Source organism: Mariniflexile sp. HMF6888 (assembly GCF_044335535.1).
In the GTDB taxonomy this organism is placed as follows: domain Bacteria; phylum Bacteroidota; class Bacteroidia; order Flavobacteriales; family Flavobacteriaceae; genus Mariniflexile.
On sequence record NZ_JBIQVZ010000002.1, the window covers coordinates 57,672 to 115,342 of the forward strand.

Genomic DNA, 57,671 nt, shown 5'->3' on the forward strand with positions numbered 1-57,671 from the left:
CTTTTTATTTACCAACCCGATGAGGATGGGAATTATGAAATTAAAAGGGATAGCAACCGACACCGCTATGTGTACCACCGCGCTTGGATAAAAACCGATGCCGATGGTCGTTACACCTTTTATACCTTTATGCCGGGTAAATATTTACACACCAAAGAGTTAAAGCAAATCCACCGTGTGATTAAAGAACCAGGAAAGGCTGAATATGATTTGGCTTCCTTCTTTTTTAATGACGATCCATTGATACCGGACCTGACGTTGGCATGTCGTGCCAAAGCGGTACAAAGCATGTTGAGGTTAGAGAAAGAAGGCGATATGTATGTGGCGACCAAGGATATTAAACTGACCAAAGACTTGCCTGTTTACGAACAATAAATTAGGGTGATGGGTTCAAGGTTTTGGGTTCAGGGTTCAGGGTTTTGGGTTCTAGGTTTTTCAACTCATAAACAAATCAACGAAGATTAACGATTAACGATTTACGATTTTAGATTTACGATTTGCGCACTCAAACTGACAAAGTTCTCGATACAATTTTCTCATGCTTCGAAAATCGAACTGATGAGCTGGGTTCTGTTTTTTTGTGCTCTCAACTCATAACTCATAACTTTAATTTTCAGGTTCAAGGTTTATCAACTCATAAACATCTTACCAACCATCTAGCACGCATTGCATGGTGTAGGGCGTACTTGTAGATAGTGGTAAATCTTCCAAGGAATCTCCTAAATAGTTTCCACTAGCGTAACCCGTAGCATTTTTAAAACGATACGACCAGCAAAATCTTAGTTCAGGATGTGCGTCCGAATACGTCACCAAGTTATCTACCAACGTCACATTCTTAAAATCACTAAATGCTACAAAGTACCCAAGAAACTTGTTGCGGCGTACATCGGCATCCGAACTCTTGTACATGTACATCCCACAATTATTAAATACATTTTCATGTACATAGGTTATTTTACTATGTCCTTTATCGCCTCCGCTGGAATACTGTATATAGCCTAATCGTCCATTTACCGAACCTGAAGTCATGGTTACGGTGTTTTTTGCTATGATATTGTGGGTTTTATGCCAACTGACTATAGGCCCATCTATATAGGTATTCCCTGAACCCTGTTCCATGGTGTTATCTAAAATATAGACACCCTCGCCTGTAGCGTTTACAATATCACCACCTTTATTATGATGAAAGTAATTGTTATGGATCAAAATATCTTCATCCACACGCCCCGGGCCTTCAATGTCAATTCCGAATTGCGGACTCGTGCCATTGATATGATGGATTTCATTATCAGCAATTTTAATACGCACACCGCCCACTATAGAGATCCCTTGACGCCTGTTGTTGTATATGGTATTGTTTGTAAACGTCACATCATTAGAATCCAGCACTAAAGAGCCATCGCCAGTTGCATCATATATTTGCATGTTATCAATGAGCACATTATTATTTCCCCACACGCAAATACCATGGCCTTCATCATGCGCCGTGCCGCCATCACTACGAGGTGTGTAACTATGCGTATCGCGGTCGCCCTTAATAACACCATCTCTAACGATTATATGGTCACCATTCAATTTTAGAACGCAATAGTTCCATTTATCATTGGTTGCAATTTCTAGAACAGCGCCTGCACTAAATACAAACTCGGTATTACCATGAATCTCAATACCGCCTTGGTAGGCATCGTTTACATCTTCACCCACCAAATAATGCCCCTCTGGTAATGTGATACGGGTATAACCTTCGGTATGCGCCCAATCTATGGCTGCCTGTAAGTTAGTCGTGGTTTTAATGGCGTTGGTGCTATTATTGGGGATGTCCCATTGGTTGACATCAATGGTGTAGGCTTTTGTATTGGACATACTAGGCAATTGCACATCAAAAAGTATTTCTGGTAATTCTCCTAAATCTAAATCTTCGGTATTGGTGCCAGTCTCGGTACCGATGGTGGGACCTTCTATATCTTCATTTAAATCTTTATTGTTACAAGCGCTAAACGTAAAAAGCAGCAAAAGAGTAGGTAGTAGGGGTATGTTTTCATGAAATATATTGAACGCGTTTTTTTATCTTCTTTATATACGAGATATTGTTGGGTTTGGTTTAGGACAGACTTCTTAGACTTCTTAGATTTTTAGACTTTTTAGATTGTTGGATTGGGGAGCTGGGTTCTGTTTTTTTTGTACTCATAACTCATAACTCATAACTTTTAACTCATAACTTTAATTTTTGGGTTCAAGGTTTTTTTACTAATAAACTAATAAACTCATAAACAAATCAACAAATCAACAAATCAACGAAGATTAACGATTTTTGATTTACGATTTACGCACTCGAATTGACAAGGTTCTCGATACAATTTTCTCATGCTTCGAAAATCACTCGAACTGACAAGATGGATTCTGTTTTTTTTTTTTTTTTGAAAAAACCTAGAACCCAAAACCTTGAACCCAGAACCTATAACTGTATATCAGGCTGATTTCGTTTTTCGTATTTTAAATCTTTTAAGATACTCGATTTAATTCCAATAAAGAAATTCCATGAGCTTCTAGAGCTAAACGGTACCCAACTAAAATTCATACGCCAGCTCATTAAATCGCGTTCAAAACGTAATTGCGTATAAGTAAATCCAGCGTTTTTTAAATCATAACCAGATGAGGCGCCAATAGACCATTTGTCTGATAATTTAATATCGCCTGAAAACATGAGTGAATGAGACGATATTTGATTTTCCCGCCTATTATTAGAATAATTTAAAGCATATGCTATTCGTAAGTTCCAAGGGATTTTATAGTTGTAATATTCGCTTGGTTTTTTTTCTTCATCTTCTTCTTCCTTGTCTTTTTCTTCTTTTCCAAATTGTTGATTGGCATAATCTAAATCTTTTGGCAAATAATCTTCGGGGCTATTAATATTTTCATCATCCTTTTTTCCTTTTTTACCACCTTTATCACTAGATAAAGACCAACTTGTGGTTAAATTGGCAGTGGTTAACCTAAAAAGACTTCCACCATTGTCAATATTAAATTTATTAATTCTCGTATTGTTGTTATCTAGCGCATAAGGATCTAAAGTAGCACCAAAATTCACGCTCATTTTATTGTTGAAAAGTTGTGTGCTCCCACTCATTCTAACAGGGCTCCATTGTAGCGAATCACCCGCAAAATTATATGACGTTGAAAAGTTTAGGTTATTTAATAACATAATCTTTTTTGCTTCGGTTGCGGTACTATCTTTATCGCGCACTTTTGCTTCAAGATTATTAGAAACCGAAATACCCATAGAACTAGAGAAATTTTTTCCTGGCCCCCCAAAAATACCTTGTTCAAAACGGTTGTATTCTAAATTTGTGTTATTATAAATAGCATCTAATTCTGCAGAGGTTAAGCCATCGGCATTTACTACTTCTGCCGTTTCATAATATTTATCAAAAGCGGGGTTGATATTATAACTTATAGACGGACGGATTATGTGTCGAATAGCCTTTATTTTGGTGTCTTCACCTTCTTTTTCAAAGTTAAACATCCCATAAACAGTCGTTCCTAAACTGGTGCTAAAATTGTAAGTTCTAAACGCATCAAAACCATTTACATCTTCAATAATAGGTTTCTTGGTTACAGCATCGTAGCTCTTTTCTATGGTTTTAAAGGTCCAAACTTCATTAAAGCTGCTACTGGCACTTATGCTAAAATATTTGAATAACTTAAAATTAGTGGTAAGAGGAATGGTATGCTGAAAACCTGCTTTGGCATCATTAAACATTTCTTTTTTAAAGAAAAGCGAATCGGTAGTATTGATTCTATTTTCCCCTCTCACGCTGTACTGCAAGTTAATATTTTGAATAATTCCTTTTTTAGTGCCTGTTTTAGAAGCAAAAGGATATATTCTTCCTAGACTTCCTTGAAAAGTTGGAAGCGTCATATTAATTTGTTGGGTATTGGTGTTTTGCGAATGTGTTGCCGTTAAACTAATATTTGGTGATAGTTCGCCTTGAAATGTTTTTGAATATGAAACTGAAGAAGACAAGGTATTATTTAAAAAAGAACCGGTATTAATTTGATTAACTGAAGTTTTATAATATGTACTACTACCTAAGTTTACCGATGCCGAAAAACGCGAATTAGGATTGGATTTCCCATCTTGACTGTGCGACCAACGGATATTATAAATGGTTGACTTAGAATAATCGGGAAAACCACGTTCGCTATTAATTAGGTTTTCATACCTGAAACTAAAATTACCTCTAAACTTATAGCGTTTTGCATAGGTGCTTTCTGTACGAAATCCATAACTTCCGTTGGTATAGTAGTCACCCAAAAGTGCTAAATCTACATAATCACTAATAGCCAAATAATACCCGCCATTTTGTAAAAAATAACCGCGGTTATTTTGTTCACCAAAACTAGGGATTATGATACCAGATGTTTGTTTTTCAGACTGCGGAAAGAAGCTAAAAGGCAACCAAACGGGCGTAGGAATATCATAAATATACAAACCGGCAGCTCCTGTTACTATTTTTTTTCCGGGTACAATTTTGGCTTTTAATAATCGAATATAATACTCAGGGTCCTCTAAATTTTCGGCAGTGGTATATTTTGCATTTTTCAAAAAGTAAACGGAATCATTTTCTTTTTTAGTAATGGATGCAATAATGGTACCATCACCTTGCTCGGTTTTAGAGTTGTAAATAAGTGCCTTTTTTGTTTCTGTATTAAAAATAATGGAATCGGGTTCTACAACATTGGCGCCTTGGGTAAAAACAGGTTTTTGGGTATAGCCACCAATAGAATCTGTAATACCTTTAGCGTATACTGTGTTTTTTGTGTAATCTATAGTAATACTCCCTGCTGCAATATTCATGTCGCCATAATCAATGGTGGCTTCATTATAAAGATATAACTTGTGTTCTTTCTGGTTAAACTTGGTATAATCGACTGCATGGTATTTTACCGTATGCTCTAAAAGTTCTTTTTTAGGCTTAATGGAATCTTTAAAAGTAGAATCCTGTGCTTTTTCAGAAGCTTTAGGTAATAGTAAGCTATCGGTGCTAACAACAATACTGTCTTTAACACTTCTGTCAATAGTAATACCGTTTTTAGGGATGTCTTGTGCAAAGCTTAACATGTTAATAAACACTGTAAAACTTAATGTGAAAAGTATTTTAAAGTTGTTTGTGTGCAACGCTTTTAAATGTATTTTTGTAAAAGTATGGCTCGATTTTTGAAAAGCCAAAATTACATATATTTTTCTGTGATTGATTTATTATTCAATTAAAATTTTAAATTAAACTTGAACTCAAACATAATGAGTAATAAACCAAGTTTTTTGATCGTTAAAATGTTTGTGGGCCATAGTTATCAAAATAAAACACGATGATTATAGTTAATGTTTATGAATTAATGATTTAAACCAAATATGATTACCCTCATGAAAACGAACAGAGTATTACTTTTCGTATTATTTATAACAGTATTAACATTTTCTTCATTTATTAAAGTAGGAAAAAATGAAGCAGTAGAAAAATTTGTAGTGGTTTTAGATGCTGGCCATGGAGGGCATGACCCTGGAAATATAGGAAATGGTTATAAAGAAAAAGACATTGCTTTAAAAATTGTTCTAGATATTGGAAGGCAGTTGGAGAAAAATCCAAACATTAAAGTTGTTTACACACGAGATAAAGACGTTTTTGTAGATTTGTTTGAAAGAGGACAGATTGCAAATAAAGCAAAAGCCGATTTATTTGTATCGGTACACTGTAATTCGCATAAATCCCAAGCACACGGAACAGAGACGTTTGTTTTGGGAATCCATAGGAATCAAACCAATTTTGAGGTAGCTAAAAAGGAAAACTCGGTAATTTTTCTAGAAAGTGATTATAAAAACAAGTATGGTAATTTCGACCCCAATTTGCCAGAATCTGTTATGAGCATATTAATAAGTCAAGAAGAATACCTAGACCAAAGTATTATGTTGGCAAGCTTAGTTCAAAAGCAATTCACTACTAAATTAAAAAGAAATAATAGAGGTGTTAAGCAGGCAGGTTTAATAGTTTTGCACCAAACAGTGATGCCTAGTGTATTGATAGAGGTAGGTTTTTTAACGTACAAAGAAGAAGGTGCTTATTTAAATTCACAAAGTGGACAAAAAGATATGGCTAACTCTATTACCAGTGCCATTTTAGAATATAAACACAATTTGGATGGCAATGTTGGAAATTTTGAGTTTGAAGAACCAATACTCGAAGAAGAAATAATAGAAGCCACAACGATACCAAACGAAACGGAAGAAACAATTGTAGGATCCATAACATTTAAGGTTCAAATAGCAGCCACCTCCCGAGCCATTGAGCCCAACCCCTATAATTTTAAAGGCTTAAAAAATATTACGAGGGAAAAAGAAGGTGGTTTGTTTAAGTATTTTTATGGCAACACATCCAATTACGATAACGTTAAAGCCCTTGAAGAAGAAGCCATTAATAAAGGCTATAAATCCAGTTTTATAGTAGCGTTTAAAGATGCTAAAAAAATAAGCTTATCAGAAGCTCTAAAAACAACCGCTAATTAAAGAGGTTCTTTTTAAATTTATTTTAAATTTGTACATCTAAAACATTTACTTTATTTACTTTGAAAATATCAAAAGAAGTTAAAACAGGCATATTAGTACTATCGGGCATTGTCCTTTTTATTTTTGGATTTAATTATTTAAAAGGAAAAAACCTATTCGAATCAACCGATGTTTATTATACAGAGTTTGATTACAATGCACTTGATAAATCGTCTCCTATTACAGTAAATGGCAATACTGTTGGTAAAATTCAAGATATAGTTTACGATTATAATACAGGTAAAACCAAAGTTGCTTTTTCGGTTAATGCAGCTTTAAAATTTTCTAAAAATTCTGTAATCAAGATGTACGAAACCGGGTTAATGGGTGGAAATGGACTTGCCATACTCATAAGTGCCGAAGGCGAACAAGCAAAACCAGGCGATGTTTTACCATCTGAAGTTGAATATGGTCTTGTTACAACGCTTTCTAAAAACTTTTCTGGATTAAGTGATAATTTGGATGCGACTTTAAAATCAACCGATACGCTTATGCTGAGCATCAATAGGTTGGTTAACGATAATTCAGATGCTGGTTTAAAACGAACTATTGAAGAATTAAATCACACCTTAAAATCCTTTAAAAACACTTCAAACTCAGTAAATGCCGTTATTTCTAATAACGATAAAAACATTGCTGCCATACTTGAAAAATTTAAAACAATCAGTAGTGATTTAGCGGTGCTTACTGCAGATTTAAAAAATGCCAACGTTGGTGCTACTGTTGAGAGTTTGGATAATACACTAAATAAGTTAAATACCATTTTAACAACTATCGATAAAGGAGAAGGTTCTATAGGTAAGTTACTTAAGGACGAAGCGTTGTACAACAACCTTGAAGGCGCTACAAAAGAAATGGAAGAATTACTTCGTGATATAAAACTGCACCCTAAACGTTATTTCAGGGTATTGTCCAAAAAAGAAATTCCATATCAAGAAGAAACTAAATAAACATTCATGGAATATTTACCAAATATACTTTTCATAATTTTACTTGGTTTTGGTATTGGGTTCTTCGCTAAAAACGTAAAAAAACTCACCCGTAATATCAAATTAGGTCGTGATGTAGATGTTAGTGATAACAAATCACAACGTTGGAAAAACATGGCGATGATAGCTTTGGGGCAAAGTAAAATGGTTCGTCGTCCAATTGCTGGGTTTTTACACGTAGTAGTTTATCTAGGTTTTATTATTATAAATCTTGAGGTTTTAGAAATCATTATCGATGGTATTTCAGGTAAACACAGAATAGGTTTGTCAATACTACCCGAAGCTGTTTACGGATTTTTAATAGGTGCTTTTGAAGTTTTAGCTATTTTAGTATTTGTATCGGTTACCATTTTTTGGATACGTAGAAACATTATTAAATTAGCGCGTTTCTGGAAAAGTGAAATGACTAGTTGGCCTAAAAATGATGCCAATTTCATTTTATATTTTGAAATGGTATTAATGATGTTGTTTTTGGTAATGAACGCAACCGATGTACATTTTCAAAGCTTGAATACAGGGAATGTTATCAGTCAGTATATAGCGTCTTGGTTTAGCGGTATATCAGAAAACACACTTCATGTTGTAGAAAGAGCAGCTTGGTGGTTTCATATTATAGGTATTTTAGTATTTTTAAATTATTTATACTTCTCTAAGCATCTTCATATTTTATTAGCATTTCCAAATACCTTTTATGGAAAGTTAACCCCCAAAGGGCAATTTAATAACTTAGAAGCAGTTACCAAAGAAGTTAAATTGATGATGGATCCTAATGTTGACCCATTTGCAGCACCAGCAGAAGGAACAGAAAACGATATTCCTGCAAAGTTTGGAGCTAGTGATGTGCAAGATTTAAATTGGGTACAACTGCTAAATGCTTATACCTGTACCGAATGCGGACGCTGTACCAGCGAATGTCCTGCAAACCAAACGGGTAAAAAACTGTCGCCACGAAAAATTATGATGGATACCCGCGACCGTCTAGAGGAAGTAGGCAAAAACATTGACGCCAATAAGGGCGCGTTTAAAGAAGATGGCAAACAACTTCTCGATAATTATATAACCAGAGAAGAATTGTGGGCATGTACCTCATGTAACGCTTGTGTAGAAGCCTGTCCAGTAAGTATCGATCCGCTTTCAATTATAATAGACATGCGACGTTATTTAGTTATGGAGCAAAGTGCTGCACCAGTCGAGTTAAATAACATGATGACGAATATTGAGAATAATGGTGCACCTTGGCCATACAACCAAATGGACCGGTTAAACTGGAAAAACGAATAAAAAACCTTTTAGAATGAAAAAAGAAACATTTAAAATTCTGTTTTTCTGCTTTTTACTAGTTGGATTTGCATCTAAAAATGATGCTCAAGAGCATGTAAATGCCGATTTAAAACATGTTGACAGTTTAGCTCAAAAGATGTTTGTTGATGTAAACAATAGAGATTTTGATGCTATATTAGACATGACACATCCTAAAGTATTTGAAATACTGCCTAAAGAAAGCTTGAAAAGTATTATTAAAACAATGTTTGAAGGCAATGAAGATTTTTCTATAGATATACCTAAAATTATTCCAAAATATAAACTATCTGAACTTTTTAAAAGCGAAGAGAATCATTTAAAGTATGTTTTTGTTTCATATGATATGAATATGAAAATGACCTTTAATAAACAAGAATTTAATGATGAATCAAAACAAATGATGATTTCTATGATGGCTGCAAAAGGAATGGATGTCGAGTTTGTATCAAATAACACTATGGACGTTTTGATGAAAGATACTATGACCATTATTTTAAAAGATGATGCTACTAACGATAAATGGGTCATGGTAAATTACGATACTGATTCTCCTTTGTTTTATCAAATACTATCTTCTAATTTAATGGAAAAGGCTAAAGATTATATGCAAGATTTAATGTTAGAAAGGAAAAAAAGTAGTGAAAATTAATTCAAAAAAATGAGCGAATTACTAAAAGTGCCAACCATGGCAGAATTTATGGCAGAAGGTAAACAGCCTGAAGTATTGTTTTGGGTCGGTTGCGCAGGAAGTTTTGACGATAGAGCAAAAAAAATAACCAAAGCATTTGTTAAACTATTAACCAAAGCCAAAGTAGAATTTGCTGTACTAGGAACCGAAGAAAGTTGTACGGGTGATCCCGCAAAACGAGCAGGAAACGAGTTTTTGTTTCAAATGCAAGCCGTAACTAATATTGAGGTTTTAAATGCTTATGAAGTTAAGAAAATAGTAACCGCATGTCCACATTGTTTCAATACCATAAAAAATGAATACCCAGAATTAGGTGGAAACTATGAGGTGATGCACCATACGCAGTTTTTAAAAACCTTATTAGACGATGGACGTTTAAAAATTGAAGGTGGTCAGTTTAAAGGAAAACGTATTACATTTCACGATCCTTGCTATTTAGGTCGTGCCAATAATGTATATGAAGCACCACGCGAATTAATTCAGAAATTAGAAGCAGAGTTGGTGGAAATGAAAAATTGCAAGCGTACCGGATTGTGCTGTGGTGCAGGAGGCGCTCAAATGTTTAAAGAACCCGAGAAAGGTACTAAAGATGTTAATGTAGAGCGTACCGAACAAGCTTTGGAAACCCAACCAGAAATAATTGCAGCTGGTTGTCCGTTCTGTAACACCATGATGACCGATGGTGTAAAAGCCAAAGAAAAAGAACAAGATGTTACCGTTATGGATATTGCGGAGTTAATTGCTAATGCCCAAGATTTGTAGATTGTTAAAAAAGGTTATAAGGTTATAAGGTTATGAGGTTAGAAAGTTATAAGGTAAATCGTCAATCAAAAATCGTAAATCGTAAATCAAATTAATGTTAGTAGATTTTAATACATTACCAGAAGAATCACGCGTTTGGATTTACCAAGCAAACCGTTCCTTTTCAGAACAAGAGCTTGAAGAAATTCAAGAGAAACTAAATATATTTATAGAAAACTGGACGGCACATGGCAGTGATTTGCAATCGGGTTATCTCATTAAATATAACCGATTCATAGTGATTGGTTTAAACCAAAAAATGAATGCAGCTACAGGTTGCTCTATAGATGCATCGGTACATTTTATTCAACAGTTAGAAAAAGAATACAAGGTCGATTTAATGGATAAAATGAATGTGTCTTACAAACAAGGAGACTTTGTAGCGTATAAAACACTTTTGGACTTTAAACAAATGGCAAAAGATAAAGCTATTTCTAAAAATACCATTGTTTTTAATAATTTAGTTACCAATATTGCTGAGTTTAACGAAAACTGGGAAGTACCAGCAAGTGAGAGTTGGCATAGTCGTTTTATTAAATAGGTTATAAATAATCTTCCAAATATTAGAACCTATAAAACTTTCATATTTCAAATAGAATATTCAATTTTGCAGCTTAAAGGAGCAAATATATAATTATGGCTAATGAAATTATCCTATTAAATATTTCTGGACCGGATAAACCAGGATTAACCTCTAGTTTAACAAGTGTTTTGGCTGAATATAATGCCAAAGTGTTAGATATCGGGCAAGCAAATATTCACGATACATTGTCTTTAGGTATATTGTTTGAAATTCAATCGGGACCTAATTCTGCAGCCGTATTAAAAGATTTACTTTTTAAATCATACGAACTTGGTATTAAAGCGAAGTTTACACCAATTACACTTGAAAACTATGAGAATTGGGTAAGACTTCAAGGTAAAGATCGTTATATAGTTACTATTTTAGGAGAAAAACTTGCTGCTGAACAAATATCAAAAGTGACTCAAGTCATTTCAGAAAAGAACTTAAATATAGATTCTATAAAAAGACTAACAGGTAGAATATCACTTACTAAAGAAGAAGAATATCCACGAGCTTGTATAGAGTTATCTATTAGAGGACAAATAGCAGATAAAACGGAATTTACCAAAAAATTCATGGAAATATCAATGGATTTAGATGTTGATATTGCCTTTCAAGAAGATAATATTTTTAGACGAAACAGGCGTTTAGTTTGTTTCGATATGGATTCTACACTTATACAAGCCGAAGTTATTGATAAACTTGCAGAATTGGCAGGTGTTGGTGACGAAGTAAAAGCCATAACAGAATCGGCTATGCAGGGAGACATAGACTTTAAAGAAAGTTTTGTTAGACGTATGAAGCTTTTAAAAGGTTTGAGCGAGGACGTACTTCACGATGTTGCCGTTAATTTACCATTAACAAAAGGAGCAAAAAGGCTTATAGATACTTTAAAAAGTTACGGCTTTAAAACAGCCATTTTATCGGGTGGATTCACTTATTTTGGGCACTATTTACAAAAGGAGTTGGGTATAGATTATGTATATGCCAACCAATTGGAAATTAAAGATGGTCTTTTAACAGGTGGTTATATAGGTGAAATTGTTGATGGGAATAAAAAAGCAGAATACCTTAAAGAACTAGCTCAAAAAGAGGGGATTGATATCGATCAAACCATTGCGGTTGGTGATGGTGCTAACGATTTGCCGATGCTTAACCTTGCAGGCTTAGGGATTGCTTTTCATGCAAAACCAACGGTAAAAGACAACGCACAAAGCTCTATTTCAAGTATAGGGTTAGATGGTGTATTATATTTATTGGGTTACCACGACAGGCATATTGATTTGATTGAATAGCATGTTTTTATCATTTAAAGTAACTTATGTTACATTGAATTAAACAAAAAGAGTTTACTTTTATTTTTAAATATGTATTAATGAAAAATGGTTATTTACTTAGTCTCTTTTTGTTTTTTCTAAGTCTCTCAAGTTTTGCACAAGATTGGACAACTAGTTTTGAAGAAGCAAAACAACAAGCTTTTAAAAACAATAAAAACATTGTTTTGGTTTTTCAAGGATCTGATTGGTGCGCTCCCTGTATGAAGTTAGATAGGGAAATTTGGAGTTCAGATGAATTTAAAAAGCTTTCAAAAAATCATTTTGTAATGCTTAAAGCCGATTTTCCTCGAAAAAAAGCTAATAAGTTATCAAAAGAACAAACACTTCAAAATTCAAAATTAGCAGAGATTTATAATAACCAAGGTATTTTCCCCTTAGTAGTTGTTTTAAATAAAGATGGCAAAGTACTGGGCAAGACAGGTTATGAGAAAACCAATCCTTCAGATTATTTTAAAAAATTAACATCATTTGAAAAATTGAATTGAAAACCCTATTTAGTATCTCAGCTTTTTTAATAATTTCTGCGGTTTTTTCTCAAAATACTTATACTAAAACCCTAAAGTTAATGGGTAGCCGTTTTGATATTACTGTGGTTGCGGAGACTGAGGATGAAGGAAATAATTTTATTGAGATTGCTGTAAACGAAATATCAAGAATTGAAAAGTTAATTTCATCTTGGGATGCCAATTCACAAACTTCAGAAATTATTAGAAATGCTGGTATAAAACCCGTAGTTGTGGAAAATGAATTGTTCCAGCTAATAAAGCGTTGTCTAAAAATTTCAGAATTGACCAATGGCGCTTTTGATATTAGTTATGCATCTATGGATAAGGTTTGGCATTTTGATGGAAGTATGACCGAAATGCCTTCACAAGAAGCTATAAAAAAATCAGTTTCAAAAGTGGGTTATAAAAACATCATTTTAGATGAAGCTAACCATTCTGTATTTTTAAAGTTGGAAAATATGAAGATAGGTTTTGGAGCTATAGGAAAAGGATATGCTGCCGATAAAGCCAAAGCATTACTTCAACAGAAAGGAGTAAAAGCAGGCATTATAAATGCATCGGGCGATTTAAATACATGGGGAACACAGCCAGACGGTAAAGATTGGATGGTTGCCATTGTTAATCCATTAAATAAGAGTAAAGTATTTTCATGGTTGCCCGTAAGTAATAGTGCGGTGGTAACTTCTGGTAATTACGAGAAATATGTAATCTTTAACGATGTTTTGTTTTCCCATATTATAGACCCAAGAACAGGTTACCCAAGCACAGGAATATTAAGTGCTACAGTTTTTACTGCAAATGCCGAATTAGCCGATGCGTTGGCAACTTCCATTTTTGTTATGGGTGTAGAAACTGGTTTAGACTTTGTAAATCAACTTAAAGGTGTAGAATGTGTTATTGTAGATAAGGACAACAAACTGCATACCTCAAATAATATTAATTTAAAACTTATAGATTAATGAAAAAAGTGTTTTTGCTAATCCTTTTTATAATAGCATTCACGTCTTGTACTGTGGTTAAAGAATACGAAAAAGTAAACTTGAACGATCCCGATATGACTTTATCGCAAAAAAAAGTAAATAGATTTGAAACTAATTTTCAGGTTTATAGAGAAGCAGCTTCGGGGGCAAACGGTGGTAAATCTGGTGGTGGTTGTGGTTGTAATTAAATGTTTAAAATGAAAAGGTTTTTAATTATCCCAGTTTTGTTCATAGTAGCTATGGGGTTTTCACAAGAAACAATGCAAGATTCCGCATCAGTTTATAAAAAGCGTGTTCTAGAAACTGCTGAAGTCGATTTTTTAACAAGTTATTATACCCAAGATGGTAATAATGCTTCGGTAACTGGTGGCATTGGCACAGAAAAACTTTCTGATTTTACGCCAACCATAGTTTTAAGCATTCCTTTAAATGCTGATGATGTGCTTACTGTTGATGCAGGTATATCAACATATACTTCAGCTTCATCAAGTAATTTAAACCCGTTTGATTTAAGTGGTGCTTCGAGGGGAGAAGGTGACGATGATAATAATGGTAATGGTAATGTTTTAGGGGATGTTATAGGAAGTCCATGGGTGGCTTCTTCTGGTGCCTCAAGACAAGATACTTGGGGAAGTTTAAATATTAATTACTCCCACAGTTCTGATGATAGAAACACAGTTTGGAATGCAGACCTATCATTTGCTACGGAATATGATTATTTTTCAATTGGCTTTGGTGGAGGTTTATTAAAACAATTTAACGAGAAAAATACAACTTTAGGTGTAAACACAAAAGTTTATCTAGACCAATGGATGCCAAAATATCCAACTGAATTAGATTCTTATCTAGAAGTAAATGGGAATTTAAATCAAGGTTTTTTTGAAGGTGTAACCATTTTAGACCAAAGCGGAAATGCAAGTACAAGTTGGCATCCTATTTTAGGATTTAGCCTTATAGATAATAAGTCTAGAAATTCATATTCGTTATCTGTTAGTTTTTCTCAAATATTAAATAAGAACTCGCAGTTTTCGTTATTTTTCGATTTGGTTCAACAAAAAGGATGGCTCTCTAACCCCATGCAACGTGTTTATTTTGCAGATATAAATAACTATTACATTGGTAATGCTGCAAGTATTAATAATTATGCATCTTCAAGCAATAGAGATGTTTTTCAGTTAGCGGATGATATTGAACGTATGCCTAGTACCCGATTTAAAATACCTATTGGTTTAAGATGGCATTATTACTTAAATGAAATAGTTTCAGTAAGAACATATTACCGTTATTATTTTGATGATTGGGGTGTTAATTCACATACGGCAAGTGTGGAATTGCCAGTAAAAGTGTCATCAAAATTCACACTGTATCCGTCGTATCGTTATTATAATCAAACGGCAGCCAATTATTTTGCACCTTTTGAAGAACATTTATCTACAAGTTTATATTATACCTCAGACTACGATTTGTCTAAATTTAACGCCACTCAATATGGTTTTGGTGTGGGGTATACCGATATTTTTACAAAATCACATATATGGAAACTCGGTTTAAAAAGTATTGATTTAAAATATAATAGTTATAAACGCAATACAGGTTTAAAAGCTGATATTGTTTCTATGGGTATTAAATTTGTTATGGACTAACCATGTTCACAAACTTGTTATAAATCTATCTTAAAGTCTTTTTAACTTCTTTTTAAAAGTAGTATTTTGGCATGGTTATTTATATAACTGTTATTGCTATATAAATACCTAATTAATTTTTAATATGCGCCAAATCTTATTAATATTAGTAACCTTACATATATCACTTTCAATAAGTAGCCAAACTATTGAAAACCCTTTAGCAGCAAAAGATGTTAAAGGACAGAAAAAATGGGTCGATAGTATATATAACTCCATGACTTTGGCCGAAAAAGTAGGGCAGTTGTACATGGTACAAGTCATGTCCAATCAAGACCAAATCGCTAAAAACAAAATAGTTGAGTTAATTAAAACGTATCATATAGGAGGGCTGATTTATTCTCTTGGCGGCCCTGTTAAACAAGCTAAATTAAATAACGAACTACAAGCACTTTCAAAAGTGCCGTTGTTAATAGGAATGGATGCAGAATGGGGTTTAAGCATGCGTTTGGACTCTACCTATGCATTTCCTTGGAATATGACGCTTGGGGCTATAAAAGATAATAACCTAATAGAGCAAACAGGAAAACACATTGGAGAGCATTGTAAGCGGCTTGGAGTTCATTTTAATTTTGCGCCTGTGGTCGATATCAATACCAATCCGTTAAATCCCATTATAGGCAATCGGTCGTTTGGTGAAGACAGGGATAATGTAACCGAGAAAGCGTTGGCTTTTATGAAAGGCATGCAAAGCGCAGGTGTTTTGGCCAATGCAAAACATTTTCCAGGTCATGGCGATACCGATCAAGATTCACATAAAACCTTACCAACTATTAATTTTGACGAAAAGCGCATCGATTCCATTGAGTTATATCCATATAATAAAATAATTACAAAAGGGCTTTCCAGTGTTATGGTGGCACATTTAAAAGTGCCTAGTTTAGAGCCATCGGGGTATCCCTCTTCATTATCAAAACACATTGTCACCGATATTTTAAAGGAAACCCTAGGGTTTAAGGGACTTATATTTACCGATGCTTTAACCATGAAAGGCGCTGCCGATTTTAAGGAAATTGGTGCCATAGATTTAGCGGCATTTAAAGCAGGAAATGATGTGATGCTTATGTCTGAAGACGTAGCTGTAGGTATTTCAAAAATTATAGAAGCTTATAACCATGGTGAAATTAGCGAAGCCCGGTTAGAACTTTCGGTTAAAAAAATTCTTCAAGCAAAATATAAAGTAGGATTAAATAATTACGAACCTGTTGGTTTGAATGATTTATCGACCGATTTAAATAGGTTGAAGGATGATATTCTATATGAAGAACTTTTAGAAAATGCCATTACTATTGTTAAAAATGAACATAATTTAGTACCACTTCAACAGCTTGAAGAAAAAACAATTGCTTATGTAAAAATGGGCGATGATGATGGTTCTGTGTTTTTAAACGAACTAAAAAAATACACCAAAGTACACCACATAGAAGCTACAATGCTAGATGAACTTATGGCTAAGCTTCAGGATTATAACACGGTTGTAATTGGGCTGCATCGTTCAAACCAAAGTCCTTGGAAACCGTATCAGTTTTCAGAAGAAGAACTAACTTGGTTGTATGAAATAGCGAGAGCACATAAAGTCATTTTAGATGTTTTTGTAAAGCCTTATGTACTTTCAGATTTAGCAACCATTGAAAACATAGAAAGCATCGTGGTTAGTTACCAAAACAGTGACATAGCACAACAAAAATCGGCACAACTTATATTTGGTGCTATTGATGCAAAAGGCAGTTTGCCAGTCTCTATTGGAAATTATTTTAAAGTAGGCGATGGCATTCAAAATACCGCCATAAAACGTTTAAGTTATACGGTTCCGGAACGTGTTGGTATGGATTCTGAAAAACTAAATAAAATAGATTCTATTGCCCAAAGTGCTATAGATGGTAATATGACACCTGGTTTACAATTGTTGGTGGCAAGAAAAGGGAAAGTCATTTATAATAAAAATTTTGGCAAGCACACGTATTCAGGAACACAGGCGGTTACATTTGATGATGTTTATGATGTGGCATCTTTAACCAAAATACTGGCGACTTTGCCATTGCTTATGGAATTGGAAGAACAAGGTGAGGTTACTTTAGACACGAAGCTTTCTAAAATATTACCTAGTTATAAAAAGTCAAACAAAGCAAATATTACATTAAAAGCAATGTTGTCCCATTATGCCCGACTAAAGCCATGGGAACCGTTTTATGCACATACATTAGACAGTGCCACAAAACGTCCGAGTAATAAATATTATAGAACAGAGCGTAGTGAAAAGTTTAATATTGAAGTGGCTCAAAATTTATATTTGCGTTCAGATTATCCAGACTCCATACAAAAAATTATTAAAGACTCAGAATTGTTAAACAAACTCCAATACAGGTATAGTGATTTCCCTTATTATATTTTAAAGAAATATATTGAGAATTATTACGACAGAACCTTAGATTTTCTTGTGCAGGAACATTTTTATAAATCTTTGGGAGCCAACTATACCATGTATAATCCGTACCATAAAATAAGTAATAAAAAAATTGTTCCGACAGAAGTTGATGATTATTACAGGTTTCAAGAAGTGCATGGATATGTACACGATATGGGAGCAGCTATGCAAGATGGTATTGGTGGACATGCTGGCATATTTAGTAATGCCAATGATGTTGCCAAAATCATGCAAATGTTTTTGCAGAAAGGCTATTATGGAGGAAAGCATTATTTTAAACCGGAAACAATCGATAAGTTTAATACCTGTTACTTTTGTAATAAAGGAAACAGAAGAGGTATTGGGTTCGATAAGCCTCAATTAGAAGAGGAAGGTCCAACATGTGGTTGCATATCTTTAAATAGTTTTGGTCATGCTGGTTTTACAGGAACCTATGCTTGGGCTGACCCTGAAGAGGAAATTGTTTATGTGTTTTTATCAAACAGAACACATCCTACTGCTGTAGAGAATTTGCTTTCAAAGAAAAATATTAGAACCGATATACAACGCTTAATTTATGAAGCGATAATTGATTAATAAAGTACTTAAAGTTGAGAGTACTTAAAGTTAAAAGTTATAAGTACTTAAAGTTAAAAGTTGTAAGTACTTAAAGTTAAAGGCTATAAGTATTTAAGGTTAGATAGATTAACTTTAGGCACTTAAAACTTTAGACACTTAAAACTTTAGGCACTTATAACTTAAGACACTTATAACTTAAAAAAATATGAAAATAGGCATAGTATGTTACCCAACTTTTGGGGGTAGCGGGGTAGTTGCTACCGAATTAGGTTTAGAGCTTTCTAAACGAGGTCATGAAATTCATTTCATCACATATAATCAACCCGTACGTTTAGAGTTGTTAAGTAATGATGTGCATTATCACGAAGTGACTGTTCCAGAATATCCGCTGTTTCACTACCAGCCTTATGAGTTGGCCTTGTCAAGTAAATTAGTTGATATGGTAAAACTTCATAAAATTGAAATCTTACATGTGCATTACGCTATTCCGCATGCCTATGCTGCCTATATGGCTAAAAAAATGTTACAAGAAGATGGTATTTATATACCTATTGTTACCACTTTACACGGAACTGATATTACGCTTGTTGGCAGCCATCCGTTTTACAAACCAGCAGTGACTTTCAGTATTAATAAATCGGATGCAGTAACCGCAGTATCGCAAAGTTTAAAAGATGACACATTGCGTTTGTTTGATATAAAGAATGATATTCATGTCGTACCTAACTTTATCGATTTAGATAAGTACAATCATAAGTTTACCGATTGCCAACGTGGTATGATGGCGAAAGAAGACGAAAAAATAATCACACATATTAGCAATTTGCGACCTGTAAAGCGTTCACAAGATGTTATTAGTGTGTTTTATAACATTCAAAAAGAAATGCCCGCAAAATTGATGCTTATTGGTGAAGGGCCAGAACGAGAGCACATAGAAATGCGTTGTCAAGAATTAGGTATTTTAGATAAAGTTATTTTCTTTGGAAGAAGTAATGAGATTGATAAAATATTATGTTTCAGTGATTTGTTTTTGTTGCCATCACAAACAGAAAGTTTTGGATTGGCAGCTTTAGAAGCCATGGCATCGGGAGTGCCCGTTATTTCAAGTAATACAGGTGGTATTCCAGAAGTTAATGTGCATGGTGTATCGGGTTTTTTAAGTGATGTAGGCGATATTGCCGATATGACTAAAAATGCCCTATATATTTTAAGTGATAAAAAGCGATTGGCAACTTTTAAAATTAATGCTAGAAAAATTGCCGAAAAATATGATTTACATACCATTGTTCCACAATACGAAGCTATTTACCAAGATACTTTGGCGAAGTGTTTGGTGCTATAGTTCGTAATATAGCCTGAGTTCAATATAAATTTTAACGAAGTTTAAAGTTCAGTGTTCAGAGTTTGATGTACCGATGAAGTTTGTGATATACGATTCAACAATTACACGGTTAAACTGTTAAAAGTTACAAGGTATGCCTATCAACCTGAATTAAGGTTTTGTAATGATATCATTTTTTTATTTATATAACTATCTAAACACTTGGATATAAGATTACATCACATAGAAAACTCACGTTAATATAAAAAAAGTTGTAAACCGCTTTATAGTAAAAATAAAAAGCACCCCAATTGAGGTGCTTTTCTGTTTTTATAAAACGTTTCACTTAAAACTGGTATCTGATACCTAAAGCAATATCAAAATCTAAGTCGTTGTTGTCGTAAGTTTCATTTCCAAAACCAATTTCTGGTCTAAAATCCAATGAAATTAATAAAGGAATATCAAAGTTGTATTCAATACCTATATCTCCGGCAGCAAAAACAAACGTATCGTTGTAATCATTTCCATTGTTATCGTCATAACCAAACGACCCTAATCCGCCACCAACACCAGCATACCAGTTAAAGCCACCATCTATGTTCCAAACCCATTGGTATAAACCAGCAAGTTTAAAACCATCATAGTTTTTGCCATCTCTCCAGCCTAAATCTACCTCTAAACGGTTGTTGCTGCCTAGGGCGTGCTGATAAGATATTTCGGCTCCAACACCATTGCTGTCTCCTAAACGCAATCCTAAGGCGTTATTTGAAATGTCTTGTGCGTTTGATAAAAAGGTAAAACCTAATAACGCTACTGAAAATAAAAGTAATTTCTTCATAAATGTAATTTTTGTTTGTAATTAATATACGGTCAATTAATGCTTAAGGATTTTTTAAATAATCCATTTCAATTTTACAAAAATAACGCCAAAAATGTATTTATATTTAACTTCTTATTAAAATTATAATTATTTTTCAATTGCCATGGCGTTAACATCACATTTACAGACATTAAGCAAAAAACTTTCGGGAGAATTATTTTATGATGATTTAATAAAATCTATTTACGCTACCGATGCCTCTGTATATAGAAAGCTGCCATTGGCTGTTGCATATCCTAGAAACAATAATGATGTCAAACAGCTTATTCAGTTTGCCAAAGCACATAAAACATCTTTAATACCAAGAACAGCAGGTACATCACTTGCAGGCCAATGTGTTGGAGATGGTATCGTGGTAGATGTATCAAAATACTTCACTAAAATATTAAATGTCAACGAAAAGGAGCAAACTGTTACAGTACAACCAGGAGTCGTTCGCGATGCTTTGAATAATTATTTAAAACCATTTGGATTGTGGTTTAGCCCGAATACATCAACATCCAATAGGTGTATGATTGGTGGGATGGTTGGCAACAACTCATCGGGTACAACATCCATTCAATTTGGTGTAACGCGGGATAAAGTTATTGAAATGCATACCATTTTAAGTGATGGTAGTGAAGTTGTATTTAATGAAATATCTTCGAAAGTATTTCAAGATAAAACAACATTAAATACTTTGGAAGGCGCTATTTATAAAACCGTTTATTCAGAATTAAAGTCTGAAACGGTTCAAAATCAAATTATTGAAAACTTCCCAAAACCAGAAATACATAGAAGGAATACGGGTTATGCTATTGATGAATTGATAAAATCAGAAGTGTTTTCAAATACTTCTGAAAAGTTTAATATGTGTAAACTCCTTTCAGGAAGCGAAGGCACCTTGGCCTTTACTACACAAATTACTTTAAAATTAGATAAACTTCCGCCACAAGAAGCCGTTATGGTTGCGGCACATTTCAGTAGCATAGAAACGTGTCTAAATGCTGTTGAAATGGTGATGAATCATAATTTGTACACCTGTGAAATGATGGATAAAACCATTTTGGATTGCACAAAACACAATAAAATCCAACAAGAAAACAGAAGTTTTATTGAAGGTGACCCTAAGGCTATTTTAATGTGTGAAGTGAGAGCATTTACAAAACAAGACGTAGATGCTTTAGCCAAAAACTTGGTAAAGGCTATTGAATCTTCTGGGCTAAGTTATGCCTTCCCCATATTGGAAGGAGATGAGATAAACAAAGCAAATAATTTGCGTAGTGCTGGATTGGGCTTGTTAGGGAATATTATTGGCGATAAAAAATCGGCACCATGTATTGAAGATACCGCTGTAACCGTATCCGATTTAGCAAATTATATTTCGGAATTTTCGATGTTAATGAAAAGCTACAATCAAGAAGCCATTTATTATGCACATGCAGGTGCGGGCGAGCTGCATTTACGCCCCATTTTAAACCTTAAAAAGTCTGAAGATGTGGTGTTGTTTAGAAAAATCACTACCGATGTAGCACATTTGGTAAAAAAATATGGTGGTTCTATGAGTGGGGAGCATGGTGATGGTATTGTAAGAGCTGAATTTATTCCGTTAATGATTGGTGAGCCAAATTATCAAATTTTAAAGCGAATAAAAGCGGCATTTGATATGCATAACATCTTCAATCCAGGGAAAATTGTGGATGCTTTTCCTATGGATGAATCGTTAAGATACGTTTCCGATAGGGTAGAGCCCCAAATAGAAACCATGCTCGATTTTTCACATTCACAAGGCATTTTACGTGAAGCTGAAAAGTGTAATGGTTCTGGCGATTGTAGAAAATTACCAGAATTTGGAGGAACCATGTGTCCAAGTTACCGTGCTACCAGAAACGAAAAAGATACGACACGTGCCAGAGCTAATGCTTTACGTGAATTTTTAACAAATTCTACTAAGACAAATAAGTTTGACCACGAAGAATTGAAAGTGGTTTTCGATTTGTGTTTAAGTTGTAAGGCGTGTGCTAGCGAATGTCCAAGTAGTGTGGATGTCGCGAGTTTAAAAGCGGAATTTTTGTATCAATATCAAAAGGAAAATGGCGTGTCTTTGCGTACCAAATTATTTGCTTATAACAACACGTTGAACCGTTATGGAAGCATGGTTCCAAAGCTGACAAATTTTATGTTTTCTAATAGTTTTACAGCCTCTATTTTAAAAAAATCGTTTGGGATTGCTAAAGAAAGGCACTTGCCTTTGATTTCAAATAAAAGTTTAAGTAATCAGTTTCAAAATATTAAAAAACAAGAGTTTAGAGGAAAATATATAAAGACAGTCTACTTGTTTAATGATGAGTTTTTAAATTATTTAGATACGCCCATAGGTGTTGATGCCATTCAACTTTTATCAGCCTTAAATTACGAGATTAAAATGGTTGAAAATGCCGAATCCGGACGTACCTTTTTATCAAAGGGTCTATTAGAACAAGCTAAGGATTTGGCCAATAAGAACGTTGCCATTTTTAAGGATTTAATTACTGAAAAAACACCATTGATAGGTGTCGAACCATCGGCAATTTTAACTTTTAAAGATGAATATTTAAGGTTGGCAGACGATAAAGCTTCCGCAGAAAAAATTGCAAAGCATACATTTTTAATAGAAGAATTTATTCAGCAAGAAATAAAGTTAGGCCATATTAAACCAGAACAATTCACTTCAGATGCAAAAACCATTAAGTTTCATGGGCATTGCCACCAAAAATCATTTAGCAATCAATTGTCTAGTTTTGATGTTTTAAATTTGCCAACAAACTATAAAGTGACTATTATTCCAAGTGGTTGTTGTGGCATGGCAGGAAGTTTTGGTTATGAAAAAGAACATTATGAGGTCAGTATGCAAGTTGGTGAACAAACCTTATTTCCAGCTGTTAGAAACGCATCAAAAGATGTGGTAATTTCAGCCAATGGAACCAGTTGTAGGCATCAAATCAAAGACGGTACCCAGCGAGAAGCAAAGCATCCTATTACTATTTTACGAGAAGCGTTGGTTTAGTTTTCAGTCGCAGTCGCAGTGAAAAGTCACAGTGTTCAGTGATAGTCTTGCATCTTTGCAAAAAAGCTATTTGGCTTTCTTTTCATGCTGTTCTACAATGGTAATGGCTGCAATTAAATCTTTAATATCCATGTCTTCTATTTCTTCATCAACATAAAAAGGGGAGAGCTTGTCTTGGTTGTAACTGTAAATTTTCCAACGTTTAAATTGGTATTCTAAAGCGGTAAAATTTTCAACCCAATCACCAGAATTCAAGTACATGGTTTTACCGTGCTTATTTTCTATATGTTCCAGTTTTGGTTGGTGTATATGTCCGCAAACTACATAATCATACCCGTTTTCAATGGCTAAATCTGAAATAACCTTTTCAAAATCATTAATATATTTAATGGCCCCTTTTACGCCATTTTTAACTTTTTTTGATAAGGAGTAACGTTCTTTTCCACGACGTTCTAAATACCAGTTAACAAAACGGTTCAACAAGGTTAATGCGTCATAACCATAGCCACCTAATTTCGCTAGCCATTTGGCATTTTGTATAGACACATCAAACACATCGCCATGAAAAAACCATGCTTTTTTGCCATGTAGTTCTAAAACCAATTTATCTACTATGGAGATATTCCCAATGGAAGTACCACTAAATTTTCGAAGCATTTCATCATGATTCCCAGTGATGTAAATAATTTCTACACCTTCAGCAGACATGTTCATGATCTTTTTTATAATTTTTAAATGCGATTTCGGAAAATAGCGTTTGCTAAATTGCCAAACATCCATGATATCTCCATTTAAAATAAGTTTTTTTGGCTCAATGCTATTTAAGTAGTTTAACAAGTGTTTTGCATGACATCCATACGTGCCCAAGTGTACATCTGATATGACGGCAATTTCTATTTTACGTTTAATTTTCAATTTTCTAATTTGCTTTTTGTAAAATACTTGATTTTATATTACTTAATCGTTATCCTATAATTATATTAACATGAGTATATTGTTAAACAAGTGTTACCCTGTTTGCGTTATTTCATTTCCATATCTCTGAGGAATAGCCATTAGTCAATAGTCATTAGTCATTAGCCAATAGTAAGTGGTCAATTCAACGATTCAACGATTAAACAATAAACAATAGTCAATATAATCCATAGCTTCGACAAGCTCAGTTTGACAAAAAGGTTCTCTATAGGCTTTCAGCAATGTAGCCACTGGTCAATAGTCATTAGCCAATAGTAAGTGGTCAATTCAACGATTAAACAATAAACAATAGTCAATATAATCCATAGCTTCGACAAGCTCAGTTTGACAAAAAGGTTCTCTACAAGCTTTCAGCAATGTAGCCACTGGTCAATAGCCGATAGTCATTAGCCAATAGTAAGTGGTCAATTCAACGATTCAACGATTCAACAATAAACAATAAACAATAAACAACAGTCAATATAATCCATAGCTTCGACAAGCTCTTTTGTGTTATAGGACTTTATGATTATAGATATTAAAATAAATAAATCATAGCTTGTATTTGGTGTACTTGATTTATAAAAAAGCTTTATTTTAGCAAAAAATTATATTTATGGCTGGAAATTCTTTTGGAAAACTGTTTACTCTAACGACTTATGGCGAATCTCACGGACCTGCATTGGGCGGTGTTATTGATGGTTGCCCATCGGGAATTGAATTGGATTTAGAGGCTATTCAACAAGAATTGGACAGAAGAAAACCAGGGCAATCTGCCATTGTTACCCAACGTAAAGAACCAGATACTGTAAAATTTCATTCGGGAATATTTGAAGGTGTAACAACAGGAACCTCTATTGGTTTTGTTATTGAAAATACCAATCAGAAATCACACGATTATTCGCATATAAAAGATAGTTACAGACCAAGTCATGCCGACTATACTTACGATAAAAAATACGGCGTGCGCGATTACCGTGGTGGTGGGCGCAGTTCTGCACGTGAAACGGCATGTCGTGTGGTTGCTGGCGCTATTGCAAAACAAATGCTAAAAGGCGTTGAAATTACTGCTTATGTGTCGGGTGTTGGTCCCATGAAGCTTAACAAACCATACAACGAATTAGATTTAACCCAAGTAGAATCGAATATAGTACGTTGTCCAGATGCAAAAATGGCTGCAGACATGGAAACGTTTATTAAAGAAGTTCGCGGAAAGGGCGATACCGTAGGTGGTATTGTAAGTTGTGTTATTAAAAACGTGCCTGTTGGTTTGGGTGAACCTGTTTTCGATAAATTACATGCCGAACTTGGAAAAGCCATGTTATCCATCAACGCCGTAAAAGGTTTTGAATATGGTAGTGGTTTTGAGGGTAGTACCATGTATGGTAGTGCGCATAACGATTCGTTTAATGCCGATGGCACGACTAAAACCAACTATTCTGGTGGTATTCAAGGCGGTATAAGCAACGGTATGGATATTTATTTTAATGTCGCCTTCAAACCTGTGGCGACTTTAATCCAAAAATACGAAACCATCGATAAAGAAGGCAATGCAGTAGAAATGCAAGGAAAAGGACGTCACGATCCATGTGTTGTACCAAGAGCCGTACCTATTGTAGAGGCTATGGCGGCTTTGGTAATTGCCGATTTTTACTTGCAAAATAAAATATATAGTAAGTAGTTATTTCTCGTTTTTAGCTTTGTTTTGGGTGCAGCAGAAAGATTTCATGGAGGCTAACTTATTGGTTGTGTTTTACATGTTTTAAAAACCGTTAACAAGAGCTAGCTAAAAAACAATATCTTCAAAAGTTCTAAATGAACTCGTTTAAAGTTTTTCAATTTGCTAAAAAATTGCTGATTTTAGCTCTGTTTTTTCCTTTTCTTCCTTCCGTAGCTTTTCCAACGCGACAAGCTGGCTCCTTCTCTAAAAAGGTTTACTAAACCTTTTCTTTACGCTCGGCCCTAACTCAAAAAAGCCTTCAACAGAACTAAAACCCCCTAATTTTCGCTTAATTTCAAAAACTTTAAATGAGTTCAACTTATAAAACAGAAACTACCAAATAAATAAGAATTATAAAATTCTTATCTTGCCTTCAAATTTTTAAAAATCAATAAAAACATCCCTCTTTTTTGGAGAGGTTAGAATAGGCTCTATGAAAAAACTAGCACTACATTGGAAAATCTTAATAGGTATGACGCTCGGTATTATATGGGCATTACTTTCAAGCTCATTAGGTTGGAGTGCGTTTACCATCAATTGGATTGATCCATTTGGCACTATTTTCATCAATTTATTAAAGCTTATAGCCGTACCTCTAGTGTTATTCTCTATAATTGGTGGTGTTGCCAATATTGGCGACCCTAAAAGTTTAGGTAGAATGGGCGGAAAGACTTTGTTTATTTATTTAATAACTACGGTCATGGCCATTTCTTTAGGCTTGCTTTTGGTAAATGTTATAAAACCGGGTAAGTTAATTGATGAACAGAGTAGAATCGATAACCGCATTAGTTATGAAATTTGGGCAGCTTCCGAAGGCCATGAAGTTAAGGATGGTATTAATTATTTAAAAGATCCCCAGTTTTTTGAACGCGCACAGGAGATTTCAAAACTAACAAAATCTGAATTGAAGGAAGCGTCGGTTTCAGATAAACTTGAAAAAGCCAATAAGCAACAAAGTGTTTCTCCGCTACAGCCTTTGGTAGATATAGTGCCCGATAATTTTTTCGCATCGCTTTCCAATAATGGATTGATGTTGCAAATTATCTTTTTTGCCTTATTTTTTGGGATATGTTTATTGTTTATTCCTGATGATAAATCACAACCGGTTTTAACCTTGGTGGACGGGATTAATGAGGTGTTTTTGAAAATGGTAGACTTGGTTATGCAAGCGGCTCCATTTTTTGTGTTTGCGTTATTAGCAGGTGTGGTTAGTAAAATGGCGGGAGACGATATTGGTAAGGTCATTGAGATTTTTAAAGGATTAAGTTGGTATTCGTTAACTGTTTTAGTAGGGCTCTTACTAATGATTTTTGTAGCGTATCCAACCATATTAAAACTATTTGTAAAGAAAATACCGTATTTAGGATTTTTTAAAGCTATGGGACCAGCGCAAACCTTGGCGTTTTCAACATCTAGTAGTGCTGCAACACTTCCTGTTACCATGGAATGTGTAGAGCAAAATTTGGGCGTCGATAAAAAAGTGAGCAGTTTTGTGTTGCCTATTGGAGCTACTGTTAATATGGATGGTACCAGTTTGTACCAAGCAGTTGCCGTTATCTTTTTAGCACAAATGCATATGATCGATTTAACAATTGGTCAACAATTAACCGTTGTTATAACTACAACGCTAGCATCCATTGGATCTGCCGCTGTACCAAGTGCTGGTTTGGTGATGCTAATTGTGGTGTTGAATTCGGTGGGATTAAACCCCGTTTGGATTGCTATTATTTTTCCTGTGGATAGGATTTTAGATATGTTTAGAACTGTGGTAAACGTAACAGGTGATGCAACAGTTTGTTCCATTATTGCCGATGGTGAAAGTATGCTAGACTACCACGATACTAAAAACCCAACCGAAACATTCGATTTAGATTCATAAACAGTCTCATAAACCAAAAATAGTTTGTTATGACTAAAATAAATAAGTTGCAACCCGTAGTTTCCGTATCATGGCTTCACAATAATTTAGAAGCTGAAAACTTAGTTGTTTTAGACGGCACCATCAATAAGGTGTTCGATACCTCACAATTTCAAATTCCGAATACACGATTATTTGATATAAAAAACAAGTTCAGCGATACCACAGCACCATTTCCATCAACGTTTCCTTCAGAAGAACAATTTCAAAAATCTGCAAGAGAACTAGGCATTAATAATGATAGTGCGATTGTGGTTTATGATGACAAAGGTATTTATTCCAGTGCCCGCGTTTGGTGGTTATTTAAAGCTTTTGGTTACACTAATGTAGCAGTTTTAAATGGTGGTTTCCCAGAATGGAAAAAAGCAGGATTTGAGACGGAATCGATGAAGCGCTATACAGGTAAGCCTGGTAATTTTAAAGCAAGTTATAAGCCTGAATTCATGAAGTTTTTTAATGATGTAAAAATAGCTTCGGAAACAAAGAGTCATACCATCATTGATGCACGCTCCGAAGGTCGGTTTAAAAGTTTAGAGCCAGAACCAAGAGTAGGTTTGCGTATGGGAACTATTCCTAATTCGGTTAACTTGCCTTTTGAAGATTTGTTAGTCGATAATCAATTGTTAACCAATCAAGAAATTGAAGCTAAATTTCAAGCTTTAGCTAAAAAAGAAGATCCCATTATCTTTTCCTGTGGTTCAGGTATTACAGCTTGTGTTTTAGCTTTGGGTGCCACTATTTCAGGATATGAAAATATGGCTGTTTATGACGGTTCTTGGACGGAATGGGGGAGTTTGGTTCCTGAATAAATCATTCCAAAAACTTAGATTTTAATTCAGGCGTAGGGATCCAGCAAGATTCTTTTTTACCATACCATTTATAACGATTTTTAGCAATATAATCATAGACCCAATTGCGAATAAACGGCGGAATTATAAAAAATGCTGTCATTAAATTTTGCGGAAACCCCAACTGACTTGCGATTTTTAATGCAGCAGTAGATTTGTAATCAACACCTTTTTCGGGCGTATATAACAAAATGGAATCTACTTTGTTGGTGTCTATTTTATATGTTTCGATTATTTGTTGCCCGATGTCGCTTTGTAAAGCGGCAAAAAGAAATACATTGTTTTTGTCATGTTTAATAACGTATTGGACAGACGAATTGCAAAGATTGCAAACACCATCAAATAATATCAGTTTTTTATGGTCGGGTAAGGTTATCATTTTTTAGCTTCTACTAACTCCAATTGTTCAACGCTTACATTAGTCGTAAATATACCATAATTTACAACGGCTTTGTTTTTTTCAATTTTATCAATGCTACCAATAGCGCGTCCATCGTTCATACGTACACGGTCTCCAACTTTTAAAGTTACTTTCGGTTTTGGGGTTTCAATGGCTTTCTTCTTAGTTTCTTTTTTCTTTTCACGAATAACTGTTACGACTTTTTCGGCTTCTTGTTTAACCTTTTCTTCTTTTTCTTTTATTACTTTCTTCTCTTTAGCTGTTACTTTTTTTCTTTTGGAGTTTTCAATTTGAACCACTTTAAAAAGTTCCCCCATTAATTCTTTTTTCTGCTTGTTCTCAAAATATTTTTCGGCAATATCATTTACTTTTTGTCCTAAATAAATCAGGCGTTGGTTGCTATCGTACAACTCTTGGTAGCTTTCCAGTTTCTTTTGAATTCTCGCATTGATTTCTTCTAACTTACCAGCTTCCTGAATTTTTTTCTTTTCATTCAATTTTAACGATTCTCCTGTTTTTTCAAGCTTCGAACGTTCTTTTTGAAGCTTTGCAATGGTAGCATCAAAACGCACTTTACTACGTTCAATTTTCTTTTTGGCTCGGTTTATCAACCCGAACGGAATACCATTTTTCTGAGCGACTTCAAACGTAAAACTGCTTCCTGCTTGTCCAATAACCAGTTTATATAAAGGTTCTAAGGTTTTTTCGTCAAATAGCATATTGGCATTGAGCATAAAAGGCAACTCGTTTGCCAATATTTTTAAGTTCGCGTAGTGTGTTGTAATAATACCAAAAGCTTCCCGATGGTAGAATTCTTCTAAAAATGTTTCGGCTAAAGCGCCACCCAGTTCGGGGTCACTTCCCGTACCAAATTCATCAATTAAAAAGAGTGTGTTCTTGTTGCACTTCTTTAAAAAATAATTCATTTGCTTTAATCGGTAGCTATAGGTGCTTAAATGGTTTTCAATAGATTGATTGTCACCAATATCACTTAGAATTCTATCAAACAAACAGGCTTTACTACGTTCATGCACAGGAATTAGCATACCGCTTTGGAGCATCACTTGTAGTAACCCAACGGTTTTTAGCGTGATACTTTTTCCGCCAGCATTTGGTCCGGAAATAACAATGATGCGACTGTCTTGTTCCAATGCTATCGTCTGCGGAAATGTTTTTACTTTCTTTTCAAAATTATTTAAATAGAGCAGTGGGTGATATGCATCACGCAAGAACATGCTTCTGTCTTCTGAAATTTCAGGAAGAATGGCATTCATGGAACGCGCATATTTTGCTTTTGCTGAAATGACATCAATGGCTACTAAAAAGTCTTGGTAGTTTTCTAAAAGTGATAAAAACGGACGAATAAAATTGGTGAGTTCTTTTAAAATGCGAACCACTTCTTCATTTTCCTCGAATTCTAAATTATTGAGTTCCCGTGAGTATTTTAGGGTGGCTTCGGGTTCCATATATACAATGCTTCCCGTTTTACTACTACCCATAATGGCACCTTTGACTTTACGGCGGTACATGGCTTTTACCGCTAAAACACGTCTGTTTTCTACAACACTTTCTCGAATATCATCTAAATATTCAAGACCATGATACATATTTAAAGCGGTTGTAAAACTTTGGTTTATTTGTCCTTTTACTTTGTTTATAGACTGTCGTAAATCGAAAAGTAGGCTAGATGCATTGTCTTTAATATCGCCAAATCGATCTATAACAGCATCAACTTTTTCAATAATGGCTTTAGTGACTTCAATATGTGATGCAAATTCATTAAGGTTTGGATAGTAAACATCAAACTTTTTTAAAAACGTAACAATCTCGTTGGTTGTTAATGATATAGCGACAATTTTTTTTAAACTATGGACTTCTAAATAGGTGTTTTCAATGCGTAACAGTTTGATTTCTTTGGTTATGGCATCAAAACCGTGATTAGGTATTCGATTGTCGTTATAAAAAGACGACAGATATTCGTTGGTTAATTGCAAATTATTAAGAAGTAATTCTTTGGTGCTAAAAGGTGTTATTTGCAGTGCCTTTTCGTTTCCTAATAAGGTGATGCAATGTTCGCTAACTTGTTTTAAAACCGTAGAAAACTCTAAATCTTGTAATGTCTTTTCGTGAATGTGAATCATTTTAAAATTATGGTCTAAATGATAAATCTCGCAAAGTTAAACATTATGTTTGAGATACTTTCTACTGTTAAATTCTTCTTAACGAATAGTTAATTAACAGTTTAGGATTTTTCTTTAACAGAATCCTAACAGTTGTATGTCTTATTTGTAGCTACTTTAGGAACTACCAATTTAAAAACCAAGAATTATGAAAAACAACTATTTCACTAAAATTTTTATTTGTTTAGCACTTTTTGTAGGTGTTCATGCATTCGCTCAATTAAATATGCCTCGTGGAAGTCAGCATGCAACCGTTTCACAGCGTGTGGGTATATCAGATATTACAATTAACTATTCCAGACCAAGCGTTAAAAACCGGGAAGTATGGGGGAAATTAGTGCCTTATGGCATGAATAATCTCGGATTTGGTACCTCTACTGCTGCACCGTGGCGTGCTGGAGCTGATGAGAATACCACTATAACCTTTTCTCATGACATGAAAGTTGAAGGACAACCTATTTCTGCAGGAACTTATGGATTTCATGTTGAAGTGAAGCCAGATAATAAGGCAACTATTATTTTATCAAAAGACTCTAAGGCTTGGGGTAGCTTTTTCTATGATGAAAGCATGGATGCATTAAGAGCCGATGTCACTACAAACACAGTGGCACATAAAGAATTATTAACATATGAATTCAACACCGTTACGCCAACATCTACCACAGTTTCATTAATTTGGGAGAAAAAGGAAATTCCTTTTACTATAGAAGTTCCAGTGACGGAGATTGTTTTAAACGATTTAAGGGAACAGTTTAAAGGTCAAGCAGGTTTTAGTAGACAGAATTGGGAACAAGCTGCAAATTATGCTTTAAATAACGGTGGTGATTTAAATGAAGCTTTGGGCTGGATAGACGCCGCTATTTCCGGACAATTTTTCAGTCAAAAAACATTTAATAATCTAGCTATTAAAGCACGAATTTTAAATAAACTAGGAAGAACCCAAGAATATGAAGCGTTAATGGATGAGGCTTCTGGTATGGCAAATAAGAACCAATTAAATAATCTGGGGTATCAAATGCTGGCAGCCAATGATTATGACCGTGCCTTAAAATATTTCAAAAAGAATGTAGCAGATTATCCAAACGATGCCAATTCTTATGATAGTTTGGGGGAATGTTATAAAATGATGGGCGATAAGAAAAACGCCATTAAAAACTTAAAAAAATCATTATCGTTAAATCCACCTGCAAACGTTAAGGCAAATTCCGAAAAGCTTTTAGCGGAACTGGAGACTATGTAATAATTCATCAATCAAACAGCAAACAGTGATTAGAGAGGCTGTCTAAAAAGTCCTTTAAATTTATTTGTCAGGTTGAGCTTGTCGAAACCGATATTGATTACCAGTAAGTTAAAATATTTCGACAAAGCCTGTGCTGAGCTTGTCGAAGTGCTCAATATGACATAGAACTAGACTTTTTAAACAGCCTCTTTTTTATCCATGAATGGTTTCGCTTTTGCCGTAGTTTTTTATGACTTCGCATTCAAAGGCCACCAGTTCTTCCCAACGTTTATCAACATTTACACCTTTGCCATATTTTCTAGCGTAGCTTATAAAAAGAGTATAGTGCCCTGCTTCACTCACCATTAAATCATAATAAAACTTTGAAAGTTCGGGATCTTTAATCTCTTTTGATAAAAGTTTAAAACGTTCGCAACTTCTAGCTTCAATCATGGCAGAAAACAACAGTCTGTCCACCATACATTGCAAGCGATTTCCACCTTTATTCATGAATTTATAAAGTTCGTTTACGTAGCTGTCTTTTCGTTCTCTACCCAATTTATAACCACGCTTTTTAATGATGTCGTGCACCATTTGAAAATGTTCCAATTCTTCTTTGGCAAGTTCCAATAAATCAGTAACCAAATCGGGGTATTCAGAATTAAGTGTTATAATTGAAATGGCATTGGTAGCAGCTTTTTGTTCGCACCATGCATGATCGGTTAATATCTCCTCAATATTCGACTCTACAATATTTACCCAACGCGGGTCGGTTTCTAACTTTAAATGAAGCATTCTTACTATTATAATGTGTATTACAAAGATAGTTATTAATTTAATTGATTGTTGACCGATTCACTTTTCGTCAGTTAAACCCTGAGCACTGAACCCTGGAAGACGGAAAATTATTAGGTTTTCAATAAATCAACGAATCAACAATTTTATTATATCGAACCCCCGTTAATTTAAGAGATATAATTCCAAATATTCTTATACTTGCCCAAAGCCTTGTAGGTGTTTAAAATAACTTTATTATCCATATCTGATAACGTAGGGTCTTCTTTAAGTAGTTTTTTAGCGTAAAACCGGGCGCTTTGTAAAATATCTTTGTCTTTTATGATGTCGGCAATTTTAAGGTTTAAAACACCACTTTGCTGGGTTCCCATAATGTCTCCGGGACCACGTAAGCGTAAATCTACTTCTGCAATTTCAAATCCATCACTGGTTCTTACCATGGTTTCTAAGCGGGTTTTACTGTCGCTACTTAATTTATGCCCCGTCATCAAAATACAATAGCTTTGTTCGGCGCCACGACCCACACGGCCCCGTAGTTGGTGTAATTGCGATAAGCCAAAACGTTCGGCACTTTCAATAATCATAACTGATGCATTCGGGACATTGACGCCTACTTCAATAACGGTTGTGGCAACCATTATTTGTGTTTCGCCTTTAATGAAACGTTGCATTTCGAAATCTTTATCAGCAGGTTTCATTTTACCATGAACAATGGAGATTTGATAGTTAGGCATCGGGAAATCCCGTGAGATACTTTCGTAGCCATCCATGAGATCTTTATAATCCAACGCTTCACTTTCTTGAATAAGTGGGTACACAATATAAATTTGCCGCCCTTTAGCTATTTCGTCTTTAATGAATTTAAAGACATTCAATCGGTTTTTATCATACCTATGAACCGTTTTTATGGGTTTTCTTCCTGCAGGTAATTCATCAATAACCGAAATATCCAAATCGCCATAAACCGACATGGCCAAGGTCCGTGGAATGGGTGTTGCCGTCATTACCAATACGTGTGGAGGTATAGCGCCTCCAATCTCATTTTGGGAGGATTGAGAAGGACCCTTACGCCATAATTTACTGCGTTGTGCCACGCCAAAACGGTGTTGTTCGTCTATAATAGCGAGTCCTAAGTTTTTGAATTTTACCTTATCTTCAAGAAGCGCATGAGTGCCAATTAATATCTGTAAATCGCCGTTTTCTAATTCGGCATGAATTTTTTTTCTTTCTGAAGTAACACTTGAACCTGTGAGTATTTTTATATTGATATTCAATCTATTACATAGTTCTAGTAAACCATTATAGTGTTGGACTGACAAAATTTCAGTCGGCGCCATTAAACACGCTTGAAAACCGTTGTCAAGTGCCATTAACATTGACATAAACGCTACAATAGTCTTTCCGGAACCCACATCGCCTTGTAACAACCGATTCATTTGAGCGTTACTGCCTAAATCGGCTCGAATTTCTTTTAAAACACGTTTTTGCGCACTGGTTAATTCGAAGGGTAAATGCTTGTTAAAAAAGGTGGTGAAATAATGACCAACATGTTCAAACGGAACCCCTTTAATTTTTGATTTATGAATTAAATTTTTGATGATAAGTTGCAACTGAATATAGAAAAGTTCTTCAAATTTTAAGCGAAACTGTGCCCGTGCCAATAACTCTTGACTTTTAGGAAAATGCACATTAAATAAGGCGTCACTTTTTTTAATTAGTTTTAATTCGGAGCGTAATGGTTCTGAAAGTGTTTCTGCAAATCGCCCCCCAGTTTCAATAAATAATTCCTGAATAATTTTACTAATCACACGGTTGCTGATGCCCTTATTTGATAGTTTTTCGGTAGAAGGATATACGGGTTGCATCGCAGAACGTAGATTTTTTTCATGTTCTTCCTGGAGTTCCATTTCCGGATGCGCCATATTGAATTTTCCGCTAAACCAATTTATTCTACCAAAAGCCACATAATTGGTGTTTGGTTTTAAATTTTCTCGAATCCATTTTTGTCCACGAAACCAAACCAATTCCATAACCCCCGTATCATCCTGAAAGGTAGCCACTAAGCGTTTACCTTGCTTTTGGGCAACTTCTTTAAACGCTACTATTTTGCCTATAACTTGTACATCGGCATTGCTTTGTTGTAGTTGATTGATTTTGTAATATTGCGTTCTGTCAATGTATCTGTTTGGAAATAAATTTATTAGATCTTGATACGTGTGAATACCTAACTCCTTACGAAGTAAATCGGCTCTATTTGGGCCAACACCTTTTAAGTAATCTATGGGAGTTTGAAGATTGGTAGTCATAGGAGACGAATTTAAGGCATTTCAATCAATTCGAAAAATAGAAAATTTATGTATTTTGGCTTAATGGTTGATATCTCAAGTGTATGAATAGATTCTTAATTATAATTTTATTACTTTTTACTTCTAGTTTACAAGCACAACAAACCAATTATGTTGACTTTAAAACAGCAAAAGCAGATATTGTTTTTGGAGATTTGAGTAAAAAGGAAGTTGGAGGAACTATTGTTTATGAATTTGAAGTTTTAAAAAGCACAGATTCCATTTATATGGATGCGGTTAATTTTTCCGAAATAAAGTATGTTCTAGATGGAGCAATTAAAGGTGAATTGTATGACGGAAAGCATCTAATTATTAAATATCCTTTCAAATTAAATACACGCCATAGAATTGATGTTACTTGGAAGGCAAAACCAACAAAAGCCATGTATTTTATTGATTGGGAATATGAAGAAGGTAATAAACAAATTTGGACACAAGGTCAAGGCAAATACACCAGTAATTGGCTGCCGAGTATAGATGATATGAATGATAAAATTGAATTTGATTTAAGTATCACATTCAATAAAGATTATGACGTGATAGCCAATGGCAAATTGACAAATCACCAAGTCAACAATTCTACAATTACGTGGCATTACAATATGCAACAACCCATGAGCAGCTATTTAGTGGCCTTAGCAATTGGTAAATACTATAAAAACACAGAACTGTCTAAAAGCGGTGTTCCTTTAGAAATGTATTATTATCCAGAGGATTCGTTAAAATTTGAACCAACGTACCGGTATACCAAACAGCTATTTGATTTTCTTGAAGAAGAAATAGGCGTGCCGTATCCGTGGCAAAATTACAAACAAGTGCCAGTAAAGGACTTTTTATACGCGGGTATGGAAAATACCAGCACCACTATTTTTGCTGATAGCTTTGTCATCGATTCCATCGCCTTTGTAGATAAAAACTATGCGAATGTCAATGCCCATGAACTCGCACATCAATGGTTTGGTAATTTAGTTACCGAAACTTCCGGTACCCACCACTGGCTTCAAGAAGGGTTTGCGACTTATTACGCCTTGTTAGCCGAACGAGACGTGTTTGGAGACGACTATTACTATTGGCAACTTTATGAGTATGCCCAAGAACTATTGGAACAGGATAAAGCAGAACAAGGCACTTCGCTTTTAGATCCAAAATCGAGTAGCACCACGTTTTATAAAAAAGGGGCTTGGGTATTGCATATGCTTCGGGAACAGGTAGGTGATAAAGCGTTTAAAACGGCTATTAAAAATTATTTAGAAAAACACCAATTTAAAAATGTGGAGACTGATGATTTTATTGTTGAAGTTGAAAAGGCTAGTGGGCAGGATTTAGATGAATTTGTAAAAGTGTGGTTGGAAAGCGACATCTTTCAATATGAAAAGTGTATTAATTCATTAAGTAAAAATTCAAAACAAATGTCAAAAATGATTGAATTGGATCAAGAGTTGCTTTTTTCGTCTCATTCTCCAGACTATAATGTTGATAGATACTTTGACAAAGCGACGAGTTTGCAATTAAAAGCATATTTGTTTTCTAAAGATATGATTACCATTGTTCATGACAGCATAATTAAAAAAGCTTTAAATACAAAAGATATAAAAGTCCGTCAAGCCCTAGCTATAAATAAAACAGAAATACCATCTGAATTAAAAGCAGATTATGAAACTCTTTTAAATGATGAATCTTATCTCACCATAGAAAAAGCATTATTCAATTTATGGTTGAATTTTCCGCAAGAGCAAAAAAAATACTTAAGTAAAACAAAAGGAATTCAGGGGTTTAATGATAAAAACGTGCGTATTCTTTGGTTAACCTTAGCGTTAATTACTGAAGATTTTGAGCCCGAAAATGAAAACATGTATTTTGAAGAACTCACGGATTATACAGACCCAAGATATGGTTTTGAAATCCGACAAAATGCTTTCCTGTATTTGCAACAAATAAAAGCCTGCAAAGAGGCTTGTGCAGAAAACTTAAAGCAAGCTGCTGACCATCATAGTTGGCAGTTTTCAAAGTTTGCTAAATCCTTATTGGAAGTGATTGATAATGATTAGTATATAGAACTCGTTTAAATGCTATCTATAAAACATACAAAATGAATATTTTAATCAGGTATCCGTCATAATTTTTATATTTACAAATAAAACAGAATTTGAGAGCATTAGTAATTTCTGGCGGTGGTAGTAAAGGTGCTTTTGCAGGAGGTGTTGCGCAATACCTCATTGAAGAGCTCAAGCGCGATTATCAATTATATATTGGTACTTCTACGGGCAGTTTGTTGACATCTCATTTGGCTTTGCAAAAAATTGAAAAGATTAAAGATGTTTATACCAGCGTAACCAACGATAGTATTTTTGATGTGTGTCCATTTGTGATTAAACAAAAACATGGTGCCCAAAATATAGCCATAAATCATTTTAATGTAGTCATGAATTTTTTAAGGGGCAGTAAAACCTTTGGCGAAAGTCATAATTTAAGAGATTTAATTAAAAACACTTTAACCATGGAGGAGTTTTTAGTCTTAAAGCATTCCACCAAGGATGTCGTGGTAACTGTGTCTAATTTATCACTAAACCAAGTAGAATATAAATGTTTAAGGGATTTTGATTATGAAGAGTTTATAGATTGGATTTGGGTGTCATGTAACTATACACCATTTATGACCTTGGTTAAAAAAGATGGTTGTGAATATGCCGATGGTGGTTTAGGTAATATGGTTCCTATTGAGGAAGCTATAAATCGCGGTGCCACCGAAGTTGATGTCATTATTTTGCAAACCGAAGTAAACCAGTTTAATAGATTGGCGTCAAGAAACCCTTTTTCTTTATTGACAAATATGTTTGCTTTCATGTTGGATAGAATTGAGTCTCAAAACATACGTATTGGAAAATTTGCAGCAAACCATAATGATGCCATTATTAACTTTTATTATGCACCTACCGTTTTAACAACTAATTCGCTTATTTTTAATAAAGAGAAAATGACAAGTTGGTGGCAAAGTGGTTATGACTTTGCTAAATTTAAAAACCAAGAAACAAGTCAATTAGAAAGTTAATTATGAGGGCATTAGTAATTTCTGGCGGTGGTAGTAAAGGGGCTTATGCAGGTGGTGTCGCCGAATATTTAATTAAAGAAAGAGGACATGTATACGATTTGTATGTAGGAACCTCTACAGGGAGTTTATTAGTGCCACATATTGCTGCTGGTAAGATTGACAAAATTTATGATGTGTTTACAGACGTTAAACAAAGTAATATTTTTAGTGTCAATCCTTTTCGAACACGAAAAAAGGGAGATAGAGAATATGTGTCTATAAACTTTATAAACTCATTGTGGCAATTTATAAAAATGAAGCGCACTTTTGGTGAAAGCAAAGCACTGAAACGTTATCTTAAAAAACACTTTACGGAAGAAGAATATAATTTTATAAAAACAACTAAAGAAGATGTGGTTGTAACGGTTTCGAATTTATCTCAAAATAGGGTGGAGTATAAGTCTATAAAAGATTTTTCTTATGATGAATTTTGTGAATGGATTTGGATTTCGTGTAACTATATCCCTTTTATGTCGTTAGCAAAAGTAAATGGTTTTGAGTATGCCGATGGTGCTTTTGGTTGTGTGGTACCTATACGGGAAGCAATACAACGAGGCGCCACCGAAATTGATGCAGTAGTTTTGGAATCTGAAAATCTAGAGTACATGAAAGTATTGGGCAAAAACCCATTTTCTTTGATGCTCAATTTGTTTGGGCATTTATTAGATCAAGTAGAGCGAAGTGATATTCTTATAGGAAAGCTTGCGGCTAAGAATAAAGGGGTAAAACTTAATTTGTATTATACACCTTCAAAGCTCACTGAAAACTCATTGATATTCAATAAAAAACTCATGGTTACATGGTGGCAACAAGGGTTTGATTACGCAAAGAGCAGGCATAAATAAGCATGTCGAATGAATTACGCATTGATTCATTTACCATAATTCAGATACTTCTTCTTTTACAAATGATAATGCAGCATCACTTGGCGAGCGTCGTTCCATCATTTCGGTTAAAATAACTTCTCTAAGCTTGTTGGCGGTATCGGTTTTTTCAAGTAAACTAGCTTTTCTTATTAATTGAATCGTAGCATTTTTCGCTGCATTAATAATGTTCCAACACCTCTCACTTATATAGATTTGCTGTGATAAATTGTGTTCAAATTCTTGCTCAATATTCTGTATAATTAAAGCTTCATAAGCTTCTTTATCTGAAGATGTTGGAGGAATTCTAATTAGTAAATTTGATGGCGTCATGCGTTCTAAAAACAATACCATGCGTTCATAGGCTTGTAATCGCATCGGCAAGGTGTTAACTTGTAAATCTTTTTTCAATAAAAACCGTCTTCTGCCATCTTCGTTTTTGGTGTGTTCCTTAAAAAAATAATAAGCAATAAGGCCAGTAATTAATGAAGGAATAGCAAATAAAAAAAGGTCAATTAGTCTGTTAGCATCCATAAAGGTATCATTTGATTAAGTAGGTATATTTTCAATTAGCTGTTGAACTCATATTTATATTGAAACTGCTAACTTATTTTCCCCCCCAAATATAAGCAATCTTTTAAATCTTGCATAGAAGTAAACGGCACAAGTGTTTTCTCGTACATATAGGTTTTGTTTAGCTCTTTTGAAAGATTATGGTCGTCTACATTAATTTCAACATCTTCCATTTTAAATTGGCAGGGATGTTCATAGCCTGCAGCATGTGTAATTTCAATCAATTCTTTTTTAAATGTTTTAAAATACTGTGCTAATCGTTCCGATTTTAAGGTAGGGTCAATACCATTTTGCAGCCATTTATTTTGCGTAGCCACGCCACTTGGACACCTGTTTGTGTGGCATATTTGAGCTTGAATACAGCCAATACTCATCATCGCTTCACGTGCCACATTAATACAATCGATTCCCATAGCAAATGCCATAGCTGCTTTTCCGGGAAAACCAAGCTTACCGCTACCAATAAATACAATACGTTCAGTCAAGCCTTTTTTCTGAAACAATTTATATAAATCACTAAAGCCATATACCCATGACAGCGATACATGGTCTGCAAAACTAGGAGGTGCTGCACCTGTACCACCTTCACCACCATCAACTGTAATAAAATCGGGACCTTTACCAGTTTTAACCATGATATCTGCTAGCTCTTCCCATTGTTCTAATTTCCCTATTGCTGCTTTTATTCCGATGGGTAATCCTGTAGCTATAGCTATTTTCTCAATAAAATCAACCATCTCAGGGACATTGGAAAAAGCTTTATGGTTTGGAGGTGATATGACATCTTTGCCAACTTCAACACCTCTAATGTCGGCGAGTTCTTTAGTTATTTTTGCACCCGGTAGAACCCCGCCTTTTCCTGGTTTAGCACCTTGGGATAGTTTTATTTCAATGGCTTTTATAAACGGATTGTTTTCAACCAATGCCACTAATTTTTCCATTGAAAACCCACCATCTTCCGACCGAACTCCAAAATACCCTGTTCCAAAATGGAAAATAACATCGCCACCATGTGAGTGATACGGTGACAAACCGCCTTCACCTGTATTATGATAAGCATCGACTATTTTAACACCTTTGTTTAAAGATTCTATAGCTTTTGCAGAAAGTGAACCAAAACTCATTGCCGATACATTGATAACAGATGCAGGTCTGAAAGGTTTTTTACGCTTGTGATAAGCACCCATTACTTTAGCACAGGGTAAAAAGGTTTTATCTATACTATTCGGGTGATTTTCATCAATTTTATAAGGCATCATCGCATTGTTTATAAATATATGATGGTGTGCATAAATATCTCTATCGGTACCAAAACCTTCGTAATTGTTTTCTTTTTTAGCCGAAGCATAAATCCAGCCCCGTTCTATTCTGTTAAAAGGGAGTTCCTCTCGGTTATTAGCTACCAAATATTGTCTTAATTCTGGACCAATTTTTTCTAGTGCATAGCGTAAATGTCCAACAATGGGGAAGTTGTGGCTAATAGTATGTTTTCTTTGAATAAAGATATCTCTTATAGCTATTAACGCCAAAGCAATTAGTATCCAACCCCACCAAGAAATATTCGATAAAAATATGATCATAGTACTTTAAGTAATTTTTTATTTCAGTATAAATATATTTATTAAAAAAATAAATAAAGCCGAAGTATGTACTAATTGTTTATAATTATTAACAAATCTGTTTAAATAAAAGCATAACAATGTTTAATTTCACATCGTAAAATTTTATGCAGTTTTGGAAAAATATTTAAGTCAGTTAAACGAAGCCCAATTAGAGCCCACCATACAAAAAGACGGGCCAATGATTATAATAGCTGGCGCAGGTTCTGGTAAAACACGTGTGCTTACCTACCGTATTGCTTATCTAATGAGCGAAGGTGTCGATCCGTTTAATATATTATCATTAACATTTACCAATAAGGCGGCTCGAGAGATGAAAGAGCGTATTGCCACTATTGTTGGTACAAGTGAAGCGAAGAATTTATGGATGGGAACTTTTCACTCGGTTTTTGCTAAAATCTTACGTATTGAAGCCGATAAATTAGGGTATCCAAGCAATTTTACCATTTACGATACGCAGGATTCCGATAGATTGATTTCTTCTATTATTAAAGAAATGAATCTTGATAAAGATATTTATAAATACAAACAAGTTCGTTCTAGAATTTCATCCTATAAAAATAGCTTGATTACCGTACGTGCCTATTTTCAAAACCCAGAATTAATTGAAGCCGATACCATGGCAAGACGTCCACGTTTGGGTGATATTTATAAAGAGTATGTAGAGCGTTGCTTTAAAGCTGGAGCAATGGATTTTGATGATTTATTGCTAAAAACCAACGAATTACTAACACGTTTCCCAGAGGTGTTGATGAAATATCAAAATCGTTTTAAGTACATTTTGGTTGATGAGTACCAGGATACCAACCATTCACAGTATTTAATAGTAAGGGCGTTGTCCGATAAGTTTCAGAATATTTGTGTGGTAGGTGATGATGCGCAAAGTATTTATGCATTCCGTGGCGCTAACATCAATAATATTTTAAATTTCCAGAAGGATTATGATGATGTAAAGGTATTTCGTTTGGAGCAAAACTACCGTTCCACCAAAAACATTGTAAATGCTGCCAATTCAATTATTGATAAAAATCAAACCAAATTAGATAAGGTCGTTTGGACAGCCAATGATGAAGGTGAAAAAATTGTAGTAAATCGCTCGTTAACCGATGGTGATGAAGGGCGTTTTGTAGCAAGTGCCATTTGGGAAAACAAAATCCAACATCATGTAGCAAATAGTGATTTTGCTGTTTTATATAGAACCAATGCCCAATCGCGTGCTATAGAAGATGCCTTAAGAAAACGTGATATTCCATATAGGATCTATGGTGGTTTGTCTTTCTATCAACGAAAGGAAATAAAAGACGTTTTATCATATTTACGATTGATTATAAACCCTGCCGATGAAGAAGCTTTAAAGCGTGTTATCAATTTTCCACCACGAGGTATAGGTGATACAACCATAGATAGATTAGTAGTAGCTGCTAACGGTTACAAGCGTTCTATTTTTGAAGTAATGAAAAACATCGATAAAACCGATGTAAAAATAAATTCGGGTACGAAGGGGAAGCTTCAGGATTTTGTGACCATGATTGAAAGCTATCAGGTGCTAAATCAAACCGCCGATGTTTTTGAATTGGCAGAGCATGTTACCAGAACCAGTGGATTAATTAGGGAGTTTAAAAAGGATGGTACCCCTGAAGGTGTTACCAGAATGGAAAACATTGAGGAGCTTTTAAATGGTATGAAAGACTTTGTGGAAGGCCAAAAAGAATTGGCTGACACCACAGGTAATTTAGCAGAATTTCTAGAAGATGTGGCTTTGGCAACCGATTTGGATGCCGATAAAGGCGATAGTGACCACGTAGCATTAATGACCATACATTTAGCTAAAGGTTTGGAGTTTCCGTATGTGTTTATAGTTGGGTTGGAAGAAGATTTATTCCCAAGCGCCATGAGTATGGGGACACGCAGCGAATTGGAAGAGGAGCGCCGTTTGTTTTATGTCGCCTTAACACGTGCCGAAAAACAAGCCTATTTAACCTATGCGTTGTCTCGCTACCGTTGGGGGAAATTAGTAGATTCTGAACCAAGTCGTTTTATAGAAGAAATTGATGAGCAATATTTAGAAATCACAACCCCAATTGAAGAACGTCGTTTTAACCCCATGTTGGATGCCGATATTTTTGGTGATGTAGAACCAAATAAAATCCGGTTTAAACCTGCAAAACAAGCGGTGTTAAAAAAGGGTGGTTCAACGAAAGAAGAGCCTGTTAAGTTTCAGGTAACCACACCTAAAAATTTAAAGCCTGTAACAGCGACTGATAGCAATACCAATTTATTCGACAGTAAATTAGTGATAGGTAATCTGGTTAAACACATGCGTTTTGGTACGGGTGAAGTTTTAAAAATAGAAGGAACAGGTGCCGATGTGAAGGCCGAAATTAAATTTCAGCACGGAGGCATTAAAAAATTATTGTTACGTTTTGCTAAGTTGGAGGTCATAGGCTAAAGGGTTTTATTTAACCATACGGACTGAATTTACATGCCCATTGCCATCATATTCTTTTACGGTATTATGGGGATCAGTTATCCATTCGCCATCTACTATAAATTTATAATGGTGCTTGCCTCCAGATAAAGGTATAACGTATTTCCATCCATAATCTGTTTTTTGCATCACGAAATCTTGTTCGTTCCAATTATTGAATGAACCCGAAAGAACTACTTTTTTAGCATTTGTGTAACCTCTAAGCTTAAAAGTGGTGTATTCTTTTATATCCAGTACCGAATTGAACTCATTGAATTCATTTCTTTTTTTATGAGGGTTGTTTGGGTCTTCCATCCAATGTCCATCAACAATAAAACGATACTCATATTCCCCAGGTTTTATTTGTAAAGTGAGCTCCCAAGCATCGTTAACTTTTTTCATTATAAATAGATTTTCATTCCATTTATTGAACGATCCAGCAACAATTACCTTTTTTGCATTCTTATAACCGTGCAGCTTAAAACTAGCATTTCCATTTTCGCTTGGGTAGGCGGTGTACATCTTTAAATTGTAAACGCCAAGCCTATGTCCATCTTTGGTAGCTTTTGTAATATTGAGGTCTTTTCTAGAGGGTTCTGCCCAATATGAATTGTTAATAATGTATTTGAATTCCCAAGAAAACTCATCATTAAAATCATCAATGTTCTTTCTTAATTCGTACTTGAATTCGCTGATTTTTTTCATTTTCCAGTTATTTCTGGACCAATTGTTGAATTCCCCGGAAACCACAACATTTTCTATGTTGAAATCATTAAAATCGAGCACTTGTCCAGTATATTCTTGAGTGAATTTTGAATAATCCCGTACATCAAATGAAAACACAACCGTATCGCCTTCAATTTTGTAGCCTTTGAAGAATTCTTTTTGTGCATAAGAAATGAAACTTACAAGTACAAAAAACAAACAATTGATATGTGATTTTAGCTGTTTCATTGTTGATTTATCGGGTAATCAATAAAATATAATTTCTCCTTTTGATAATTAATTATGGTTCTTTTTTGAGCAAAAAACTCATAGCCTAAAACACCATCTAAATTGGTTCCAAAAGTATCATTCATTTTGTTCAAATTGGTTAGAATGGTAAACATGGGGCCAAAATAAATAGTTTCACTTAATTTAACGCGATGCAATTTTCCTGCCAATACTTCTATTTTTTTGTTGCTGGCATCAGTTAAGGTCAATCGCTTTATAGGAATAAAATATTTTAATACTTTTTTGTTAATGCTTTTATTAATTTGATTAAACTCTGCCGCTGTATCCAAACCAAACTTCACCTCTTGATTATTGATGCTTCCACTTATAATGATGGTGTGCTTTTTTAATTTAAAATCTAGGCTATCAATAATCTTTTCTAAATATACGTTCTTATTTAATGGGTTGCCAAAGGCATCAACTTTAGTTAATGTTATTTGATTTAAATATAGATCAATAAATACCTCGTAATCCTTTAAAATACTGTAGCCAATGATGCCTAGAAATTTTGCTTTCTTTATTGTTTCAATATGTGATAAATCAATGACATCTGAATTTTTGTTTTCTAATTTAAAATCTCTTATTTGAAATTCTTTGATGTGCCTTTCGTAAGGACTGTCTATGGATTGTAAAACTCCGGAAACTTCTTGTGATTTTCTTTGATGTTCATATAATTTTGGAAAATGAACCTTATTCAAAATTAAGGCTTCTGAACCTGTATCAATAATAAAATGGCCTTTTTTATTTAAAACTTCTGCTTCAATTACAATTAAGTGATCTATTAGTTTGAAAGGAATTCGGATGGTAAACTCGTTAACAACTTCTGCTTGAGGAAAAACAATACTACTTTTGATACCATTAGTTGCACAAACAAAATGGCTGTTAAAAGTGAAGAATATTATAAAAAGCAAAAATCTTAGCATACATAACTAAGACTATTATATAACTGAAATGTTACATTTTTTTATTTTTAATTAGCTGTTTACTAAAACTGAGACAGCCTCTAAGCAGAAGAAACCTAGATTAAAATATTTCATAACAAAAATAATATTTACTTTTAACGGTAATATAAAATAATTGTTATGGCTGAGTTTGTTAGGATATATGAAGAAAACCCCAATCCAAAAGAAATTGATAGGGTGGTGGCTGTTCTAAAACGAGGAGGATTAATTATTTATCCAACCGATACGGTTTATGGTTTGGGATGTGATATTAATAATTTAAGAGCGCTTGAACGTGTGGCGCAAATAAGAGGTGTTAAGCTAGAAAAAGCCAATTTTTCGTTTGTTTGTCATGATTTAAGCCATTTAAGCGATTACGTAAAACAAATCGATACAGCCACTTTTAAAATATTAAAACGTGCGCTACCAGGCCCTTACACATTTATTCTTCCAGGTTCTAACAGTTTGCCAAATCCGTTTAAAAAGAAAAAAACGGTGGGTATCCGTATTCCTGCCAACAATATTGCATTGGAAATTGTAAAGAAACTGGGAAACCCCATAATATCAACGTCTATTCATGATGAAGACGCCGTTATTGAATATACCACCGATCCTGAACTTATTTTAGAAAAATGGGATAATTTGGTCGATTTGGTTATTGATGGTGGTTATGGTGATAACTATGCTTCTACGGTTATCGATTTATCGGAAGATGAACCCGTTATTATTAGGGAAGGAAAGGGGAGTTTGGAGATATTTTAATCGCTAATACTTTAGAAATGAAAAACAATCAAATAAATTATATTGAATTCAAAGCTGCTGATCTTGAAGAAATCAAAATGTTTTATAGCAAATGTTTTAATTGGGTTTTTACAGATTATGGTCCTAGTTATATAGCCTTTTCTGAAAGTGGTTTAGATGGTGGATTTGAGAAATCTGACTTAAAAATCATGAATGGAGCATTAGTTGTTCTATATCATGAAGACTTAAATTTAGTTAAAAATAATATTATCCAATTTGGAGGTAACATATCAAAAGATATTTTTTCATTTCCAGGAGGGAGAAGGTTTCATTTTTTAGATCCTGCAGGTAACGAACTCGCTGTTTGGTCTGATAAATAAATAAGAAAGCCCAACCTTACAGTTGGGCTTTCTTATTTATTTTGAAATTCTAATTAGTTTTGAACAGAAAGGTTTTTCATTTCTTTTTCAACCATATCATAGAATTGATCAATTTTAGGAAGTACTACAATACGAGTACGTCTGTTTTTTGCTCTGTTTTCAGCAGTGTTGTTTTCTACTAAAGGCACATAATCAGCACGGCCAGCAGCAATTAACTGAGCAGGATTTACACCAAGTGTTTGTAATACTCTAATAATTGAAGTAGAACGTTTAACACTTAAATCCCAGTTATCTAATAATACACCACTAGCATAAGGCACATTATCTGTGTGACCTTCAACCATACATTCGAAATCCGGTTTGCTGTTTACTACTTTTGCAACTTTAGCAAGTACTTCTTTAGCTCTTGTAGTGACGTTGTAGCTACCGCTTTGGAATAATAATTTATCAGCAATAGAAATGAATACAACACCTTTTTCAACATTGATTTCGATATCTGGATCGTTGATACCTACTTCACGCTTTAAGCTGGTTACTACAGCAAGTGTAATACTGTCTTTTTTAGTTAAAGCATCTTGTAGACGTGTAATTTTCATATCTTTTTCTTTGATGCTTTCTAGAGTTTTCTCTATGTTGCTAGCACCTTTTGAAGATAATACTTGTAAGTTGTCATTGCTTTTTCTTAAATCGGCAACTTGTTCTTCTAAAGCAGTTGCTCTTGCTGTTGCAGAAGCTCTATCTTCTAAACAGGTGTTTAATTTAACTGTTGCAGAATTCAATAAATCTTGAGATTCTTTGTATTTCGCTTCAAGGTCTGTAAATTGTTTTTTAGAAACGCATGAGCTCAATAAAAACATCGTCGATAAGCTAAGTAATAAGATTTTCTTCATAATTATTTAAGGGTTTTATATTTCTCTAATATTTGTGCAAAAATATGTAAAAAAGAGCCGTTAATAGTATTTTAACAAAACTTTTGCAAACAATTTATCAATTTTTATAGTTTACATTGTTATTTACGAAATAATCTAAAACAATAGATGTCTTTTGGTAATACTCTATTTTGTTTTTTACTGATTTTCTTTGTCTTAAAAGCTGTTTCAAATGCATGTAAAAACTAAAATGCGCTTTTAAGATAGCTAGGGTATGTTTTTGTTTTATTTCTACCAAAAATTTAATCCCTGCAATGCCATCTAAAACCAAGCGTATAAAGATAATAAGAAAGATATTACCCTTTGCATTTTTGGTTAACGTATATAAGCTATTCCTAAAATTAAGAAAGGTCTTTTTTGGGTTGGCATTGTTAAGGGTAGCTCCTCCAACATGATAAATGGTAGATTGTCCAACATATTTAACAGCATAACCTAAGTTTTTTGCACGCCAGCACAAATCTATTTCTTCCATGTGGGCAAAAAACGCTTCGTCTAAGCCGTTCAGTTCGTTAAACACGTGTTTTCGAATAAACAAGCAAGCACCCGATGCCCAAAATATGTCTGTAGTGTCGTTGTACTGTCCTTTATCTTTTTCAATGGTATTGAAAATCCGACCTCTGCAATAGGGGTAACCATACTTATCTATAAATCCACCTGCAGCCCCTGCATATTCAAAGTAATCTCTCTTATTAAAATCTAATAATTTAGGCTGAATAATGGCTGTATTAAATTCGTTAGTAAAGGTTTCAATAATAGGTGATAGCCAATTTTCAGTAACTTCCACATCACTATTAAGGAGGCAGAAAATATCGGCTTCAATATGTTTTAATGCATCGTTATAGCCTTTTGCGTACCCACCATTTTCTTTATTCTGAATTACTTCAACTAATGGAAATGCTGTTTTTACAAAAATTACAGAATCATCGGTAGAAGCATTGTCTGCCACATAAACAGTAGCTTCTTTAGAATATTCTATTACGGAAGGTAAAAACTGTTCTAATAGTTTTTTACCGTTCCAGTTTAGTATAACAATGGCTATTTTTAATTCTGCCACAGCATCATTATTAATCATTCATTAAACATTATTAATTATTAATCATTCATTATAATTTGGAATGTCTTTTAAAAAATCATAGCGTTCGTTCTTAAAGTCCATTTGGCAATAATAATGATTTAATCCGTTAGTTACCATTAAATATCTAGCGCTCAGCACGCGATTGTATTGTGCTATTTGGTCGAATGTTTGTTGATTTATCGTAATTGATGGCGCCTTGCACTCTACAATCAAATGGATATGTCCGTCGGGATTAAAAACCACAATATCGTAACGCTTTTTTAAATCGTTAACAATCAGTTCTTTTTCGATATTTATTAAAGATTTCGGATATCCTTTTTCTTCAATTAAATATAAAACACAATGTTGGCGCACCCATTCTTCGGGTTGTAAAATCACAAATTTTTTGCGTATACAATCGAAAATAGAAATTTTATTTTCGCTATTTTTGAATCGAAACGGAAACTTTGGAAAATTAAGCTCTAGCAACATCGTTGTATTTAGTTTTCAAAGTTAAGCTTCAATAATCAAATACCAAATCTTGAAAAGTATAAATATTAGGTTTTGGAATTTATAATTTGAATTTTTTCAATTTTGGACGAAGTAAAACAATTAGTTACCGACATAAAAAACGGAAAGTTAAAACCCATTTATTTTTTAATGGGTGAAGAACCTTATTATATTGATAAAATTTCAGATTTTATTGAAGAGACTGTTTTAGCAGAGGAAGAGCGTGGATTTAACCAAATGGTATTGTATGGACGCGACGTTACTGTAGAAGACGTGGTTAGTAATGCCAAACGCTATCCTATGATGGCAGAATACCAAGTGATTATTGTAAAAGAAGCTCAAGATTTATCCCGTAGCATAGAAAAGTTGGCGGATTATGCAAAACAACCACAACCAACTACTATTTTAGTTTTTAATTACAAGTACAAAACCATTGATAAGCGTAAATCACTTTATAAAACGCTTCAAAAAAGTGGGGTCGTTTACGAAAGCAAAAAACTGTATGAGAATCAGGTTGCCGATTGGATTCGACGCGTTTTGTCTTCCAAAAATTACACCATTGCGCCAAAAGCAGCCCAAATGCTCGTAGAGTTTTTAGGAACCGATTTAAGTAAAATAAGCAATGAACTAGATAAACTTCAAATAATTTTACCAAAAGATACTCAAATTACGCCTGAGCATATCGAGGAAAATATTGGTATAAGCAAAGACTTTAATAATTTTGAATTGCGCCATGCCATTGGTGAAAGAAATGCGCTTAAAGCGTATAGAATTGTTAATTATTTTGCCGAAAACCCTAAAGACAATCCCATGGTTGTTACCGTGTCTTTATTGTTTAGTTTTTTTTCACAATTGCTTCATTTTCATGGTTTGAATGATAAATCGCCTCGACATGTTGCTGCGGCATTAAAAGTGAATCCGTATTTTGTTAATGACTATGTTACAGCTGCAAGAAATTACCCCATGAGGAAAGTGAGCGAGGTCGTTTCAACCCTTAGGGAGTTTGATGTTAAAAGCAAAGGTGTTGGTTCTAATGCGGTTCCGCAAGGTGATTTATTAAAAGAGTTATTGGTAAAAATATTATCTTAGTGTTTAAATAATTTAAATCATTAATGTTCGATTAAAGATTCAAGACCGTTTTGCTAAAAGAAAATAGACTAAATGACAACAAATCGATATTCATATATATGCCTGTTTTTAATACTCGCTAAGTAACTAAATTACTGCAAAAAGCTAAGCCTCATCAGTAATCTTTTTGAAAGGGCATTAATCTGATAAATAAAAAAAACCAATAAAAAATAACAGATGAAACATCCATAACTAAATGTATGTCAAATACAGGAATTATTATATGGATGTAACATCTGACAAATAAAAAACAATAAAAAATAACAGATGAAAACATATCAACTTTTATTGCTATTTGGTATTGTGGTTTTAATTTCTTGTAAAAAAAACAAAAAAGAAACCATAGTACAAGAACCTATTAAAACAGAAATAGTTTTAACCAAGCTATGGGAAACAGACACATTGCTTAAAACCTGTGAAGCAGTTAGATATAACAAAGAAAAAGGAGTTATTTATGTTTCCAATATAGGAAATGTGCCTCCTAGTGAAAAAGATGGGGATGGTAGTATGTCTATTATCAATCTTAAAGGAGAAATTGTTAATCAGAATTGGGTAACAGGAATAAACGCTCCTAAAGGCATCCATTTTTATAATGATAAACTGTATGTTACGGATATAGATGTCATTGTTAAAATAGATATGAAATCGGGTGCTATTGAAAAACAAATTGGTGTTGAAAATGCCATTTTTTTAAATGATTTGGATATAGACACTAATGGCGATGTTTATTTTACAGATTCTAGTGACAGCAAAGTTTACAAACTTGTAAATGATGAAGTCTCATTATGGTTGGATTTAGAAGACATGAACCCTAACGGCATACTTGTTGAAGAAGATCGAATTCTAGTAGTTTCATTTAGTAAAGGCGATTTTATAGCCATTGATAAAAACACCAAAGAACAAACGGTTATAGCAACAGGTATCGTTGGAGGTGATGGTATTGTACCAATTAAGGAAGGCTATTTGGTTTCCACATGGCCTGGTGAGCTGTTTTTTGTTGATAAAAACCATCAAGGTGAGACAGCTAGCAAAATATTAGATACTAAAGAAGAAAAACTTAACGCTGCCGATATTTCCATAATCTCAGAAGAAAACATCCTTTTAGTACCCACGTTTTTTGGAAATAAGGTGGTTGCTTATAAGATTAATTAGAAAAATTGCTATATACACTATAGCGTTTTGAAAATGCCCATGTTGCTTTATGCCATATAATTTCAAAAGGACCCCGCTCATAGGTTTTTAACCACCATTTACAAAAATACAATAAAAGGATTGTACAAAAAATTCCAATAAGTAAACTAAACGTAGCACCAGTATATTTATATAATCCTAAACCAAAGCCATAATAAATGGTTGATCCCATTATGGATTGTATAATATAGTTGGACAGACTCATTTTTCCCAATGGCGAAAAAATATTAAGCTTTTTGTTAAACTTAGGGATATTAAAAAGTAGCACAAATGAAGCTATTAAAATAAGCATAAAAGTAATGTTTGTCCAAGAGGTCTCAATTGTTTCTAAAGAAGTTCTAATAGCATCACTTGAAATTAAATTCAGAGTATTTTTTTTAATAAAGTAAAGGGGAACGAACAAAACGCTAGAAATAATAAGCACGTTGGTCCATGTTTTTTTGTTTTTATCAGACCAAATGAATACTTTTTTCCTTCCGGCTAGCATTCCAAACATAAATAGTGAAAGAATATGGAAAAAGCGTCCGTTTTCTAGAGACCAAAGCCATACGGCTTTCCTTCCATTAGTTAAGTTTCCAACAACGGTATCAAAGAAAGAGTCACTTTCAATATAGATACCCATTTTACCAAAATATTCCCAAGATTTTGGGTTGATAAATTTTTGTTCAGGGTTTTGAAGAGCTTTGAAGAGATGTAATAACTCTAAAGGTTGTAAAAGAAGAACGAATGCCATTACAAAAACAATTTTGGTGTTCAAATTTGTCACAGGAATTAAAAATAAACCTACAAAGGCATAAATAGATAAAATATCTCCCTGATAAAAAGAAGAGTTTATTAACCCGAAACAAAACAATAGTATTAAACGCCATAAAAAACGAAGTCTAAAATCTTTTCCTCTTTTTTCCTGATTACTTGTTTGGATATAAAAGGTGAGCCCGAAAAGAAAAGCGAAAATAGCATAAGATTTACCGCTAAAAAGGAAAAACATACTATCCCAAATAATAGTATCTAATCCTAACAGCCACTTTGGCGAATAATCAGGGGTATAATAAAAATCAAAATGTTCTAGGTTGTGAAGAAGCATTATTGAAGCTAATGCAAACCCTCTTAGGGCGTCAACCACATAAATTCTAGAATGGCCATTATTCATTAATGATAAAAAAGATAAATTAAAATGTTAAATATAAACAAATATGGTTAATATAAACATTGTAAAAATCAATAAAATGATAACCAATGGCATGACGAATTTCAGCCATTTATCATAGCCTACTTTTACAATGGCTAATGAGGCTAAAATTAATCCTGTTGGATTTATAAAAGCAAACAGGCCCATACCATATTGATAGGCATTTACTACCATTTCCCTGCCAATACCTACACCATCGGCTAATGGTGACATAATAGGCATAGTTAAAACTGCCATACCAGAAGATGACGGGATAAAAAAGGATAATCCGCCATAAATATAGAGCATGGCATTAATAAAGACACCTTTATTCATGCCATTTGTAGCATTACTTGCATAAAACAGTAGTGTATCACTTATTTGACCATCATTCATCAATACGGTAATACCTCGGGCTATTCCTATGATGATGGCAACACCAAGTAAATCGCTAGCGCCTTTAACAAATAGATCAACAAAGGTATATTCGTCAATTTTGGCTAAAAATCCAATCAGTACCGCACCTACTAAAAAAACAACCGTCATTTCTAAAAACCACCATTCTAATTGAGACACGCCATAAATCATGACAACAAAGCACATGACAAATACAAAGAGGATAAGTCGTAAACGGGTGGATAGTTTAACTGTGGAGTTTGTTGTATTGCCAAACATGGCTTCAATAGTTTCTTTTTGACTAAAAATAATAGATTTTGAAGGATCGTTTTTTACGCGTTGTGCATATCTAATGGTGTAAAGAATACAGATAAGTGTTCCTAAAACCAGCATAATAAAGCGCCCCGTTAATCCAGTAGTCCAATTAATACCAGCGGCATCAGAAGCAATAATAGCACTGAATGGATTGGTGGTTGAACACATGGTGCCAATAGACGACCCTAAATAGATACAGGCTAGTGCTACTATGGCATCATATTTCGCAGCCAGAAATATAGGGATGAGTATGGGATAAAAGGCTATGGTTTCTTCAGCTAACCCAAAAGTGGTGCCTCCAATGGCAATTAATACGGTTACCAATAGAATTAAAATAAATTCTTTGCCTTTTAATGTTTCGGCAAGCCAGGAAATGCCAGCATCAAAAGCACCTGTAAAATTCATTATCCCAATTAAACCTCCTATAAACAAAACCAGAAAAATAATGTCGGCAGCTTCAATAATACCTTTTATGGGCGATTGTATAAAAGCTATAAACCCTTGAGGTTTTGCTTCTACTTTGTGGTAGGTATTTGGGATGCCAATAGGTTTCCAAATATCACCATTAGTAAATTTCTCTACAGGAATTTTAATTTGTAAAACATCCAAAGTTTCTTGAGTAGCATCTAAAGTTTCCTTTTTTTCTAAACCTGTTCTTGTAAAGGTGTTTTCAGCTTTATTATAGGCTAAAGAATCAAATTTTCCTGAAGGAATGATCCAAGTTAAAATAGCCACCAAACCAGCAATGATAATGAGTATGGTTTGTGCTGTTGGGAATTTTAATTTTTTCAATCGTAAATTATTTTAATAAGACTAAAGATAGTATTATTTTAGTTCGATTTTAGATTTGTACCTATGAATGTTGATATACACGAAAGTTGGAAGCCTTACTTAAAAGCAGAGTTTGATAAGCCTTATTTTAAGGATTTGGTGAATTTTGTAAAAACAGAATATAGAAGTTATACTTGTTTTCCTCCAGGAAGTCAAGTTTTTAACGCCTTTAATCATTGCCATTTTGAAGATGTTAAAGTGGTTATTATAGGTCAAGACCCGTATCATGATGTTGGACAAGCCAATGGTTTGTGTTTTTCCGTAAATGATGGTATTAAACACCCACCATCATTAATTAACATTTTTAAAGAAATTGAAACAGATTTAGAAATTCCATATCCTAAAAGCGGAAATTTAATGAGATGGGCAGATCAAGGTGTATTATTATTAAATGCAACGCTTACAGTTAGGGCACATCAAGCAGGAAGCCATCAAAATAAAGGTTGGGAGTTATTTACGGATGCGGTAATAAAAACAATTAGCTATAAAAAAGAAAACGTGGTGTTTTTACTTTGGGGAGGATTTGCAAAGCAAAAAGCAAAGCTAATAGATGGTAAAAAACACAAGATATTAACATCAGGACACCCATCTCCACTTAGTGCAAATAGAGGGTACTGGTTTGGAAACAAACATTTTAGTAAAACTAACTTCCTGTTGGAGCAAGCGTTTCAGGCTCCTGTTCAATGGTAGTTCCAGCTTTAAGTACTAAAGGCATTTTTCTGATTTTTGTTCGTCTTACAGTTTTATTGCAGCTAAATTTTAACAATAAAAAATTAATAACTACTAAGGCAATAATTAAAAAAGTAATTTTCAATAACATAGGCTTTGGGGTTAATTAGTCGACAATATACAAAAAAAACAAGATAAAATGTTTTTTTGTCTCAACAAAAATTATTTTGGTTACAAAATTACTAAAAAAAAGACTACAAGCAAATAGGTACTTATACTTATTTGAATATTTAAAAAAACGTAGGTAATTTTTGTGTATTTGACAGTTTTTTAAGATTTTTTTTGATTAAAGTTTAGAGTCAAGATTAAAAAGGCAAGTAAATATTATTTTTTAATTTGAAACAAGTGTTTTAATGAAATAAAAATTAATTTTGAACAAAATAATAAAAATGGAGCAAGTTAATTGGAAAACTGTTAAAGAGTACGAAGACATTACTTATAAAAAATGTCATGGAGTAGCTCGTATTGCATTTAACAGACCAAATGTACGTAATGCCTTTAGACCAAAAACCACAAGCGAGTTATATGATGCTTTTTATGATGCCAATGAAGATGTAAATATAGGTGTCGTATTATTATCAGCCGAAGGGCCATCAACTAAAGACGGGGTTTGGAGTTTCTGTTCAGGTGGTGATCAAAAAGCCAGAGGGCATCAAGGGTATGTAGGTGAAGATGGTTACCATCGATTAAATATTTTAGAGGTCCAACGCCTAATTCGTTTTATGCCAAAAGCCGTCATTGCAGTGGTTCCTGGCTGGGCAGTTGGTGGCGGCCACAGTTTGCATGTGGTATGCGATTTAACCTTAGCAAGTAAAGAACATGCTATTTTTAAACAAACGGATGCCGATGTTACCAGTTTTGATGGTGGTTACGGGTCGGCTTATTTAGCAAAAATGGTGGGACAAAAAAGAGCTCGTGAGATTTTTTTCTTAGGAAGAAATTATTCCGCTCAAGAAGCTTTTGAAATGGGTATGGTTAATGCCGTTATTCCTCATAATGAATTGGAAGCAACTGCTTATGAGTGGGCGCAAGAGATACTGGCAAAATCGCCAACCTCAATAAAAATGTTGAAATTTGCTATGAATTTAACGGATGATGGTATGGTGGGGCAGCAAGTGTTTGCAGGCGAAGCTACCCGTTTAGCTTATATGACCGATGAAGCTGTAGAAGGGAGAAACGCTTTTCTTGAAAAACGTAAGCCTAATTTTGTAAAAAAATGGATTCCATAATATGAAGAATATCTCTATTTGGATTTCGACCATGCGTTTAAGAACGCTACCATTATCAATTTCAGGTATTATTTTAGCATCTTGTTTTGCTGTATATAATGGTTGTTTTAATTGGTTAGTAGGTACTTTGGCTGTCTTAACAACCCTAAGTTTTCAAATTCTTTCGAACCTAGCCAACGATTATGGCGATGGTGTGAAAGGGACCGATAATAATGACCGCATTGGTCCAGATCGCGCTATTCAAACAGGTAAAATTTCTCCTGATGAAATGTTTAATGCCATAAAAATAAACGTGCTAATTTCTATTGCTTTAGCATTTTTTCTAATTTTTACCGCATTTGGTGTAAAGCATTTTTTCTTAACTGTTGTTTTCTTTTTACTTGCTATAGCATCCGTTACGGCAGCCATAAAGTACACTGTTGGTAATGATGCTTATGGATATAAAGGTCTAGGAGATGTTTATGTTTTTGTGTTTTTTGGTTTAATA

Annotated in this window: 47 protein-coding genes (2 of these 47 cut by a window edge); 30 read left to right on the plus strand and 17 right to left on the minus strand. The window is 34.1% G+C overall.

What is annotated here, in order from left to right; translation table 11 throughout:
- Positions 1-375, plus strand: partial view of a hypothetical protein gene (locus ACGLWY_RS05570; RefSeq protein ID WP_396618686.1) — the 3' portion only. 255 nt of this gene lie to the left of the window's left edge; the window shows 375 of its 630 coding nt (coding positions 256-630); its start codon lies beyond the left edge, outside the window; its stop codon occupies positions 373-375.
- Between the two features lie 270 nt (positions 376-645).
- Here the strand turns inward: ACGLWY_RS05570 and ACGLWY_RS05575 are convergent, their stop codons facing one another.
- Both ACGLWY_RS05575 and ACGLWY_RS05580 read right to left on the minus strand, forming a co-directional pair.
- On the minus strand, positions 646-2,013 hold the full coding sequence (locus ACGLWY_RS05575) for a right-handed parallel beta-helix repeat-containing protein (protein ID WP_396618687.1): 1,368 nt from the start codon (positions 2,011-2,013) through the stop codon (positions 646-648).
- Positions 2,014-2,455: 442 nt separating this feature from the next.
- Positions 2,456-5,230, minus strand: a complete 2,775-nt coding sequence (locus ACGLWY_RS05580) for a putative LPS assembly protein LptD (RefSeq protein ID WP_396618688.1) — start codon at positions 5,228-5,230, stop codon at positions 2,456-2,458.
- Positions 5,231-5,425: 195 nt separating this feature from the next.
- On the opposite strand from ACGLWY_RS05580, the gene ACGLWY_RS05585 reads away from it, so the two are divergent.
- The 13 genes from ACGLWY_RS05585 (at position 5,426) to bshA (ending at position 19,776) form a co-directional block, all read left to right on the plus strand.
- Positions 5,426-6,562, plus strand: a complete 1,137-nt coding sequence (locus ACGLWY_RS05585) for an N-acetylmuramoyl-L-alanine amidase (protein WP_396618689.1) — start codon at positions 5,426-5,428, stop codon at positions 6,560-6,562.
- 59 nt (positions 6,563-6,621) lie between these two features.
- Positions 6,622-7,551 (plus strand): MlaD family protein, encoded by a 930-nt coding sequence (locus ACGLWY_RS05590; protein WP_396618690.1) that lies wholly within the window; start codon positions 6,622-6,624, stop codon positions 7,549-7,551.
- A 6-nt stretch (positions 7,552-7,557) separates the two neighbouring features.
- Positions 7,558-8,871 carry a 4Fe-4S dicluster domain-containing protein gene (locus ACGLWY_RS05595; RefSeq protein ID WP_396618691.1) on the plus strand — a complete coding sequence of 438 codons (1,314 nt, stop codon included), beginning with the start codon at positions 7,558-7,560 and terminating at the stop codon, positions 8,869-8,871.
- A 13-nt stretch (positions 8,872-8,884) separates the two neighbouring features.
- The gene (locus ACGLWY_RS05600; RefSeq protein WP_396618692.1) at positions 8,885-9,541 is read left to right on the plus strand and encodes a hypothetical protein; all 657 of its coding nucleotides are present in this window, start codon (positions 8,885-8,887) and stop codon (positions 9,539-9,541) included.
- Between the two features lie 9 nt (positions 9,542-9,550).
- Positions 9,551-10,342 (plus strand): (Fe-S)-binding protein, encoded by a 792-nt coding sequence (locus tag ACGLWY_RS05605; RefSeq protein WP_396618693.1) that lies wholly within the window; start codon positions 9,551-9,553, stop codon positions 10,340-10,342.
- A 94-nt stretch (positions 10,343-10,436) separates the two neighbouring features.
- Positions 10,437-10,922, plus strand: a complete 486-nt coding sequence (locus tag ACGLWY_RS05610; RefSeq protein WP_396618694.1) for an ABC transporter ATPase — start codon at positions 10,437-10,439, stop codon at positions 10,920-10,922.
- Positions 10,923-11,017: 95 nt separating this feature from the next.
- Positions 11,018-12,241 (plus strand): phosphoserine phosphatase SerB, encoded by a 1,224-nt coding sequence (serB, locus tag ACGLWY_RS05615; RefSeq protein ID WP_396618695.1) that lies wholly within the window; start codon positions 11,018-11,020, stop codon positions 12,239-12,241.
- Between the two features lie 80 nt (positions 12,242-12,321).
- The gene (locus ACGLWY_RS05620; protein ID WP_396618696.1) at positions 12,322-12,768 is read left to right on the plus strand and encodes a thioredoxin family protein; all 447 of its coding nucleotides are present in this window, start codon (positions 12,322-12,324) and stop codon (positions 12,766-12,768) included.
- A complete protein-coding gene (locus tag ACGLWY_RS05625; protein ID WP_396618697.1) occupies positions 12,765-13,748 on the plus strand; it encodes an FAD:protein FMN transferase in 984 nt (327 codons plus the stop codon). The genes ACGLWY_RS05620 and ACGLWY_RS05625 overlap by 4 nt, the downstream gene beginning before the upstream one ends.
- Positions 13,748-13,957, plus strand: coding sequence for a DUF4266 domain-containing protein (locus tag ACGLWY_RS05630; RefSeq protein ID WP_396618698.1), 210 nt, complete (start codon positions 13,748-13,750; stop codon positions 13,955-13,957). The genes ACGLWY_RS05625 and ACGLWY_RS05630 overlap by 1 nt, the downstream gene beginning before the upstream one ends.
- 9 nt (positions 13,958-13,966) lie before the next feature.
- The gene (locus ACGLWY_RS05635; RefSeq protein WP_396618699.1) at positions 13,967-15,412 is read left to right on the plus strand and encodes a DUF3570 domain-containing protein; all 1,446 of its coding nucleotides are present in this window, start codon (positions 13,967-13,969) and stop codon (positions 15,410-15,412) included.
- 124 nt (positions 15,413-15,536) lie between these two features.
- The gene (locus ACGLWY_RS05640; protein ID WP_396618700.1) at positions 15,537-18,452 is read left to right on the plus strand and encodes a glycoside hydrolase family 3 N-terminal domain-containing protein; all 2,916 of its coding nucleotides are present in this window, start codon (positions 15,537-15,539) and stop codon (positions 18,450-18,452) included.
- A 187-nt stretch (positions 18,453-18,639) separates the two neighbouring features.
- The gene (gene bshA / locus ACGLWY_RS05645; protein WP_396618701.1) at positions 18,640-19,776 is read left to right on the plus strand and encodes an N-acetyl-alpha-D-glucosaminyl L-malate synthase BshA; all 1,137 of its coding nucleotides are present in this window, start codon (positions 18,640-18,642) and stop codon (positions 19,774-19,776) included.
- 325 nt (positions 19,777-20,101) lie between these two features.
- On the opposite strand, the gene ACGLWY_RS05650 is transcribed toward bshA, so the two are convergent.
- On the minus strand, positions 20,102-20,593 hold the full coding sequence (locus ACGLWY_RS05650) for a hypothetical protein (protein WP_396618702.1): 492 nt from the start codon (positions 20,591-20,593) through the stop codon (positions 20,102-20,104).
- A gap of 145 nt (positions 20,594-20,738) precedes the next feature.
- Here ACGLWY_RS05650 and ACGLWY_RS05655 point away from each other — a divergent pair, with 145 nt between their 5' ends.
- On the plus strand, positions 20,739-23,660 hold the full coding sequence (locus tag ACGLWY_RS05655; RefSeq protein WP_396618703.1) for an FAD-binding and (Fe-S)-binding domain-containing protein: 2,922 nt from the start codon (positions 20,739-20,741) through the stop codon (positions 23,658-23,660).
- 66 nt (positions 23,661-23,726) lie between these two features.
- Here ACGLWY_RS05655 and ACGLWY_RS05660 read toward each other — a convergent pair whose 3' ends face one another.
- A complete protein-coding gene (locus tag ACGLWY_RS05660; RefSeq protein WP_396618704.1) occupies positions 23,727-24,575 on the minus strand; it encodes a UDP-2,3-diacylglucosamine diphosphatase in 849 nt (282 codons plus the stop codon).
- 655 nt (positions 24,576-25,230) lie between these two features.
- On the opposite strand from ACGLWY_RS05660, the gene aroC reads away from it, so the two are divergent.
- The 3 genes from aroC to ACGLWY_RS05675 all read left to right on the plus strand — a co-directional run bounded on the left by aroC (position 25,231) and on the right by ACGLWY_RS05675 (position 29,061).
- Positions 25,231-26,295 (plus strand): chorismate synthase, encoded by a 1,065-nt coding sequence (gene aroC, locus ACGLWY_RS05665; protein WP_396618705.1) that lies wholly within the window; start codon positions 25,231-25,233, stop codon positions 26,293-26,295.
- A 472-nt stretch (positions 26,296-26,767) separates the two neighbouring features.
- On the plus strand, positions 26,768-28,213 hold the full coding sequence (locus tag ACGLWY_RS05670) for a dicarboxylate/amino acid:cation symporter (protein ID WP_396618706.1): 1,446 nt from the start codon (positions 26,768-26,770) through the stop codon (positions 28,211-28,213).
- Positions 28,214-28,242: 29 nt separating this feature from the next.
- Positions 28,243-29,061 carry a sulfurtransferase gene (locus tag ACGLWY_RS05675; RefSeq protein WP_396618707.1) on the plus strand — a complete coding sequence of 273 codons (819 nt, stop codon included), beginning with the start codon at positions 28,243-28,245 and terminating at the stop codon, positions 29,059-29,061.
- 1 nt (position 29,062) lies between these two features.
- Here ACGLWY_RS05675 and ACGLWY_RS05680 read toward each other — a convergent pair whose 3' ends face one another.
- Positions 29,063-29,479, minus strand: coding sequence for a thiol-disulfide oxidoreductase DCC family protein (locus tag ACGLWY_RS05680; RefSeq protein WP_396618708.1), 417 nt, complete (start codon positions 29,477-29,479; stop codon positions 29,063-29,065).
- A complete protein-coding gene (locus tag ACGLWY_RS05685) occupies positions 29,476-31,641 on the minus strand; it encodes a DNA mismatch repair protein MutS (RefSeq protein WP_396618709.1) in 2,166 nt (721 codons plus the stop codon). Before ACGLWY_RS05685 ends, ACGLWY_RS05680 begins: the two co-directional genes overlap by 4 nt.
- Positions 31,642-31,828: 187 nt before the next feature.
- Here ACGLWY_RS05685 and ACGLWY_RS05690 point away from each other — a divergent pair, with 187 nt between their 5' ends.
- Entirely contained in the window at positions 31,829-32,920 is a 1,092-nt protein-coding gene (locus ACGLWY_RS05690) for a DUF2911 domain-containing protein (RefSeq protein ID WP_396618710.1), read from the plus strand.
- A 192-nt stretch (positions 32,921-33,112) separates the two neighbouring features.
- Here the strand turns inward: ACGLWY_RS05690 and ACGLWY_RS05695 are convergent, their stop codons facing one another.
- Both ACGLWY_RS05695 and recG read right to left on the minus strand, forming a co-directional pair.
- Positions 33,113-33,694, minus strand: a complete 582-nt coding sequence (locus ACGLWY_RS05695) for a tRNA-(ms[2]io[6]A)-hydroxylase (RefSeq protein WP_396618711.1) — start codon at positions 33,692-33,694, stop codon at positions 33,113-33,115.
- A gap of 170 nt (positions 33,695-33,864) precedes the next feature.
- Entirely contained in the window at positions 33,865-36,000 is a 2,136-nt protein-coding gene (gene recG / locus ACGLWY_RS05700) for an ATP-dependent DNA helicase RecG (RefSeq protein ID WP_396618712.1), read from the minus strand.
- An 83-nt stretch (positions 36,001-36,083) separates the two neighbouring features.
- Between recG and ACGLWY_RS05705 the strand changes: the two genes are divergently transcribed.
- The 3 genes from ACGLWY_RS05705 (at position 36,084) to ACGLWY_RS05715 (ending at position 39,972) form a co-directional block, all read left to right on the plus strand.
- Positions 36,084-38,087 (plus strand): M1 family metallopeptidase, encoded by a 2,004-nt coding sequence (locus ACGLWY_RS05705; protein ID WP_396618713.1) that lies wholly within the window; start codon positions 36,084-36,086, stop codon positions 38,085-38,087.
- Positions 38,088-38,185: 98 nt separating this feature from the next.
- Positions 38,186-39,088 carry a patatin family protein gene (locus ACGLWY_RS05710; RefSeq protein WP_396618714.1) on the plus strand — a complete coding sequence of 301 codons (903 nt, stop codon included), beginning with the start codon at positions 38,186-38,188 and terminating at the stop codon, positions 39,086-39,088.
- Positions 39,089-39,090: 2 nt separating this feature from the next.
- Complete coding sequence (locus ACGLWY_RS05715) at positions 39,091-39,972, plus strand: patatin family protein (RefSeq protein ID WP_396618715.1); 882 nt, start codon at positions 39,091-39,093, stop codon at positions 39,970-39,972.
- Positions 39,973-40,002: 30 nt separating this feature from the next.
- Here the strand turns inward: ACGLWY_RS05715 and ACGLWY_RS05720 are convergent, their stop codons facing one another.
- Positions 40,003-40,524 carry a hypothetical protein gene (locus ACGLWY_RS05720; protein ID WP_396618716.1) on the minus strand — a complete coding sequence of 174 codons (522 nt, stop codon included), beginning with the start codon at positions 40,522-40,524 and terminating at the stop codon, positions 40,003-40,005.
- A 68-nt stretch (positions 40,525-40,592) separates the two neighbouring features.
- The gene (locus ACGLWY_RS05725; RefSeq protein ID WP_396618717.1) at positions 40,593-42,143 is read right to left on the minus strand and encodes an FMN-binding glutamate synthase family protein; all 1,551 of its coding nucleotides are present in this window, start codon (positions 42,141-42,143) and stop codon (positions 40,593-40,595) included.
- Between the two features lie 154 nt (positions 42,144-42,297).
- On the opposite strand from ACGLWY_RS05725, the gene ACGLWY_RS05730 reads away from it, so the two are divergent.
- Positions 42,298-44,631, plus strand: a complete 2,334-nt coding sequence (locus ACGLWY_RS05730) for an ATP-dependent helicase (protein ID WP_396618718.1) — start codon at positions 42,298-42,300, stop codon at positions 44,629-44,631.
- Positions 44,632-44,637: 6 nt separating this feature from the next.
- On the opposite strand, the gene ACGLWY_RS05735 is transcribed toward ACGLWY_RS05730, so the two are convergent.
- Both ACGLWY_RS05735 and ACGLWY_RS05740 read right to left on the minus strand, forming a co-directional pair.
- On the minus strand, positions 44,638-45,603 hold the full coding sequence (locus ACGLWY_RS05735) for a glycogen-binding domain-containing protein (protein WP_396618719.1): 966 nt from the start codon (positions 45,601-45,603) through the stop codon (positions 44,638-44,640).
- Positions 45,600-46,565: a hypothetical protein gene (locus ACGLWY_RS05740; protein ID WP_396618720.1), complete on the minus strand. Its 966-nt coding sequence runs from the start codon at positions 46,563-46,565 to the stop codon at positions 45,600-45,602. The genes ACGLWY_RS05735 and ACGLWY_RS05740 overlap by 4 nt, the downstream gene beginning before the upstream one ends.
- A gap of 159 nt (positions 46,566-46,724) precedes the next feature.
- Between ACGLWY_RS05740 and ACGLWY_RS05745 the strand changes: the two genes are divergently transcribed.
- Positions 46,725-47,345: an L-threonylcarbamoyladenylate synthase gene (locus ACGLWY_RS05745; RefSeq protein WP_396618721.1), complete on the plus strand. Its 621-nt coding sequence runs from the start codon at positions 46,725-46,727 to the stop codon at positions 47,343-47,345.
- Positions 47,346-47,362: 17 nt separating this feature from the next.
- Positions 47,363-47,704, plus strand: a complete 342-nt coding sequence (locus ACGLWY_RS05750; RefSeq protein ID WP_396618722.1) for a VOC family protein — start codon at positions 47,363-47,365, stop codon at positions 47,702-47,704.
- 53 nt (positions 47,705-47,757) lie between these two features.
- Here the strand turns inward: ACGLWY_RS05750 and ACGLWY_RS05755 are convergent, their stop codons facing one another.
- The 3 genes from ACGLWY_RS05755 to ACGLWY_RS05765 form a co-directional block, all read right to left on the minus strand.
- The gene (locus ACGLWY_RS05755; RefSeq protein ID WP_396618723.1) at positions 47,758-48,594 is read right to left on the minus strand and encodes a flagellar motor protein MotB; all 837 of its coding nucleotides are present in this window, start codon (positions 48,592-48,594) and stop codon (positions 47,758-47,760) included.
- 97 nt (positions 48,595-48,691) lie between these two features.
- On the minus strand, positions 48,692-49,705 hold the full coding sequence (locus ACGLWY_RS05760; RefSeq protein WP_396618724.1) for a glycosyltransferase family 2 protein: 1,014 nt from the start codon (positions 49,703-49,705) through the stop codon (positions 48,692-48,694).
- A gap of 24 nt (positions 49,706-49,729) precedes the next feature.
- Positions 49,730-50,176, minus strand: coding sequence for a type I restriction enzyme HsdR N-terminal domain-containing protein (locus tag ACGLWY_RS05765; protein ID WP_396619263.1), 447 nt, complete (start codon positions 50,174-50,176; stop codon positions 49,730-49,732).
- Between the two features lie 105 nt (positions 50,177-50,281).
- On the opposite strand from ACGLWY_RS05765, the gene holA reads away from it, so the two are divergent.
- Together holA and ACGLWY_RS05775 are read left to right on the plus strand one after the other, a co-directional pair.
- Positions 50,282-51,286, plus strand: a complete 1,005-nt coding sequence (gene holA / locus ACGLWY_RS05770) for a DNA polymerase III subunit delta (RefSeq protein WP_396618725.1) — start codon at positions 50,282-50,284, stop codon at positions 51,284-51,286.
- A gap of 306 nt (positions 51,287-51,592) precedes the next feature.
- Positions 51,593-52,477: a hypothetical protein gene (locus ACGLWY_RS05775; RefSeq protein ID WP_396618726.1), complete on the plus strand. Its 885-nt coding sequence runs from the start codon at positions 51,593-51,595 to the stop codon at positions 52,475-52,477.
- Here ACGLWY_RS05775 and ACGLWY_RS05780 read toward each other — a convergent pair.
- Both ACGLWY_RS05780 and ACGLWY_RS05785 read right to left on the minus strand, forming a co-directional pair.
- Entirely contained in the window at positions 52,470-53,666 is a 1,197-nt protein-coding gene (locus ACGLWY_RS05780; RefSeq protein WP_396618727.1) for a DUF418 domain-containing protein, read from the minus strand. The two genes, ACGLWY_RS05775 and ACGLWY_RS05780, sit on opposite strands and share 8 nt — an antisense overlap.
- Positions 53,667-53,693: 27 nt before the next feature.
- The gene (locus ACGLWY_RS05785; RefSeq protein WP_396618728.1) at positions 53,694-55,187 is read right to left on the minus strand and encodes a YfcC family protein; all 1,494 of its coding nucleotides are present in this window, start codon (positions 55,185-55,187) and stop codon (positions 53,694-53,696) included.
- A 63-nt stretch (positions 55,188-55,250) separates the two neighbouring features.
- Here ACGLWY_RS05785 and ACGLWY_RS05790 point away from each other — a divergent pair, with 63 nt between their 5' ends.
- The 3 genes from ACGLWY_RS05790 to menA all read left to right on the plus strand — a co-directional run.
- Positions 55,251-55,916: a uracil-DNA glycosylase gene (locus tag ACGLWY_RS05790; RefSeq protein ID WP_396618729.1), complete on the plus strand. Its 666-nt coding sequence runs from the start codon at positions 55,251-55,253 to the stop codon at positions 55,914-55,916.
- 428 nt (positions 55,917-56,344) lie between these two features.
- Entirely contained in the window at positions 56,345-57,184 is an 840-nt protein-coding gene (locus ACGLWY_RS05795) for a 1,4-dihydroxy-2-naphthoyl-CoA synthase (protein ID WP_396619264.1), read from the plus strand.
- Between the two features lies 1 nt (position 57,185).
- Positions 57,186-57,671, plus strand: the 5' portion of a protein-coding gene (menA, locus tag ACGLWY_RS05800; RefSeq protein ID WP_396618730.1) for a 1,4-dihydroxy-2-naphthoate octaprenyltransferase. It continues 417 nt past the right edge of the window; 486 of the gene's 903 nt are visible here — the first part of the coding sequence; the start codon lies at positions 57,186-57,188; its stop codon lies beyond the right edge, outside the window.

Excerpts from the sequence above, each read along its gene's own strand:
- ACGLWY_RS05585 (WP_396618689.1), top strand. The coding sequence starts at position 5,426 with ATGAAAACGAACAGAGTATTACTTTTCGTATTATTTATAACAGTATTA.
- ACGLWY_RS05595 (WP_396618691.1), top strand. The coding sequence starts at position 7,558 with ATGGAATATTTACCAAATATACTTTTCATAATTTTACTTGGTTTTGGT.
- ACGLWY_RS05600 (WP_396618692.1), top strand. The coding sequence starts at position 8,885 with ATGAAAAAAGAAACATTTAAAATTCTGTTTTTCTGCTTTTTACTAGTT.
- ACGLWY_RS05605 (WP_396618693.1), top strand. The coding sequence starts at position 9,551 with ATGAGCGAATTACTAAAAGTGCCAACCATGGCAGAATTTATGGCAGAA.
- ACGLWY_RS05610 (WP_396618694.1), top strand. The coding sequence starts at position 10,437 with ATGTTAGTAGATTTTAATACATTACCAGAAGAATCACGCGTTTGGATT.
- serB (WP_396618695.1), top strand. The coding sequence starts at position 11,018 with ATGGCTAATGAAATTATCCTATTAAATATTTCTGGACCGGATAAACCA.
- ACGLWY_RS05620 (WP_396618696.1), top strand. The coding sequence starts at position 12,322 with ATGAAAAATGGTTATTTACTTAGTCTCTTTTTGTTTTTTCTAAGTCTC.
- ACGLWY_RS05630 (WP_396618698.1), top strand. The coding sequence starts at position 13,748 with ATGAAAAAAGTGTTTTTGCTAATCCTTTTTATAATAGCATTCACGTCT.
- ACGLWY_RS05635 (WP_396618699.1), top strand. The coding sequence starts at position 13,967 with ATGAAAAGGTTTTTAATTATCCCAGTTTTGTTCATAGTAGCTATGGGG.
- ACGLWY_RS05640 (WP_396618700.1), top strand. The coding sequence starts at position 15,537 with ATGCGCCAAATCTTATTAATATTAGTAACCTTACATATATCACTTTCA.
- bshA (WP_396618701.1), top strand. The coding sequence starts at position 18,640 with ATGAAAATAGGCATAGTATGTTACCCAACTTTTGGGGGTAGCGGGGTA.
- ACGLWY_RS05650 (WP_396618702.1), bottom strand. The coding sequence starts at position 20,593 with ATGAAGAAATTACTTTTATTTTCAGTAGCGTTATTAGGTTTTACCTTT.
- ACGLWY_RS05655 (WP_396618703.1), top strand. The coding sequence starts at position 20,739 with ATGGCGTTAACATCACATTTACAGACATTAAGCAAAAAACTTTCGGGA.
- aroC (WP_396618705.1), top strand. The coding sequence starts at position 25,231 with ATGGCTGGAAATTCTTTTGGAAAACTGTTTACTCTAACGACTTATGGC.
- ACGLWY_RS05670 (WP_396618706.1), top strand. The coding sequence starts at position 26,768 with ATGAAAAAACTAGCACTACATTGGAAAATCTTAATAGGTATGACGCTC.
- ACGLWY_RS05675 (WP_396618707.1), top strand. The coding sequence starts at position 28,243 with ATGACTAAAATAAATAAGTTGCAACCCGTAGTTTCCGTATCATGGCTT.
- ACGLWY_RS05680 (WP_396618708.1), bottom strand. The coding sequence starts at position 29,479 with ATGATAACCTTACCCGACCATAAAAAACTGATATTATTTGATGGTGTT.
- ACGLWY_RS05685 (WP_396618709.1), bottom strand. The coding sequence starts at position 31,641 with ATGATTCACATTCACGAAAAGACATTACAAGATTTAGAGTTTTCTACG.
- ACGLWY_RS05690 (WP_396618710.1), top strand. The coding sequence starts at position 31,829 with ATGAAAAACAACTATTTCACTAAAATTTTTATTTGTTTAGCACTTTTT.
- ACGLWY_RS05695 (WP_396618711.1), bottom strand. The coding sequence starts at position 33,694 with ATGCTTCATTTAAAGTTAGAAACCGACCCGCGTTGGGTAAATATTGTA.
- recG (WP_396618712.1), bottom strand. The coding sequence starts at position 36,000 with ATGACTACCAATCTTCAAACTCCCATAGATTACTTAAAAGGTGTTGGC.
- ACGLWY_RS05705 (WP_396618713.1), top strand. The coding sequence starts at position 36,084 with ATGAATAGATTCTTAATTATAATTTTATTACTTTTTACTTCTAGTTTA.
- ACGLWY_RS05715 (WP_396618715.1), top strand. The coding sequence starts at position 39,091 with ATGAGGGCATTAGTAATTTCTGGCGGTGGTAGTAAAGGGGCTTATGCA.
- ACGLWY_RS05720 (WP_396618716.1), bottom strand. The coding sequence starts at position 40,524 with ATGGATGCTAACAGACTAATTGACCTTTTTTTATTTGCTATTCCTTCA.
- ACGLWY_RS05725 (WP_396618717.1), bottom strand. The coding sequence starts at position 42,143 with ATGATCATATTTTTATCGAATATTTCTTGGTGGGGTTGGATACTAATT.
- ACGLWY_RS05735 (WP_396618719.1), bottom strand. The coding sequence starts at position 45,603 with ATGAAACAGCTAAAATCACATATCAATTGTTTGTTTTTTGTACTTGTA.
- ACGLWY_RS05740 (WP_396618720.1), bottom strand. The coding sequence starts at position 46,565 with ATGCTAAGATTTTTGCTTTTTATAATATTCTTCACTTTTAACAGCCAT.
- ACGLWY_RS05745 (WP_396618721.1), top strand. The coding sequence starts at position 46,725 with ATGGCTGAGTTTGTTAGGATATATGAAGAAAACCCCAATCCAAAAGAA.
- ACGLWY_RS05750 (WP_396618722.1), top strand. The coding sequence starts at position 47,363 with ATGAAAAACAATCAAATAAATTATATTGAATTCAAAGCTGCTGATCTT.
- ACGLWY_RS05755 (WP_396618723.1), bottom strand. The coding sequence starts at position 48,594 with ATGAAGAAAATCTTATTACTTAGCTTATCGACGATGTTTTTATTGAGC.
- ACGLWY_RS05760 (WP_396618724.1), bottom strand. The coding sequence starts at position 49,705 with ATGATTAATAATGATGCTGTGGCAGAATTAAAAATAGCCATTGTTATA.
- ACGLWY_RS05775 (WP_396618726.1), top strand. The coding sequence starts at position 51,593 with ATGAAAACATATCAACTTTTATTGCTATTTGGTATTGTGGTTTTAATT.
- ACGLWY_RS05780 (WP_396618727.1), bottom strand. The coding sequence starts at position 53,666 with ATGAATAATGGCCATTCTAGAATTTATGTGGTTGACGCCCTAAGAGGG.
- ACGLWY_RS05790 (WP_396618729.1), top strand. The coding sequence starts at position 55,251 with ATGAATGTTGATATACACGAAAGTTGGAAGCCTTACTTAAAAGCAGAG.
- ACGLWY_RS05795 (WP_396619264.1), top strand. The coding sequence starts at position 56,345 with ATGGAGCAAGTTAATTGGAAAACTGTTAAAGAGTACGAAGACATTACT.